Source organism: Thalassobium sp. R2A62 (assembly GCF_000161835.1).
In the GTDB taxonomy this organism is placed as follows: Bacteria; Pseudomonadota; Alphaproteobacteria; order Rhodobacterales; family Rhodobacteraceae; genus Thalassobium.
The window spans coordinates 2,195,023-2,236,548 of the sequence record NZ_GG697169.2 but is presented as its reverse complement, the minus strand read 5'-3'; the positions used below and the strand labels follow the sequence as shown (position 1 = coordinate 2,236,548).

45 protein-coding genes (1 of these 45 only partly in view) are annotated in these 41,526 nt (G+C 56.5%); 28 read left to right on the top strand and 17 right to left on the bottom strand.

What is annotated here, in order from left to right; translation table 11 throughout:
- From leuS to TR2A62_RS11100, 3 genes are all read right to left on the bottom strand, one after another.
- The coding region (gene leuS, locus TR2A62_RS11110) for a leucine--tRNA ligase (protein ID WP_040820645.1) at nt 1-1,982 on the bottom strand (1,982 nt) is incomplete at its 3' end.
- A gap of 79 nt (nt 1,983-2,061) precedes the next feature.
- Nucleotides 2,062-2,553 (bottom strand): DUF3576 domain-containing protein, encoded by a 492-nt coding sequence (locus tag TR2A62_RS11105; RefSeq protein ID WP_009160108.1) that lies wholly within the window; start codon nt 2,551-2,553, stop codon nt 2,062-2,064.
- 157 nt (nt 2,554-2,710) lie between these two features.
- The gene (locus tag TR2A62_RS11100; RefSeq protein ID WP_009160815.1) at nt 2,711-3,763 is read right to left on the bottom strand and encodes a porin; all 1,053 of its coding nucleotides are present in this window, start codon (nt 3,761-3,763) and stop codon (nt 2,711-2,713) included.
- 215 nt (nt 3,764-3,978) lie between these two features.
- Between TR2A62_RS11100 and TR2A62_RS11095 the strand changes: the two genes are divergently transcribed.
- The 6 genes from TR2A62_RS11095 to TR2A62_RS11075 all read left to right on the top strand — a co-directional run bounded on the left by TR2A62_RS11095 (nt 3,979) and on the right by TR2A62_RS11075 (nt 8,268).
- Nucleotides 3,979-4,635, top strand: a complete 657-nt coding sequence (locus tag TR2A62_RS11095; RefSeq protein WP_040820643.1) for a YggS family pyridoxal phosphate-dependent enzyme — start codon at nt 3,979-3,981, stop codon at nt 4,633-4,635.
- A gap of 491 nt (nt 4,636-5,126) precedes the next feature.
- Nucleotides 5,127-5,831: a Hint domain-containing protein gene (locus tag TR2A62_RS11090; protein ID WP_009157565.1), complete on the top strand. Its 705-nt coding sequence runs from the start codon at nt 5,127-5,129 to the stop codon at nt 5,829-5,831.
- Entirely contained in the window at nt 5,812-6,099 is a 288-nt protein-coding gene (locus TR2A62_RS19555; protein WP_009160068.1) for a Hint domain-containing protein, read from the top strand. Before TR2A62_RS11090 ends, TR2A62_RS19555 begins: the two co-directional genes overlap by 20 nt.
- Before the next feature lie 257 nt (nt 6,100-6,356).
- Entirely contained in the window at nt 6,357-7,244 is an 888-nt protein-coding gene (locus tag TR2A62_RS11085; protein ID WP_040820641.1) for a hypothetical protein, read from the top strand.
- Nucleotides 7,222-7,470 (top strand): phosphopantetheine-binding protein, encoded by a 249-nt coding sequence (locus tag TR2A62_RS11080; RefSeq protein ID WP_009158768.1) that lies wholly within the window; start codon nt 7,222-7,224, stop codon nt 7,468-7,470. The genes TR2A62_RS11085 and TR2A62_RS11080 overlap by 23 nt, the downstream gene beginning before the upstream one ends.
- A gap of 57 nt (nt 7,471-7,527) precedes the next feature.
- Nucleotides 7,528-8,268 carry a thioesterase domain-containing protein gene (locus TR2A62_RS11075; protein ID WP_009159396.1) on the top strand — a complete coding sequence of 247 codons (741 nt, stop codon included), beginning with the start codon at nt 7,528-7,530 and terminating at the stop codon, nt 8,266-8,268.
- A gap of 12 nt (nt 8,269-8,280) precedes the next feature.
- On the opposite strand, the gene TR2A62_RS11070 is transcribed toward TR2A62_RS11075, so the two are convergent.
- Nucleotides 8,281-9,057: an ion transporter gene (locus tag TR2A62_RS11070; RefSeq protein WP_009160458.1), complete on the bottom strand. Its 777-nt coding sequence runs from the start codon at nt 9,055-9,057 to the stop codon at nt 8,281-8,283.
- A 133-nt stretch (nt 9,058-9,190) separates the two neighbouring features.
- Between TR2A62_RS11070 and TR2A62_RS11065 the strand changes: the two genes are divergently transcribed.
- Nucleotides 9,191-9,481, top strand: coding sequence for a cupin domain-containing protein (locus TR2A62_RS11065; protein ID WP_369699516.1), 291 nt, complete (start codon nt 9,191-9,193; stop codon nt 9,479-9,481).
- Between the two features lie 194 nt (nt 9,482-9,675).
- On the opposite strand, the gene TR2A62_RS11060 is transcribed toward TR2A62_RS11065, so the two are convergent.
- The 3 genes from TR2A62_RS11060 to TR2A62_RS11050 all read right to left on the bottom strand — a co-directional run bounded on the left by TR2A62_RS11060 (nt 9,676) and on the right by TR2A62_RS11050 (nt 11,355).
- Nucleotides 9,676-10,038 carry a pentapeptide repeat-containing protein gene (locus TR2A62_RS11060; RefSeq protein ID WP_009158473.1) on the bottom strand — a complete coding sequence of 121 codons (363 nt, stop codon included), beginning with the start codon at nt 10,036-10,038 and terminating at the stop codon, nt 9,676-9,678.
- Between the two features lie 18 nt (nt 10,039-10,056).
- Entirely contained in the window at nt 10,057-10,506 is a 450-nt protein-coding gene (locus TR2A62_RS11055; protein WP_009159428.1) for a hypothetical protein, read from the bottom strand.
- 162 nt (nt 10,507-10,668) lie between these two features.
- On the bottom strand, nt 10,669-11,355 hold the full coding sequence (locus TR2A62_RS11050) for a response regulator transcription factor (RefSeq protein WP_009160165.1): 687 nt from the start codon (nt 11,353-11,355) through the stop codon (nt 10,669-10,671).
- Between the two features lie 168 nt (nt 11,356-11,523).
- Between TR2A62_RS11050 and ribA the strand changes: the two genes are divergently transcribed.
- The 6 genes from ribA to TR2A62_RS11020 all read left to right on the top strand — a co-directional run bounded on the left by ribA (nt 11,524) and on the right by TR2A62_RS11020 (nt 15,741).
- Entirely contained in the window at nt 11,524-12,585 is a 1,062-nt protein-coding gene (gene ribA, locus TR2A62_RS11045) for a GTP cyclohydrolase II (RefSeq protein WP_040821457.1), read from the top strand.
- Nucleotides 12,582-13,076, top strand: a complete 495-nt coding sequence (locus tag TR2A62_RS11040; RefSeq protein WP_009157344.1) for a L,D-transpeptidase — start codon at nt 12,582-12,584, stop codon at nt 13,074-13,076. The genes ribA and TR2A62_RS11040 overlap by 4 nt, the downstream gene beginning before the upstream one ends.
- A gap of 62 nt (nt 13,077-13,138) precedes the next feature.
- On the top strand, nt 13,139-13,927 hold the full coding sequence (locus tag TR2A62_RS11035) for an exodeoxyribonuclease III (RefSeq protein ID WP_009159385.1): 789 nt from the start codon (nt 13,139-13,141) through the stop codon (nt 13,925-13,927).
- A gap of 54 nt (nt 13,928-13,981) precedes the next feature.
- A complete protein-coding gene (locus TR2A62_RS11030) occupies nt 13,982-14,893 on the top strand; it encodes a tetratricopeptide repeat protein (protein ID WP_040820637.1) in 912 nt (303 codons plus the stop codon).
- A 27-nt stretch (nt 14,894-14,920) separates the two neighbouring features.
- Nucleotides 14,921-15,559 carry an LON peptidase substrate-binding domain-containing protein gene (locus TR2A62_RS11025; RefSeq protein WP_009160596.1) on the top strand — a complete coding sequence of 213 codons (639 nt, stop codon included), beginning with the start codon at nt 14,921-14,923 and terminating at the stop codon, nt 15,557-15,559.
- Entirely contained in the window at nt 15,556-15,741 is a 186-nt protein-coding gene (locus TR2A62_RS11020; RefSeq protein WP_009157446.1) for a Trm112 family protein, read from the top strand. Before TR2A62_RS11025 ends, TR2A62_RS11020 begins: the two co-directional genes overlap by 4 nt.
- On the opposite strand, the gene TR2A62_RS11015 is transcribed toward TR2A62_RS11020, so the two are convergent.
- Nucleotides 15,738-16,991: an FAD-dependent monooxygenase gene (locus TR2A62_RS11015; protein WP_009157846.1), complete on the bottom strand. Its 1,254-nt coding sequence runs from the start codon at nt 16,989-16,991 to the stop codon at nt 15,738-15,740. The two genes, TR2A62_RS11020 and TR2A62_RS11015, sit on opposite strands and share 4 nt — an antisense overlap.
- Before the next feature lie 42 nt (nt 16,992-17,033).
- Here TR2A62_RS11015 and TR2A62_RS11010 point away from each other — a divergent pair, with 42 nt between their 5' ends.
- The 4 genes from TR2A62_RS11010 to TR2A62_RS10995 all read left to right on the top strand — a co-directional run bounded on the left by TR2A62_RS11010 (nt 17,034) and on the right by TR2A62_RS10995 (nt 23,436).
- A complete protein-coding gene (locus TR2A62_RS11010) occupies nt 17,034-18,362 on the top strand; it encodes an amidase (protein ID WP_009158875.1) in 1,329 nt (442 codons plus the stop codon).
- A 122-nt stretch (nt 18,363-18,484) separates the two neighbouring features.
- Nucleotides 18,485-19,663, top strand: coding sequence for an aminotransferase class I/II-fold pyridoxal phosphate-dependent enzyme (locus TR2A62_RS11005; protein ID WP_009159446.1), 1,179 nt, complete (start codon nt 18,485-18,487; stop codon nt 19,661-19,663).
- An 11-nt stretch (nt 19,664-19,674) separates the two neighbouring features.
- Nucleotides 19,675-22,608 (top strand): DNA translocase FtsK, encoded by a 2,934-nt coding sequence (locus TR2A62_RS11000; protein WP_009158871.1) that lies wholly within the window; start codon nt 19,675-19,677, stop codon nt 22,606-22,608.
- 228 nt (nt 22,609-22,836) lie between these two features.
- On the top strand, nt 22,837-23,436 hold the full coding sequence (locus tag TR2A62_RS10995; RefSeq protein ID WP_009159687.1) for an outer membrane lipoprotein carrier protein LolA: 600 nt from the start codon (nt 22,837-22,839) through the stop codon (nt 23,434-23,436).
- A 62-nt stretch (nt 23,437-23,498) separates the two neighbouring features.
- Here the strand turns inward: TR2A62_RS10995 and TR2A62_RS10990 are convergent, their stop codons facing one another.
- Together TR2A62_RS10990 and TR2A62_RS10985 are read right to left on the bottom strand one after the other, a co-directional pair.
- Nucleotides 23,499-24,089 carry a lytic transglycosylase gene (locus tag TR2A62_RS10990; protein ID WP_009160930.1) on the bottom strand — a complete coding sequence of 197 codons (591 nt, stop codon included), beginning with the start codon at nt 24,087-24,089 and terminating at the stop codon, nt 23,499-23,501.
- Nucleotides 24,090-24,166: 77 nt separating this feature from the next.
- Entirely contained in the window at nt 24,167-25,048 is an 882-nt protein-coding gene (locus TR2A62_RS10985; protein ID WP_009157363.1) for an AEC family transporter, read from the bottom strand.
- A gap of 82 nt (nt 25,049-25,130) precedes the next feature.
- On the opposite strand from TR2A62_RS10985, the gene hspQ reads away from it, so the two are divergent.
- Nucleotides 25,131-25,457, top strand: a complete 327-nt coding sequence (hspQ, locus tag TR2A62_RS10980; RefSeq protein WP_009158392.1) for a heat shock protein HspQ — start codon at nt 25,131-25,133, stop codon at nt 25,455-25,457.
- A 9-nt stretch (nt 25,458-25,466) separates the two neighbouring features.
- Here the strand turns inward: hspQ and TR2A62_RS10975 are convergent, their stop codons facing one another.
- The 3 genes from TR2A62_RS10975 to TR2A62_RS10965 all read right to left on the bottom strand — a co-directional run bounded on the left by TR2A62_RS10975 (nt 25,467) and on the right by TR2A62_RS10965 (nt 28,074).
- Nucleotides 25,467-27,044: a gamma-glutamyltransferase family protein gene (locus TR2A62_RS10975; RefSeq protein WP_009159360.1), complete on the bottom strand. Its 1,578-nt coding sequence runs from the start codon at nt 27,042-27,044 to the stop codon at nt 25,467-25,469.
- A 231-nt stretch (nt 27,045-27,275) separates the two neighbouring features.
- Nucleotides 27,276-27,746: an ATP-binding protein gene (locus TR2A62_RS10970; RefSeq protein ID WP_009160423.1), complete on the bottom strand. Its 471-nt coding sequence runs from the start codon at nt 27,744-27,746 to the stop codon at nt 27,276-27,278.
- Nucleotides 27,730-28,074 (bottom strand): STAS domain-containing protein, encoded by a 345-nt coding sequence (locus tag TR2A62_RS10965; RefSeq protein WP_009160639.1) that lies wholly within the window; start codon nt 28,072-28,074, stop codon nt 27,730-27,732. Before TR2A62_RS10965 ends, TR2A62_RS10970 begins: the two co-directional genes overlap by 17 nt.
- Nucleotides 28,075-28,183: 109 nt before the next feature.
- On the opposite strand from TR2A62_RS10965, the gene TR2A62_RS10960 reads away from it, so the two are divergent.
- The 8 genes from TR2A62_RS10960 (at nt 28,184) to TR2A62_RS10925 (ending at nt 37,123) form a co-directional block, all read left to right on the top strand.
- A complete protein-coding gene (locus tag TR2A62_RS10960; protein WP_009160297.1) occupies nt 28,184-28,639 on the top strand; it encodes a GAF domain-containing protein in 456 nt (151 codons plus the stop codon).
- Nucleotides 28,640-28,734: 95 nt separating this feature from the next.
- Nucleotides 28,735-29,307, top strand: a complete 573-nt coding sequence (locus TR2A62_RS10955; protein WP_009159032.1) for a helix-turn-helix domain-containing protein — start codon at nt 28,735-28,737, stop codon at nt 29,305-29,307.
- Between the two features lie 3 nt (nt 29,308-29,310).
- Nucleotides 29,311-29,703 carry a GFA family protein gene (locus tag TR2A62_RS10950; protein WP_009158367.1) on the top strand — a complete coding sequence of 131 codons (393 nt, stop codon included), beginning with the start codon at nt 29,311-29,313 and terminating at the stop codon, nt 29,701-29,703.
- Nucleotides 29,704-29,715: 12 nt separating this feature from the next.
- Nucleotides 29,716-32,169 (top strand): FAD-dependent oxidoreductase, encoded by a 2,454-nt coding sequence (locus TR2A62_RS10945; RefSeq protein WP_009157677.1) that lies wholly within the window; start codon nt 29,716-29,718, stop codon nt 32,167-32,169.
- Nucleotides 32,169-33,128 (top strand): hypothetical protein, encoded by a 960-nt coding sequence (locus tag TR2A62_RS10940; protein WP_009160341.1) that lies wholly within the window; start codon nt 32,169-32,171, stop codon nt 33,126-33,128. The genes TR2A62_RS10945 and TR2A62_RS10940 overlap by 1 nt, the downstream gene beginning before the upstream one ends.
- Complete coding sequence (locus tag TR2A62_RS10935; RefSeq protein WP_009160686.1) at nt 33,125-33,991, top strand: homocysteine S-methyltransferase family protein; 867 nt, start codon at nt 33,125-33,127, stop codon at nt 33,989-33,991. The genes TR2A62_RS10940 and TR2A62_RS10935 overlap by 4 nt, the downstream gene beginning before the upstream one ends.
- Before the next feature lie 12 nt (nt 33,992-34,003).
- Nucleotides 34,004-36,451 carry an FAD-dependent oxidoreductase gene (locus tag TR2A62_RS10930; protein WP_009157506.1) on the top strand — a complete coding sequence of 816 codons (2,448 nt, stop codon included), beginning with the start codon at nt 34,004-34,006 and terminating at the stop codon, nt 36,449-36,451.
- 24 nt (nt 36,452-36,475) lie between these two features.
- Nucleotides 36,476-37,123 (top strand): RluA family pseudouridine synthase, encoded by a 648-nt coding sequence (locus tag TR2A62_RS10925; RefSeq protein WP_009160042.1) that lies wholly within the window; start codon nt 36,476-36,478, stop codon nt 37,121-37,123.
- Here the strand turns inward: TR2A62_RS10925 and TR2A62_RS10920 are convergent.
- From TR2A62_RS10920 to TR2A62_RS10905, 4 genes are all read right to left on the bottom strand, one after another.
- Nucleotides 37,101-38,078 (bottom strand): hypothetical protein, encoded by a 978-nt coding sequence (locus TR2A62_RS10920; protein ID WP_150103486.1) that lies wholly within the window; start codon nt 38,076-38,078, stop codon nt 37,101-37,103. The genes TR2A62_RS10925 and TR2A62_RS10920 overlap by 23 nt on opposite strands.
- 74 nt (nt 38,079-38,152) lie before the next feature.
- Nucleotides 38,153-38,737, bottom strand: a complete 585-nt coding sequence (locus tag TR2A62_RS10915; RefSeq protein WP_009160801.1) for a phosphotransferase — start codon at nt 38,735-38,737, stop codon at nt 38,153-38,155.
- 119 nt (nt 38,738-38,856) lie between these two features.
- Complete coding sequence (locus TR2A62_RS10910; RefSeq protein WP_009159604.1) at nt 38,857-39,087, bottom strand: hypothetical protein; 231 nt, start codon at nt 39,085-39,087, stop codon at nt 38,857-38,859.
- Nucleotides 39,088-40,518 (bottom strand): aldehyde dehydrogenase family protein, encoded by a 1,431-nt coding sequence (locus tag TR2A62_RS10905; RefSeq protein ID WP_009158802.1) that lies wholly within the window; start codon nt 40,516-40,518, stop codon nt 39,088-39,090.
- Nucleotides 40,519-40,667: 149 nt separating this feature from the next.
- On the opposite strand from TR2A62_RS10905, the gene TR2A62_RS10900 reads away from it, so the two are divergent.
- Together TR2A62_RS10900 and TR2A62_RS10895 are read left to right on the top strand one after the other, a co-directional pair.
- The gene (locus TR2A62_RS10900) at nt 40,668-41,321 is read left to right on the top strand and encodes a peroxiredoxin (protein WP_009160403.1); all 654 of its coding nucleotides are present in this window, start codon (nt 40,668-40,670) and stop codon (nt 41,319-41,321) included.
- A 102-nt stretch (nt 41,322-41,423) separates the two neighbouring features.
- A protein-coding gene (locus TR2A62_RS10895; RefSeq protein WP_009159586.1) for a hypothetical protein crosses the window boundary here: on the top strand, nt 41,424-41,526 show its 5' portion. It continues 98 nt past the right edge of the window; 103 of the gene's 201 nt are visible here — the first part of the coding sequence; its start codon is at nt 41,424-41,426; the stop codon falls past the right edge of the window.

Sequence of the window (41,526 nt, the reverse complement as noted above, 5' to 3'; positions counted from 1 at the left end):
GGCGGGCTGTCGGACAACACGAACCAGCGCGCCGTATCTGCGCCAAAAGCTTTGATAATGTTCAGCGGATCGACAACGTTGTTCTTGGATTTGGACATCTTGGCTGATGGGACAACTTTGACCTCGCGCCCGTCTTCCTTGAGGAAGGCCGCGTTGCCCAAGACCTCGACCTCTTCTGGGTAATGGTAGACAGGGCGGCCATCTTGTTCGCGCGTCGTTTGATAGATCGCGTGTGTCACCATCCCTTGGGTAAACAGCGCATTAAACGGCTCGATTGCTGTGTCCGGCAAATGTCCGGTGATGTTCATCGCTCGGGCAAAAAAGCGGGAATACAAAAGGTGCAAAATCGCGTGTTCGATGCCGCCGATATACTGGTCAACATTCATCCAGTAGTCTGCGTCGGCGCGATCTGTTGGGGTGTCCGCACGGGGCGAAGTAAACCGCGCAAAATACCAAGAGCTGTCGACGAATGTGTCCATCGTGTCCGTTTCGCGGATCGCGTCCTTGCCACAGGCAGGGCAGGCACAGTTGCGCCATGTCGGGTGACGATCCAGCGGGTTGCCCGGTATGTCAAAGCTGACGTCAAAGGGCAGCTCGATCGGAAGATTCTCTTTCTTCTCTGGCACCACACCGCAATCGTCGCAATGCACGACGGGAATTGGGGCGCCCCAATAACGTTGGCGAGAAAGACCCCAATCACGCAAGCGGAATTTGGTCACGCCTTGGCCAACACTGTTGGATTCGCAGAAATCAATCGACGTGTTGATCCCTTGATCGCCAGTCTGAACAGCCTCGCCAGCAAAGCCTTTGACGTAGTTCACCTTGTCGGACTTCATTGGCACATAGGCGTCGCCCCCGTCTTCGGGTGCAGTATGTTCGCCCTCAGTCGGGGCATAGACGCTGGTCACAGGCAGATCGTATTTGCGTGCGAAATCAAGATCGCGCTGGTCATGAGCCGGACAGCCAAAGATAGCGCCAGTGCCGTAATCCATCAGGATAAAGTTCGCGATATAAACGGGCAGTTCCCACGCCGTATCAAAAGGATGCCGTACGGTCAGTCCGGTGTCAAAGCCCAGCTTTTCGCCCTTTTCGATCGCCTCTTCGGTCGTGCCACCCTTGCGGCATTCTGCGATAAAAGCTGCGACCTCTGGGTTCGATTGCTCGAGCTGTTTGGCCAGTGGGTGATCGGGCGAGATACCCACAAAGCTAGCGCCCAAGAGCGTATCTGGACGGGTTGTGTAAACCTCGATTCGGTCAAATCCGTCAGGCGCATCAACTGTAGAAAAGGCAAACTGAAGCCCGCGCGATTTACCGATCCAATTAGATTGCATCAAGCGGACCTTGGCAGGCCAATCATCAAGATTGTCGAGCGCATCCAGCAATTCTTCTGAATAGTCGCTGATCTTAAAGAACCACTGGGTCAATTCCTTGCGTTCCACCAAAGCATCTGACCGCCAGCCGCGCCCATCGATCACCTGTTCGTTGGCGAGAACGGTCATGTCGACAGGGTCCCAATTGACCATTGCATTCTTGCGGTAGATCAGTCCCTCGGCCAACATATCCAGAAACAACGCCTGTTGCTGGCCATAGTATTCGGGGTCACAGGTGGCAAATTCGCGGGACCAATCGATCGACAATCCCAAGGGGCGCATCTGGCGCTTCATCTCTTCGATATTGTCGTAGGTCCACGTTTTCGGGTGACCGCCAATCGCCATCGCGGCGTTCTCGGCGGGCATACCAAAGGCGTCCCATCCCATTGGGTGCAGAACACTGTGGCCGGTGCTGGTTTTGTACCGTGCGACCACGTCGCCCAATGTGTAATTCCGGACGTGCCCCATGTGGATACGGCCCGACGGGTAGGGGAACATCTCTAGGACATAGTACTTGGGCTTGGTTTCATCGCGGACAGCTTTGAAGGTCTCGGCCTCGTTCCAAGCGGTCTGCCACTTGGGTTCGATCTCGGCTGGGGTGTAGCGGGTCATGAGTCGGTCCTTGAGATGAAAACGCCGGGCGATGGAGCCCGGCGCATGTCATAATCTGAATTTCGCACAGGGGCTATAGCTAGAGACGGCCATCTGCGATGCGCAACTGGCGCGCGCGGCTTAGAATAGCGTCTTCAACGGCGCGTTGGGTTTCGACCGCAACAGGGCCACTGCGAGATTGCAGTGCTACGTTTAGGGAACGCGCATCCAGCGCAGGGTCGGTGATGTAGATCGTGGCGCGGTAGGCGCGGCCACCGCCGGGTGGTGTGCCAAAGCCAGTCGAGATCACGCCAGTGAACGGATCAACCGATTGGATTGGCAGAAAGTTGAGCACATCGATGGATGCGGCCCAGAGATACCGGTTCACCGCGACATTTTCGACGCCACGTGTGCGTGCGGCTTGCCGTGTTGCGGTATTTGCGTCTGCTTTGCTGCTTGACGAGGCAAGGCTGCCAAATGGCGAGCTGCCAAACGAGCCGCTGCCGATGCTGCCTGAGCCGCCACAGGCGGACAATGCTGCGATACATGTGCCGATCACAGCGCATTTTGCTGTCGAAATGAGACCTGTCAAAACCTGTGCCCTCCCCAGAGCGCGCTAATCATTGGCAATTTTGTAACGTGGTGGGCTGGGTCTCACAAGAGCCAAGGCTAATTGGCGCAATTCCCTATGCCACAAAAAGAAAGAGCCGCCCCGAAGGGCGGCTCAAACTTAAGAGATTTCGATCAACTTAGAAGCTGAAGGAAACAGCTACAGTTGTACCGTGCAGGTACGCCTGTGGGCCGATCTCGTCGTTGGTAGCGTCGTCGGAATCTTCTGCGAAAGAAGCTACCAAGTTTGCGCCGCCGCCGAGGTCGTACTCAACGCCGATGTATGTGCCATCGTCGTCCGAACCACCAGCGTATACGTTTAGGCCGTTGCCTACGTCGTAACCGATCTGGATGCCGGAGTCCTCGTCACCACCATCGTGGTAGAACGCTGTGACCGACATTGGGCCGGATGCGTAAGCAACCTGCAGGCCGAAGCTGTCGTCGATTGCATCTTCAGAGACGTAGAATACAGTCGCTGTGATGTCGCCGATTGGGTATGCGACCTCGATACCAGTCGATGCATCGTCGTCTTGTCTCGCATATGCGAAAGTGATGTCTGCACCACCGAGGTTAGCCGAAACCGACAGACCCAGTACTTCGCTCGAATTGAAGTCGCCGTTGCCAGTCTGACCGTTCGAAGGAGTAGTGTCCTCTTCCTGGTAAGCCAGAACAACAGTTGCTGCACCGAGCGCTGCAGTTGCACCGATCGACAGCTGGTTCAGCTCGCCGTTATCAGTGGAGCCGTCGTTGCCTACGCCGTAAGAAACGCCAGCAGTAACCGAACCGAATACAACTTCACCGCGCAGGACGTTTTCGCCGTCTGCTTCGCTGAACGCGTCTTCGTTCATGTTAGTAACGCCGGACCAGTATGTCTCAGCTGCGTATGCTGTGTCGCCGTAGAAGATCGACGCCGAGTCCGAAGTCAACGATGCGGACAGGTTGTTGTCTGCGTTGAAGGTATCGTTGTCGGTATTGTTCTCGTGCTGCTCAAGCTCCCAACCGAAAGTAACCGATGCGGTTACGCCGTTGTCCAGCTCTTGCGACAGAGTTACGTCGATGTCAGCGTCAGCGTATACGCCGTCGTTGATGTCGTCGTTGTAGCCCAGTGTGGCGGAGCCAGACCAGGATACGTCAGCTGCTGCAGCGCCAGCAAAGGCGACCAGAGCAGTCGAAGTAAGAAGGATGCGTTTCATAATAGAACCCTCGTGTTTGCATTCCCGAGAATGCCAGTTTGCCTAGCATTGCGATGGTGTTTGCGCCTATCGGGCCGATCACTCAAGGAAATAGGGGGGGTGTTTCGAAACCTGCACTCGAATTGATGCATAGGTGCCACACAAGCAAATCCATGCCGATTGGACTTAGGGGCAGGAAACGCTAGGGTTTCCAGTTGATACAGGAGGTTGAGCGGATGCTTGCAGAAATAGAGGCGCGGATAGAAGCTGAGGCGGAACGAGTAGGGCGTGATCCTGTGGGTGTGCGTCTTATTGCAGTATCTAAGGTGCAACCGAATGATCGAGTCGCTGCTGTGTTAGAGCAAGGACATCGTTTGTTCGGAGAAAACAGGGTCCAAGAAGCCGCGGGCAAGTGGCCAGAGTTTCGGTCCCGATTTGAAGATATAGAAGTCGACCTAATCGGTCCACTTCAAACCAACAAGGCCCGTCAGGCGATGGAACTGTTTGACGCTATACATACGATAGACCGTTCAAAGCTGGCTAAAACCATAGCGCGATTGGCCCAAGAGATCGGTGCCTGTCCTGACCTATATATACAGGTGAACACAGGGCGAGAGGATCAAAAGGCGGGAATTGCGCCTGAGGATGTAGATGGCTTTGTTGCTGAGTGCGTTGCGATGGACCTGCCTGTGCGCGGTCTGATGTGTATTCCGCCCGCCGAGGAAGAACCCAGTCTGCATTTTGCATTGTTGGCCAAGATGGCGGGCCGCAATGAGCTGACCGGACTGTCGATGGGAATGAGCGGCGATTTCGAGTGCGCGATCGCCCAAGGCGCGACCCATGTGCGCGTCGGCAGTGCAATTTTTGGAGATCGTGTGCCTGCGGCCACGTGAAACAGGTTTAGCGGGTCGTCACGGGCGGGTTAGGTTTCGTTAGTCTGACCGCCCGTTGCCGTATTTTGCGTAATTTGATGTCGAAAGTACGTAATTTGCATATTTTGGTTTGCACAGATGCAGAGAGCTGCATTTGGGGCAATGCGCGCTGTGGGGTCAGCATATGTTAAGGCGTCTGGACAGGTTAACCGACGTTAAAGTTGTATTGCCCCAACGCCCCAAGAGGCGCTGCAAGCCGCAAACCAGGTTCTTTTTCTCTGATTCGCGACTTGTTCAACAATCATCTATCATATCGAGAAAGTTGCTTTGGACCCGTAAAATAAGGGCGCAGGACGTTGAAATCATTCCGTTCTGACAAGACATTGCCCCCATCACATTGCCCCCATCGCGCTGTCATTGCGCCACAATTCCCCTCTAAAACAAACTTCATAAGATGTAAGGTATCTCCACGGCAGCTGTATTTTTGGTGCCAATCTAGAGGTTTTTTTGTCATGCCACAGTACACGGTAGCTGCGTTCAACTGGTCAGCCAATGGCGGCTATAACAGCCAGCACAATAGCTCTTCTACTGTGGTCATCGATGATGACGACGCAAACCTTGATGGTGCCACGGATGCAAATGAAACCGTCAGCATTGATGGTGGCGCTTTTACTGTGACCTCAGGCCCGCCCTATGACATTGACGTCTCGTTCACCGATGTGAACGGCGATACGCATGTTGAAACATTCTATTTTTTTAATGTCGGAGGCAGCTGGTACTTTATCCCCGGGCCGGGGTCTGAGTTTACCGAAGGTGTGACTTTCGGCAGCTACCAAAGCCATACAACAACGCCGACGCCGTACAGCACGATCACCTGTTTTGTGCGCGGTGCGCTGATCGAGACAGATTCGGGCTTGGTTCCTGTTGAGGATTTGCGCGCGGGCGACAAAATCCTGTGTGCGGATGGTGAATATAAAACACTGCGTTTGGCGCTGAGCCGGAAAATCTCAGCGTGGGAAACGGATGCAAACCCTAAATTGCAACCAGTGCGTATTATGGCGGGTGCTTTGGGGCATGTTATGCCGCAGCGCGATCTTTTGGTTTCGCGCCAGCACCGCATTTTGGTGTCTTCGGCTATTTGCGAACGCATGTTTGGACTGGAGCAAGTTCTGGTTTCGGCGATCAAGACTGACGTCTTTGCCAAGAATTTTTGTTGATCCTGATCACGGCGAGGTCGAGTATTTCCATCTCTTGTTCGATCATCACGAGGTGATTTTTGCAGAAGGCGCACCAACCGAGAGTTTCTATACTGGGCCAGAAGCGCTGAAGGCGATATCAGCGGAAGCAATGGAAGAGATCCTTGCGATTTTGCCTGAACTCAATCTGTTGAGCTATGCACCAGACCCAGCGTGTCATATTCCGACTGGCGATCTGCAAAAGAAGCTGGTGGCGCGTCACGCCAAGAACAATCAACCTCTGATATAGGTTCGTGTTGGGTCGGTAGACCTGACTATGAAACCACATGTGATTTTGAACGGGCATTCGGGCGCGGTGCGAACGCTGTCCGAACGAACCGTTTGATATGCCGAGCTGCTGGGGCAACTAACACAGGGTGCAAGTGCTTGCAGTGACACCGGGAAAAGCCTTAACTATATTGGCTAATTTGGGGTTGAATCAACGTGGCCACTGCTACTTGCAAGTACTCGATAAGACACAGGCGTGATTTCCTAGAATTCGAATTCTTGAGATCAATAGATTTCGATGTCGTTCAATTCCACAAGGGTCACGAAAATCTTCGCGATGCAGTTGGGTTTGACAACAGTGCGACGATTGAGTTGGCCAAGGCGCTTCCGTTGGGGCAGCGTGGGGATACGCACCGCGCGCTTCGTGCTGAGATGGCAAAGGTACTTGCGGGAGGCCGAGTGCACCTAAAGCGCGCGTTGCCCGAACTCGTAGAGACACATTTTTCAATCCTGAATGAGGCCGGCACCCATGATTTATTGGGGTCGCTCGTTGAGCCGTTTGTAAATGAGGCCATGGCGATTTTGTCGGGGATCGATCTGCGGAACCATTTGGCCAGTTGTCTGGCGGATATTTTTGATTCAGGCGCCAGTATCCAACGGCGCAAAATCCTTGAAGAAACGATCAAGGGGATTACGGAATTTGACACAGACGGCTCGCAAAGGGTTGCGCTTGCGATCAACGTGATGGGGCGTGATCCGCTGATCGGAACGCTTGCGAAATGTCTGGCCAGCCACTTTGACGCGACGCGCGGCGAGCCTCTTAATTCCAAACCATTTCCTCTGGTCCCGACGGACACATCTGTTCCGTATGTTTGGCGGGAAGACCTAGGCGCCGAAAACAAGCCGCAATTTTTAGAGTGCCGCATTGATCAATTCGAAGGTCAAACTGAAGATCAGAGATTGAAATTCTTTGGTGCTGGGCGTCATACTTGTCTTGGAAAAAATCATTCTTTGATGGTCTTTGATTGCGTCGCGGAATTTATCGCGCGCTGTGACCGAAGTGCTTTGAGTTCGGAGATTTTATTAACGGATCGCCACGTTTTACATTTGGCCACCAAATTTCAAACTGAGATAGGAGAACCGCGTGGATCAGCACTCAATCGTTAGCATATTTAAGAACCACCTGCCGGATCAGGCTGGGCAGAAGCTGTTGGACGACTTTGCCAATGGGCAGGACATAGAGCTCGAACAGCTGAGTTTGACCAGTTTGAAGATGGTCGAAATCGCAATGGAGCTGGAAGAAGAGCACGAGCTAGAAATCGACATTGAGAACTTTGAAGAATGCAAAATGATGTCGGAATTTGTCGCCCTTTGTCAGGCGGAGGCGGCATGACCACGAGTTGGACTGTTTGAAATGTCGGGGTTCTCGATAGTCTCGTGGGGGTCGTAGATGGTAGGCAAACGACGCGACCCGATCCTGAACCTTAGATCAACGACTACATCCACCAAGACGGTCTATGTGATCCCGGGCTTTGGCGGTCATGTTCTGCCGTACCGCAGAATGGCGAAATTCATGGATGATGCCTATTCGGTCAAAGGTCTTTTTCTGCCGCGGTGGATCGATGGCGAAGCTGACCCGAGGACGATCGAAGGGTTTGCCGCATATACCGAACGACATTTGCAACCAGACAGTGATGGTGTCCTGCGGCTGATGGGGTATTCGGCTGGCGGGTTGATCGCATTCGAAACTGCGCGGAGGTTGATCGGGACGGGGTGCCGCGTTGATCTGATCCTCTTTGACGCGGAATGTCAGATGTTTGGAGCCGACCGACCGTCGCGTTGGACGCGTCTTTGCAAGAGAGCCGAGTACGCGGTGCGCCGTGCAAAATATGCCCTAAAGGGCGATCATGACATGGTTGCCGACCTGAGAATCAAGGCGGCGGCCTATCTATATCAACCTCATCATTTGGAGGCCGGGATTGTTCTGGTTCGACCGGACACTAGGCTGGCAAAACAAGATCGTCGATTTGAGCCCAAAATGGGCTGGGACACGGTGACAAACGGTGTTGAGCTTATTCATTCGGCGGGACGTCATGGTGACGCCTTTAAGGGCAAGAACGCCGAGCACTTTGCGGCTGCGTTAGAGGCAGGTTTTGAATTCTTGGACCAACGGCGCCTGAAACCGACCTAGGCAGGTGTAATGCTACTTGCGTGCTTTCATATCACCAAGCAGAGTTTCAATTCGTTCCAGCCGCTTGGCGACGTCATCGCGATAGGTTTCTGTTTGATCGTGTTCTTCGACGCCTGCGGCCTCTTGCATCGAGTTGACGATAATACCGACGAGCAGGTTCACCACTGAGAATGTGGTGACCAAAATGAACGGGACAAAGAACATCCAAGCCTGAGGGTGGATTTCCATCACGGGGCGGACGATGCCCATCGACCAGCTTTCTAGGGTCATGATCTGGAACAGCGAATAGGCCGATGCCCCCAGCGAGCCGAAAAATTCGGGGTGGCTGGTGCCAAAGAGTTTCGTCGCGATGACCGAGCCCACGTAAAAGATCAGCGACATCAACAGGACCACCGACGCCATACCGGGTAGGGCGGCGATCAGGCCCTCGACAACTTTGCGCAGGGACGGCGAGACCGAGACGACGCGGAACAGACGCAGGATACGCAGGGCACGAAGCACCGACAGGGCGCCGCCGTTGGGCATAAGGGCGATGCCGACAATGACAAAGTCAAAGATGTTCCAGCCGTTTTTGAAAAAGTTGAGCCGGTAGGCAAAGAGCCGCAGTGCGATCTCGATCGTAAAAATCACAAGGCAGGCCGTGTCGAGCGCGGTCAAGATAGGGCCGTATGCGGCCATCAATGGTTTGGAGGTCTCAAGTCCCAAGAGCACGGCATTGAACAAAATGACCCCGAGGATAAAGCGGGTGACAAAGGGGCTCTCTAGCCACTGAATCAGACGTTGGGTCATAGTGTGTCCTGTGTTTGGCGTTCATGGGGACATGGGGGAGCCACGTGCGGGGGTCAAGGTAGGGATGTCCTGAGATGGAAATTTCGCGGCTGCTGTGCGGGGATATGAACTGAAAACAGGCATAGAGGGCGCATTGGTGGACAGAACAGCGGCAGTGGCGACGCAGATGATTGATGATGCGCGGGTTCGGGTGACACGGTTTGATTTCGCACCGGGCGCCGAGACAGGCTGGCACACCCACGGGATGGACTATGTCATCACCGCGGTGACCCAATGCGAGATGACCCTAGAAGAACCGGGCGGAAACACCCGTCACGTGGTGGTCGCGGCAGGAGACGCCTATGTGCGCAAAGCTGGGGTGGCCCATAATGTTATCAACGGCGGCGACGAGCCCATGAGCTTTGTCGAGGTTGAACTCAAGTAGGCTGGGGCATGATCTGGTTCCGACCAAGGCATGAGAGAGGCGCTGGCGTTTTTGGGTCAGGTCCCGTGTGTTACTTGTTCCAAAGGCGCTTTGCCCAAACAGAGCATAGTGCGCGCGCGAAACCTGCGCATGATGACGGGAGAGGCAAATGCCACGAGCTGTTTCAGAGCAAAGCGGCTGTTGGTCTTGGGGGGTTATTTGGCGGTCTCGTAGGCGGCGAGTAGGTCGGTCACGAGAATGCCGTTGATCCGCATCCCTTTGAGGTTGGCGTCGCTGATCGAGGCGTTTTCGAGGGTGACACCGCTGATGTTTAGGTTGGACAGATTGGCGTAGGTGAATTTGCTGTTCGAGAGGTTCACGTTGTTCAGACTGCTGCCGCCAAGGTTAACGTTGTCAAAGGTCGCATTGGCGAGGTTGGTGACGGTAAAGGTGGCATCCGTCAGCACCGCAAAGAACCGCGCGCCTGAAAGGTTCACGCCATCAAAATGCGCATTCACCATTGTCGCGCGGGCATAATGCGTGCCGGTGAGATCGGGACTAGTAAAGGGGATGGACATCGGGAGGCTCCTGTTGGGTTAGGTTTTGCCAAAGACGCGCGCAAAGATGCCCGGTTTGGGCTGGGCGAGGGTGACGGTGTCGAGCAGGGCCTGATAGCTGCGGCGCCCTTTGTCGGGATCGTCAGTGAGATGCAACCAGCCGCCTGTTGAGAGACCGAGACCGCGCCAGTCGGTGCGACTGATCAGGGTCATCACATCCTCGGTCCCGTGGCCGCGCACGTGCAAGGTGATAATTGTGTGGGGTGCTGTTTCATCCATGTTTAATTCGATCGAGGCTGCATCTGTTTCGAGCCTGCCCCAGACTGGATCTGACCAGTCGGTGTCGGGAAAGACTGTGCTGATGCGCGACTGGAGTTGATCGAGGGGCTGCATGTTGGGGGGATCAAAATCATCGTCAAAGACGGCGAGGCCGTTTTCCGATTGGATCATGTGATCTGGAAGGTCAAAGAGGATAATATCCCAGCTCATATCATGCCTTTTAGGTGTGGACTGAACCAGATTAGCACAAAAAAAGCCCCGCACGAGGCGGGGCTAAGTCCAACAGGGAGGTTTGGTGTTTGTCGTGCCCAACACCAGGGGTAACGGGAGATCAACACGCCGAGGGTTCAAAGGTCCGCGTGCTGACCAGCTTTATGCAACCAGACGGTAGCCGCCTGATTCAGTGACCAAGAGCCGTGCGTTCGAGGGATCGGGTTCGATCTTTTGACGCAGGCGGTAAATGTGGGTTTCCAGCGTGTGCGTGGTGACGCCAGCGTTATAGCCCCAGACTTCGTGCAGCAGCACGTCGCGGGCAACAACGCCATCGGTCGCGCGGTAGAGGAATTTGAGAATATTCGTCTCTTTTTCCGTCAGGCGAACCTTTTTTTCGTCTTCGGCTATCAGCATCTTCTGGGCAGGTTTGAAGGTGTACGGCCCAAGGGTAAACACGGCGTCTTCGGATTGCTCGTGTTGGCGCAGTTGGGCGCGGATCCGTGCCAAGAGGACAGGGAATTTGAACGGTTTGCTGACATAGTCATTGGCACCTGCATCGAGGCCAAGGATCGTGTCACTGTCGCTGTCATGACCGGTGAGCATCAGGATCGGGCATTTCACACCCTGTTTGCGCATCAAGCGGCACAGTTCGCGACCGTCAGTGTCTGGCAGGCCGACGTCGAGGATCACCAAATCGTACAGGGCCTCTTTGACCTGGTCCATTGCGTTGGTGCCGTTCTCGGCTTCGAAGACGTCAAAGTCTTCGGTCATAACCAATTGCTCGCTGAGCGCCTCGCGCAGGTCATCGTCGTCGTCGACCAGCAGAATTTTCTTTAGTTGACCCATGGTGAGGCTCCTCATCGTGTTGTTTAAGAGATGTGGTGAAGACACGCATCAGACAAGATTTGTGATGCATCCATCACGGGGTCGTGTCGTAGGGGCGGCAATTGTTTCAATTCTGTGCGAAAGTGGCCTAGAAGAACGTTGAATGATTACAAAGCGCGGCAGCATCAAATGCAATTTGTCCTAACAGTTGTGGAACGTTTGGCACGGGCACGGTCCGATTTACGGATGGGTGTGCCCGTTGTGATCGATGGTGTCGTGGTCTTGGCCTGCGAAACGCTGGATGCAGCGCGGTTTGAATTGGTGCGTGACAGGGCCCCCGGGCGGGCGGTTGTAGCGGTAAGCGGACGGCGGGCTGATACCTTGCGTGCGCGTGCCTATGACGGAGACATTGCACGTATTTTGGTCCCGCGCGAGGCCGAGGTCAGCTGGGTCCGTGCTGTGGCCGACCCTGCGGATGATCTACGGATGCCAATGAAGGGCCCGTTTCAAACAGAACGCGACGGTGATTGCACACCGCACCGCGCCGCCATCCATTTGGCTAAAGCTGCGCGGCTTTTGCCTGCGGTTGTTGTGGCATCGTTCGAGCATCCGCTGATTGATCTAGTTCATCTGACAGCAGACGAAGTGTTGGATCACGCCAGCAGCCCGATGGGCGCGGTTGTGTCTGCGCATCTTCCGCTCAGCGTGTCCGAAGCGGGCCGGCTGCATGTGTTTCGGCCAGAGGATGGTGGCGAAGAGCATTATGCGATCGAAATTGGCAATCCAGACCGGTCGCGCCCTGTTCTGGCACGTCTTCATTCGGCCTGTTTTACCGGTGATCTGATGGGCAGTTTGAAATGCGACTGTGGTCCACAACTGCGTGCCGCGATGGCCCAGATGGGAGCCGAGGGTGCGGGCGTTCTGCTGTATCTGAACCAAGAGGGGCGGGGCATCGGGCTGGCCAACAAGATGCGCGCCTATTCGTTGCAGGATCAGGGGTTCGACACGGTCGAGGCCAATCACCGTCTAGGGTTTGAGGATGACGAGCGAGATTTCCACATCGGGTCGGACATTCTCAAAAAGCTCGGATTTACGCAGGTGCGGCTGCTGACCAATAACCCAGCCAAGATTGCGCGGATGGAAGACGCAGGTGTCAAAGTCGTCGAGCGTGTTCCGCTCAAGGTCGGCGAGACCGTGCAGAACCGCGCCTATCTCGTGACCAAGGCGGCCAAGTCCGGACATCTGCTGTGACACGGGACGATCTCGTGCTGACCGCACGTGGCGTTCGGTTTCAGGGCCGCTATTTTCCCTGTTCGATTGGCAAAGGCGGCATCACCAGCAACAAGCGTGAGGGCGATGGCGCTACACCGCGCGGGGTGCACCGAATTGTTGGCATGCTCTATCGTCCGGACCGTTTGCCGCCACCCGCGCCATGGGCTGTGCCGATTGTGACGGGTGATCTGTGGTCCGATGACCGTGATGCGCCGGACTATAATCACATGGTGCGCGGGCCCTATGCGCCCAGCCACGAGGTGCTGCGGCGGGCCGATCCGCTCTATGACATTGTTCTGCTGACCGATTGGAACTGGCCCGATGCGGTTCCGGGCCGTGGGTCGGCAATCTTTCTGCACCAATGGCGTAGACCGGGGTTTGGGACCGAAGGATGCGTCGCGTTTAGCCGCGATGATCTGACGTGGATCGCAGGTCGGGTGACGCCGGAGACACGTTTGATTGTGAGGTGACCCCTCTGGTGGTTGCACGTGGTCCCCGCTAGGGTGCGGCGAGTTTTATCAGGAGAGACCTCATGCCCTTTACGCTTGCGACTTGGAACATCAATTCGGTGCGGCTGCGCGAGGGGATTGTGTGTGATTTGCTCGAGCAAGAGGCGCCAGATGTTTTGTGTCTGCAAGAGTGCAAATCGCCTGTTGAAAAGATCCCGACAGAGCGGTTCGCGGCGCTGGGCTATAGCCATATCGTTGCGCGTGGGCAGAAGGGTTACAACGGTGTTGCGATCCTGTCCAAGCTGCCGCTTGAGGATATGGGGTCAGAGGATTTTGCAGGTCTTGGTCATGCGCGGCATGTGGCGGCCAAGTTGCCCAATGGGGTGGTGATCCACAATCATTATGTGCCTGCGGGAGGTGATGTGCCGGACCGCGAAGTGAATGAAAAGTTCGGCCAAAAGCTGGATTACCTTGCCGATATGGAGCGGGATTTTCGCGCGGCCCCACCCAAGCGGGCGATCCTCGTTGGGGATTTGAATATTGCGCCGCGTGAGGATGATGTTTGGGATCACAAAAAGCTGCTCAAGATTATCAGCCACACGCCGGTTGAGGTTGAGGCGTTCAACGCGGTCATGGCGGCGGGCGATTGGGTTGATGTGACGCGCGCGGATATCCCTGAGGGTCTGCTGTATTCATGGTGGTCGTACCGTGCCAAGGATTGGGATGCCGCTGACAAGGGGCGCCGTCTAGATCACGTGTGGGCGACCAGCGATATTGCCGCCTCGGCCAGTGGGTCGCGGGTGATCCGCTATGTCCGTGGTTGGGAGAAACCCAGTGATCACGCGCCCGTGTTTGCGACATTCGATCTTTGACATTTGGGCCGCGGGTCCACATATGACGCGGGAACGGAAAAAAGGACGACGATGATGCTGGAATTTGGCCAAACTGATGCCCCTGCGGATGACCTGATCAAAGACGGGTCCGAGGCGACATTCATGCAAGACGTTGTTGAGGCGTCACAGACTGTTCCGGTGATTGTAGATTTCTGGGCGCCGTGGTGTGGTCCGTGCAAAACGTTGGGCCCCGCACTAGAGGCGGCTGTCACGGCGGCGGGCGGGCGCGTCAAAATGGTCAAGCTTGATGTAGACCAGAACCAGATGATCGCGGGTCAGTTGCAAATTCAATCGGTCCCAACGGTCTATGCGTTCTGGCAGGGCCAGCCTGCGGACGGGTTTCAGGGTGCGTTGCCGCCGTCCGAGATTTTGGCCTTTGTTGAACGGGTGGCCGATCTAGGTGGGCCTGCGGATGATGGCGGGCTCGGGGCTGCGGTCGAAGCGGCTGAGGAAATGCTTGAGGCAGGCGAGGCTGCGGATGCGGCGCAAACCTTTGCCGCTGTTCTAGAAGAAGAGCCAGCGAACGCGGTGGCCTATGGTGGTCTGGTGCGCGCGCATATGGCGATGGATGATGTAGATCAGGCCGAGGCGATTTTGAATGGTGCCCCTGCCGAGATTTCTGAGGCGCCTGAGTTGGAAGCCGCCCGTGCGATGATCGAATTGGCACGCCAAGCGGCCGAGGCTGGACCTGTGGCTGAATTGCGCGCGGCGGTCGAGGCGGATGAGAACGATCACCAAGCGCGGCTTGATCTGGCGATTGCGCTGCATGGGGCAGGGGACGCCGAGGGCGCCGTTGACCAATTGCTTGATCTGTTTCGCCGTGATCGCGAGTGGAAAGATGGTGCAGCTAAAACGCAGCTTTTTACCGTGTTTGATGCGCTCAAAGCCGAAGATCCGATCGTGTTGAACGGGCGTCGTCGATTGTCGTCGATGATATTTGCCTGATCGGCATGTCGGGCTACATTCTAGCATATGATGAACTTTACTGATTTGCCCGACACGGTCCCCGTGTTCCCGTTGCCCGGAGCGTTGTTGTTGCCGCGTGCGCGACTGCCACTGCATATCTTTGAGCCGCGCTATCTGGCGATGATCGACGATGTTTTGAAAACGTCGGACCGATTGATCGGGATGGTTCAACCCTACGAGATAAATGGCGCAGAGCGGCTGCATTCGATTGGCTGTTCGGGGCGCCTGACGTCGTTTTCTGAAACAGAGGACGGGCGCTATATGATCACGCTGGCGGGCATGAGCCGGTTTCGTATCAAATCCGAGCTGGACGGGTTCCAACCCTACCGCCGCTGCGATGTGAATTGGGACGGGTTTGATCGTGATCTTGGTGGCGTCGAGGATGATGCGATTGCGGATCGCGAAGGGTTCATGGACCTGCTCAGCCGCTATTTCCATGCGCAGGAATTGCAGACCGATTGGGAGAGCCTCAAGGAGGCCGAAGACGAGTTGTTGATCAATTCGTTGTCGATGCTGTGCCCGTTCGAGCCTGAGGATAAACAGGCATTGCTCGAAGCACCAAGTTTGACAACGCGTCGCGAAACGCTTGTCACGCTGATCCAGTTCGCGTTACGTGGCGGGGACAGCGGAGAGATGATGCAATGAGCGATTTTGAGAACGCGTTTGACCCCAAGATGCTAGAGTTTCTGGTGTGCCCAGAGACCCATGCGACATTGAGCTATGACGCCGCGCGTCAAGAGTTGGTGTCCAAGGGGGCCAAACTCGCATTTCCCATTCGCAACGGGATCCCTGTGATGTTGGTCGATGAGGCGCGTACGCTCGACTAGAGCCGCCTGCCCTGCATTAGTTTTGGCAAATCTCCGGTCAGGCCCGCGGCCTCGCGGATAAAGCTGTGGCGCAGTTTTGGGACGGCGTTGACCACACCCATGCCGATGTCGCGCGCGGCGCGCACCAGCGGGTTGTCATTCGAAAATAGTCTGTTGAATCCGTCGGTGGCTGCGGCCAACGTGGTTGTGTCGAACCGCCGCCATTGTTGATAGCGAGCAAGGACCGCGCTGCTGCCAATGTCTTCGCCGCGGCGGCGGGCGTTGGTCAGAACCTCGGCGAGGGCTGCGACGTCGCGCATACCGGCGTTCAGGCCTTGGCCCGCGATAGGATGGACGCCGTGGGCGGCATCCCCAATCAGAGCGATACGGTCGGCCACAAAGCTGTCGGCAAGGGTCAGGCCCAGTGGATAGCTATAACGTTTGCCTGCCAATTTGATGTTGCCCAGAAAGCTGCCAAAGCGGGGTTTGAGTTCTTTGACAAACCCGTCGTCATCCAGCGCCATAAAGCGTTCTGCCGTTTCGGCGTTTTCTGACCAAACGATGCTGCTGCGATTTTTGGTCAGCGGCAGAATGGCGAGAGGACCGGGGGGCATAAAGAACTGATGCGCGATGCCGCCGTGGGGGTGTTCGTGTTCGACGGCACAGACCAGAGCGGTCTGGCCGTAGCCCCATTCGGTGCGGGTGATGCCCGCGCGGGAACCGGTGCCTGATTGGCGCCCGTCTGAACCGATCAAGACGCGGCCGGTGCGGGTGCTGCCATCGTCTAGCGTGACCGTGACATCGTAGTTGCCAATGGTTTGGTCCGTGACGGTTTGGCCGTGCAAGTGGGTGACATTGGGATGATCAAGGGAGGCTAGAAATGCAGCGCGCAGGTGACGATCCTCGACGAGATAGCCCATTGGGCCTTCTTCTATTTCGGCATAGTCAAAGTGCATCATCCAGGGGCTGGGACCCTCGCCAGCGCGGCCATCGGTGACTTTAATCTCGAGCATGGGTTGGGCCGCATCGCGGATCGCAGGCCAGATGCCGATCGCGTCCAGCAATCGGGTCGAGGCCAGCGCCATCGCATAAGAGCGCCCATCGAACGCGGGATCCTTGTGGGTGGAAATCGGTTGGGCGTCGATCAAGGTGACGGTCAACCCAGTGGTTGCTGCGGCCAGCGCAAGGGCCGGACCATTCAGCCCACCGCCCACGATAATGAGATCACTGTTCATACCGCTTGATATGGGGTTTTGCGCGGGATTGTCCATGCGCGGGATCGTCGCTAGCGTGGCACAAACAGGAGTGATGCGATGCAAGAGTGGTTAGAGATGAGCGCGGGTGCGCTGGGGCGTGGGATCGAAGCGGGCGAGATTGATCCGGTTGACCTGTGCGAGGTGTATCTGGCTGCGATTGATGCACATGAGATGACGCCGCGGATTTATACCGTGGTGGCCCATGATCGCGCACGTACCGAGGCGGCTGCGGCCAGCGCACGTGCCAAGACGGAACAACGGTTGGGCCCGCTGGACGGGGTGCCGGTGTCCTGGAAGGATTTGTTCGACAGCGCGGGGATTGTCACGGCGGCGGGTTGCCGGATTTACGCGGACCGTGTGCCAGAGGCGGATGCCGAGGTTTTGCGCGTCGCCACAGGCATGGGACTGGTCTGTTTGGGAAAAACGCATCTCAGTGAACTTGCGTTCTCGGGGTTGGGGTTGAACCCGATGACCGAGACCAGCCTCTGCGTGAACGATCATGACGCTGTCGCAGGTGGTTCGTCGTCAGGGGCGGCGACCAGTGTGGCATTTGGACTGGCCGCCGCTGCAGTCGGGTCGGATACGGGTGGATCGGTGCGCATTCCTGCGTGCTGGAACGATCTGGTCGGGCTAAAGACCACGATTGGCCGCGTATCGGTCGCGGGTGCTGCGCCGCTATGTCCCAGTTTTGACACGGTGGGGCCGCTGTGCCGCACGGTCGAGGATGCGGCGTTGATGCTGGCCGCGATCGAGGACAGCGCGGTGCCTGATTTGCAAGGTGCGACGTTGGACGGTGTGCGTTTGATGGTGTTGGACACGATCGTGATGGAGGATTTGGACGCGAAACCTGCGGCGGCCTTTGAAGCCGCTGTAGCGAAGTTGCAGGCGGCTGGTGCCGTGGTTGAACGCCGTGCGGTTCCGGATTTGGGCGATGCTTTTACGTTGGGTGGGCCAATGTATGTGGCCGAAGCCTATGCTGAATACGCAGAATTCGTAGAAGAGCGCCCCGATGAGATGTTTGGCGAGATTGTCGTGCGGATCATAGCAGGCAAATCGGTCAGTGCGTTCGAGTATCTGCGCGGGGCCAAAGCCATCGAGCGGGTCAAAGCGCAATATGCCGAGGTCAGCGCTGGTTTTGACGCTGTGATCATGCCGTCTTCGGCGATTATGCCGCCCAATATCAGTCGCTTGTTAAACGATGATGCCTATTACAAACGGGCAAATCTATTGGCGTTGCGCAACACGCGGGTCGGAAATCTGATGGGCTTGTGTTCCATCAGCCTACCGGTGGGCGTCCCAAGCTGCGGGATCATGCTGAATGCGACAGCAGGAGACGAGGCGCGTTTGTTGCGATTGGCCGCTGCTGTCGAAGCGGCGCTGGGCTGACTTAAAAACCACAACTGTTTGTCTCTGGGGCATAATTTCGCCGTGATTGGCTGGACAGAGTGGCCGTTGGGCGGCTAGTTTGGAGTCAAATCGGGCGAAATGATCCGGCACATGAGGCAGTTATGATGTACCCCGAGCGGTTTTCGAACCTACCGGAAGCGACGTGGCCACGGCTACGCGGCTTACTGGATTCCATCACGCCCGGCGACACGCCGAATGTGATGACGATCGGTGAACCACGTCATGATTTCCCCGAATGGGTGCCTGATGTCATCGCGCAAACCTCTGATCTGTTTGGGAAATATCCGTCGAACGAAGGCACGCCCGAGCTGTTGGATGCCAGTGTTGGTTTTCTAAAGCGACGTTATGGCGTTGATGTGGGGCGCGAAAACGTTGTGACGCTGAACGGTACGCGTGAGGGGCTGTACAACGCCGCGATGGTGCTGTGCCCAGAGCAAAAAAATGGGCAAAAGCCGATCATTCTGACACCCAACCCGTTCTACCAAGTTTACATGTTGGCCGCTTTGTCGGTCGGTGCCGAGCCGGTTTATGTGCCTGTACGTGCCGAGACGCAGTTTTTGCCAGACCTGATGTCGATGTCAGAGGATGTGTTGAGCCGCACCGCCATCGCCTATGTTTGTTCGCCGTCCAATCCGCAGGGCGCGATTGCGAGCTGCGATTATTGGCGCGATGTGATCGGGCTGGCCGAAGAATACGATTTCAAGATTTTCGCGGATGAGTGTTATTCCGAGATTTACCGCAATGATGCCCCAGTGGGTGCGATGCAGGTGGCCCAAGAAATGGGTGCTGACCCTGAACGTGTGGTGATTTTCCATTCGCTGTCAAAACGCTCGAACCTGCCTGGCTTGCGGTCGGGGTTTGCGGCGTCTGGATCAGAGAACATCAAACAAATCCGGATGCTGCGCGCTTATGCGGGTGCGCCGGTTCCGATGCCATTGCAGGCCGTTGCCGCACGGGCGTGGGCCGATGATGCGCATTCGGATGCAAACCGCGCGCTCTACCAAGAGAAATACGCCATCGCGGACCAAGTGTTTGGCGGCATCCAAGGATTTCAGGGACCCGAAGGCGGGTTTTTCCTGTGGCTGCCTGTCGACAACGGCGAAGACGCGGCGGTCAAAGCATGGCGCGAGGTCGGGGTCAAAACCCTGCCCGGCGCGTATCTGAGTAAAGAAGAAAACGGCACAAGCCCCGGGCATGGATATGTCCGCGTGGCGATGGTCGCAGAAAAACAAGAAATGCAGCGCGGGCTGATTGCACTCCGCGATTGTTTGTACAGGTAAGGACGAAACACATGGCCTATCAGACACGGCAGCGTGACCCATTGTTGGACAGCAACATGCAGGCGGCGATTGAAAAGCGGGGTTCCGAATTGATCGGGATCGTGATGATCGTCACTGGCCTGTTGGCGGCGATGATGATCGGGTCCTACACGCCCGACGACCCCAGTTGGATGAGCGCTACTGACGCGCCTGTCCAAAACTGGCTGGGTCGGTTTGGTGCGTCTATGGCCGCACCGCTGTTTATGATCGTGGGTTGGGGTGCATGGGGCATTGCGATTGTTCTGGCTGTTTGGGGGCTACGTTTTGTCCTTCATATGGGCCAAGAGCGCGTGATTGGCCGCATGATCTTTGCGCCGATCGCGATTGCTGTTGCGTCTGTTTATGCGTCGACATTAGCGCCGAGCGCGAGCTGGACCCACAGCTTTGGTCTGGGTGGATTGTTCGGTGACACGGTTCTGGGCGTCATGCTGACCGTTATTCCGGCCAAAGCCGCATTTGGCGTGAAAGTCATGTCTCTGGTGTCTGGTGCCGCGATTGTTGTGATGGGCGCTTTTGTTCTGGGCTTTACCATGCCCGAGCTGCGTCGGTGTGGTCGATTTTTGTTGATCGGTCTGATCGTTCTTTATTCCTATGTACTCAAGCTGTTTGGCTATGGTGCATCGCAAGCTGCTAAAGGTGCGCGTGCGGCTCATGCACATCATCAGCATCGTCGCGAACAGGCGGCGTCAGATCGTGCGGTTTATGACCAAGAACTGGCCGCAGAACATGCGGTGCCGACGCCTGATGAATTGGCCCGTGTGGCTGCAGTTGTGCGTGCGCAACCTGCGATGCCAACATCCGAGGTCGAACTGGTTGAGGCGATCGAAGACGATTATGCACCGGCACCCGTTGTGGAAGAAAAGACAGGCCTGCTGGGCCGTATGCCATCGCTGCTCAAGCGTAACGAGCCACCTGTTGTGATGCCGGAGAGTGAGCTGGTCGAGCCACGCCCGAGCGTGAATTTGGCCGAGGCGCCGGACGAAGATCGCATCAAATCCAAGATTTCGGATGTGATCAAATCGCGTGTCCGTCAGCCGATGACGGCGACACGGGTTGAGCCGCTTGTCGGACAAAAGCGGGGGCCAACACCCCTGATGATTACGCCAACTGCACCTGCGGGCGAACAGATCGCCGAGCCTATAATCGAGCTGCCAGCCGAGCCGACGCTGACAGCAAACATTGGTATGCCCGAGCCAGAGATGGTCGAACCTGCAGCCGTTGTGGCGCAACCGCATTCGCCGATCCCTGAGGTGACGATGCCGCCGGTTGCCGCGATCCCAACGGCCGAGCCCAAGCGCGTCGTGCAGCATCCGGTCAAGAAAACCGTCTCTCCGTCCAAGCAGGCCCAAGCCGAAGCGCAACCTGCGTTGCAATTCGAGGAACGCCCACAGGTTGAATACGAACACCCGCCATTGTCGTTGCTGGCTAGCCCAGATGAGGTCAAACGCCATCATCTGAGCGATGAAGCATTGGAAGAAAATGCGCGGATGCTAGAGACGGTGCTGGATGACTACGGTGTCAAAGGCGAGATCGTATCGGTTCGTCCGGGCCCAGTTGTTACGATGTACGAGCTAGAGCCAGCGCCGGGTCTAAAGGCCAGCCGCGTGATTGGTTTGGCCGATGACATCGCCCGCTCGATGAGCGCGCTGTCGGCACGTGTGTCGACTGTGCCAGGTCGGTCGGTGATTGGTATCGAACTGCCGAACGAAAACCGCGAGATGTGTGTTCTGCGCGAAGTGCTTGCCGCACGTGATTTCGGCGACAGCAACATGAAGTTGCCGTTGGCGTTGGGCAAAGACATTGGTGGTGATCCTATCGTGGCGAACCTCGCCAAGATGCCTCACTTGTTGATCGCGGGTACGACCGGTTCGGGTAAATCCGTAGCGATCAACACCATGATCCTGAGCCTGTTGTACAAGCTGACACCGGAAGAATGCCGGATGATCATGATTGACCCCAAGATGCTGGAACTCAGCGTCTATGACGGGATCCCGCATCTGTTGTCACCTGTTGTGACAGATCCGAAAAAGGCGGTTGTTGCGCTGAAATGGGTCGTGGGCGAGATGGAAGAACGCTATCGCAAGATGTCCAAGATGGGCGTTCGGAACATTGATGGCTACAACACCCGCGTGGCCGATACGCTGGCCAAAGGCGAGATGTTCAGCCGTACGGTTCAGACTGGATTTGACGACGACACGGGCGAGCCAGTGTTCGAGACCGAAGAATTCGCACCGGAAAAGATGCCGTATATCGTCGTAATCGTGGATGAGATGGCCGACCTGATGATGGTTGCGGGCAAAGAGATCGAAGCCTGTATTCAGCGTCTGGCACAGATGGCGCGTGCATCGGGTATTCACCTGATCATGGCGACACAGCGTCCGTCGGTGGATGTGATCACCGGTACAATCAAGGCGAACTTCCCCACACGGATTTCGTTCCAAGTGACCGGCAAGATCGACAGCCGCACCATTTTGGGCGAGCAGGGTGCCGAGCAACTCTTGGGTATGGGTGACATGCTCTATATGGCGGGTGGCGCAAAAATCACCCGTGTGCACGGCCCGTTCTGTTCGGACGAAGAGGTCGAAGAGATTGTGAACTATCTCAAGGCGTATGGTCCGCCTGAGTATTTCAAAGGCATCGTGGATGGCCCTGACGAGGACAAGAGCAGCGACATTGATCTGGTGCTTGGCCTTGGTGGAAACACAGATGGTGAAGACGCACTGTACGACACGGCGGTCGCGATTGTGATCAAAGATCGCAAGTGTTCGACATCCTACATTCAGCGCAAGCTGGCGATCGGTTATAACAAGGCGGCGCGTCTGGTTGAGCAGATGGAAGATGAAGGTCTGGTCAGTGCGGCCAACCATGTCGGCAAGCGCGAGATTATGGTGCCGGAACAGCAGTAAACCATCCAACGTGATGAAATCGGGCGCAGCAATCTATGCAGGTTGCTGCGCCTTTTTTGTGCGGGTCGCTGTGCCTGACGCGAAGTGGATGTTGTGGAGCGGGGGCGTCATGGAAAATCACACTGATATCGGGCGACAGGCGGCGTGTTATCGCTTAATACTCGGAAATAGGGTGGAGTGTTCCTATGTCTAGGGGGCACAAAGCGCCCAATTACGAGGTAGAGTAGTATGAACAGACGCACATTTTTGATGGGCACCGCTGTGGCGGGTCTGGTTGGTTTTCCTGCGGCGGCACAAGAGCTGTCTTTGGGGGATATGTCGCGCTATCTGAATGATATTCAGACGGCGACTGCTGAGTTTACGCAGATCAACGCGGATGGCACGATTTCGACGGGCCAGCTGTACATCAAGAGACCGGGGCGTATCCGGTTTGAATATAACCCGCCTGAACAGTCGTTGGTGCTGGCTAATGGTGGTCAGGTTGCGATCTTTGATCCGCGGTCGAACAATGGGCCTGAGCGGTTTCCGCTGAGCCAGACACCTCTGAGCATTATCCTGGCTCGCAATGTGGATTTGGCACGTTCGGGCATGGTTTCGGGGCGCACGTCGGACGGCACAACCACGACGATCCGTGCCCAAGACCCAGACCGTCCCGACATGGGCAACATCCAATTGGTGTTTACTGGCAACCCCGTTGAGTTGCGCCAGTGGGTTGTGACGGACAATGCGGGTCAGCAGACGACGATCATTCTAGGTGATTTGACCCAAGGGGGCCGTGTGCCCAACAGCCAGTTCAACATTCTGGCAGAGATGCGTAAATACGAATAGCGGCGTCTGACAGCGGGACATAAAAAAGCCGGGGTCGATGCCCTGGCTTTTGCCGTTTTAGATTATCTGATCTTGCCGCAGCGTCGAAGCTGTTGGTCGTACATGGCTGCGCGACCCTCGAGTTCGCCAGCGATGCGGATCAGCCAACTTTTGGACCGCCACGTGCCGCGTTTATACCCTGTGCGCCCGTCGTGATAGGCGAGGTATTGATTGCGGGTGTCACCCATTGGGATGCCGAGATCTTTGTTTGACTGTTGCATGTACCAGCCCATGAACAGCGTGGCGTCGGTGATGCGTTCGCGATTGGCACCACGGCGTCCCGTGATCTGTTTGTATTCTTTCCACGTGCCATCCAGCGCCTGAGAGTAACCCAGTGCCGAAGACTGGCGACCTGATGGGATCACGCCGAGCGTATAGCGGTAGGGCGGGCGCGCATCAGAGATGAATTTGCTCTCTTGATAAATCATCGCCATCAGCGTGCCGATGGGCACACCGTATTGACGTTCGGTTGCCCGAAACGCCCGCATGAAATCGGGGTGTTGGTTCACGATCGAACATGCATTGTCCAGCTCGCGGGGGGCTTTGGTATTACCGCTTCCCGAACAGCTGGCCACAAGTAGGGTCAGTGCGATCGCGCGAAGAAGTCTGCTCATTGCCTCAACTCGCCTATGTTTGTTTTTTTACAACTTATCCGATTTTGAGGGGTCTGGGAAAGGGGAATGCGCGGTTGTTAGATCACAAATGCGAGGATGAGCGGTAAAGTGACCACTGAAAGCAGGGTCGAGACCACAACTAGGCCCGCAACGGCCTGTGCATCTGCCCCGTATTTTTCGGCCAAGAGGTAGGATGTGACGGCGACGGGTGTCGCGACTTGGACGATCAAGACGGCGCTGGCGGTTTTATCAAGATCAAACGCCAGTGCTGCGGCGGCAGCGATTGCGACGCAGACTGCGACTTTGAGCACGGATAACACCACAGCGCGTGTGATTGATCCGGGGTTCAAGCGGGCGACGGCCACGCCAAGAGTGATCAGCATGATCGGGATTGCGATTTGCCCCAGCAGATCAAGCGTGTTTGTCAGGAACGTCGGGGTCTCCCAGCCTTGCCACAAAAACAGCGCACCCAAGAGGGTCGCGGCGACAACGGGTTCGCGGATAACTTTGGTCAGGGATCCGCCGCCAGAAACCAGCCAGACGCCAAATGTGAAGGACGCAATAGCCATCAATGCAAACACCACAACGGCATAGCCCAGCCCCGTTTCCCCGAATGCAAAGAGTGCCAGTGGCAGCCCCAGATTGCCTGTGTTGCCAAAGATCAGGGGTGCGAGATAGGTGCGTCGATCCAGACCCGCGAGGCGCGTGACGGCCCAAAAGGCAAGTGTAACGCCTGCGTAGGCTGCAAAACTGGCCAGCGACAGGGCGGCCAAGGCGGCTGGGGCGATGTCGGTTTTCATAAGTGCGGTGAAGATCAAAGCGGGCACAGAGAGTGTCATAGCAAGGCGCGTGACGAATTCGACGCGGTATTCAAACCCCAGTTTGACCCAAAGGAAACCAATGGATGCCAGCAAAAATACAGGCGCTGTGATCTCGAGGACTGTTAAAATCAGGTTCACAGACTGTTTCCTAGAATTGCCGGATGAGCCGTAGACTCGGGGGTGATTAAAGTTTTAGTAACGGGGGCGGGAGCTATGATCTATGTTGAAAACGCGTGCGAAATACTATCTGGGCCAAGTTGTCCGCCACCGGAAGCATCCCTTTCGCGGCGTTGTGTTTGACGTAGACCCCACGTTCTCGAACACAGATGACTGGTATGAGGCGATCCCAGAAGAGGCGCGCCCTGCCAAAGATCAGCCTTTCTATCACCTGCTCGCGGAAAACGATCAAAGCTATTACGTGGCTTATGTGTCCGAGCAGAACCTGATTGCGGACTATTCGGGCGAGCCTGTCGACCACCCAGACTTGGGTGATCTGTTTGGTCCGTTCGAGGATGGATCGTATCCTCTGGAATTCCAGCTGAACTAAACAACACCGTCAGTAGCCGAGCGCGCATCCGTCTTTTCGTGGATCGGACGCGCCTGTCAGTGTCCCGTTGTCGTTGATTGCGATGGCTTGTGCGCCGCCAATCGGTCCCTCAGGGATTGCAACGGTGTGGCCCAAGTCGGCCAGCTGTGCGCGCAGGGCATCTGAGTAGCCTCGTTCGACATTGAGCGTGCCATTGTCGGTAAAGCTACGGGGGGCATCGATGGCTGATTGTGCGTCTAGTCCAAAGTCCGTCATGTTGGAGACGAACCGTGCGTGCCCTGTCGATTGATAGGCCCCACCCATCACGCCAAAGGGCATCGTGACAGCGCCGTTTTGCGCCAGCATTCCGGGGATGATCGTGTGCATTGGACGCTTGTTTGGCCCCGCCTCGTTTGGGTGGTCGGGGGTCAGGTTAAACCCTGCGCCACGGTTCTGGAACAGGATGCCATATTTGTCCGACGCCTTGGCCGCGCCAAAGCTGTGGAAAATCGAATAGATCAGCGAGACGGACATGCGGTTGCTGTCGGTGACGGTGATATAGACGGTGTCCTTGTGGACGCTTTCCGACAGTTCGGTGGGGTTGGCCATTGCGCGGTTTGGATCGATGAGAGCGGCGAGTTTGTCGGCCGTGTCTTGGGACAGCATATGCGCAAGGCGGGTCGTCTGGTCGGGGTCTGCCAGCATGCGGTTGCGGGTGTCATAGGCCAGTTTTGTTGCTTCGGCCTCGATATGGATGCGCTGGGCGCCCCACGGGTCCATGGCGGCAATATCAAAGTTCTTGAGGATATTGAGCAGCAGAATCGCGGCGGCCCCTTGGCCATTGGGCGGATGTTCCAGCAGCTCGGTTTCTTTGTAGGTGCCGCTGATCGGCGTGGTGTAATTGCAGCAGGTGTTCATGAGATCATCCAGCGTGTGGGTCCCGCCCATCGCACGCAGGCTGTTGATCAGATCCTCGGCAACGGGTCCGTCATAAAATCCGTCACGACCATTAAGCGAAATTTGGCGCAACGCTTCGGCCTGACCGGGGCTGCGGAAAATAGCGCCAGGTTTTGGGGCGTGCCCGTCCATCAAAAACGTGTTGCGGGCTGTGCCTGATAGATCGTTTGCGGCGAGCGCCCAGTCAAAGGCTACGCGGGGGGCGACCGGAACACCGTGGTCGGCGTAGTAAATGGCAGGGGCGAGTGAGGCGCGCAGGCCCAGTTTGCCGTGATCGCGCGCGAGGGTGCAAAATGCATCGATGGCACCAGGCATGGTGATCGCATCGACGCCGCGCAGGGGCACGGTGTCATGTCCACCGTCTCGCAGCTTTTGCGCGTCGAGGCCGGCAGGGGCACGGCCAGAGCCATTCAATGCGATGACATCGGGGCTATCGGGGTGTGACATCAGGACAAAACAATCGCCACCAATGCCGGTCATCTGCGGTTCGCAAATGCCTAAGAGGACCGCACCAGCGATGGCGGCGTCGACAGCGTTGCCGCCTGCTTCGAGGATTTGAATAGCGACCTTGGCGGCCAATGGGTGCGAGGTGGCGCACATGCCGTTGGTGGCAATGACGGGGGACCGGCCGGGGGTTTGGAAATCGCGCATCGTACTCTCCTGACGTGATGACAGGACTGTAGCGGGTGATGCGGGGATTTCAACGAGTGGGAAGGGTTCCTCGACGCTGCGTACTGGGTGGGGGCTATATCAACGCAACGCCGAGGTAAGCTTTATGCAGCTACCCGATCTGTATGCTATTCAAACCAGTCCAAATTTTGAGAAGGTAAGGGCTTTTTTAAGGCAATTTTGTGAACTGTTCCGCGTAGCGAAGCAATGGGTTCAAAAACCGCCGATTGCCATTCGAAAACTTAGGTGGTTACCGTCATCACGGCGTGTGTAGCGCAGATCTTTGGCCAGATCGCCAATGAGAAACCAGCCGAATCCCCCTTCGGGAAGGTCGGCGGTATCGCAGTCGAGATCGTGGAGCAGCCCAACCGGCGGTTTGCCATCGGGCATTTCTGCGCCTTGGTCTGTGATGCGACAGTTGATGCCGCGCGGACCGGGGGATGCAAGAATATCAATCTTGCCCCCAGGTTTGTTGGCGTATGCGTGTTCAATCACGTTGTTGATGACCTCGGCGACGACCAATTCGAAAATACTGGCCTCTTCTTGGAGCAGATCAAGCGGGTCCAAACCTTTGAGCAAGTGAGCAATCGCACCGCGGACCAGTTCAGGGTCGCTGGTCAGGCTGGTGCTGATGACTGGAACGGTGGGTTTGGGCATTGCAGAAGCCTCAGATTGAATCAGCATGTGTTGCGAGCGCCTCGGTGATTGAGGGATAGATCGCAAAGACGCGGTCCATCCGAGTGAGGGAGAATACCTTTTCCACGATGGGTGTGAGGCCGCAGAGGTCCAGCTTGCGCTTTGGCGAGAGGATTTTCATCACGGCAACGATTGCGCCAAGGCCACTAGAATCGACAAAGTTCACGGCTGTTAAATCAAGCACGACGCGGTCTGGCCCCGAGCGGGCATTGGTGGCGATGCTGTCCTTGAACCGGACAGCGGCGGCCGCATCGATGCGATCGTCGTGGATCGTAATGACGAGCGCGTCGCCGATTTCCTGTGCTGTCAATTCCATAAGCGGCCCCATTCTGACATGACTATGCCTTTGTAAGGGCCAAGGTCTTACGATTTCGTTATCCGATGATGGGCTTGCCAACCTGTCGGGATTTGGGGGAAAGAAGGGTATGCAGATTGATTATAGAGAAACGGGTGCGGCGATCGCATCGCTGACCCAAGGCGAGACGAACGAGATCGCGCTGATGGCGACGGTCGTATGCGAGTTGCATCACGCTGATTCGCGATTTGATTGGACGGGGTTCTACCGTGTGACCGAGCCTGAGGTTCTTAAAATCGGGCCGTATCAGGGTGGGCATGGATGTCTGGTCATACCGTTTTCACGTGGTGTGTGTGGCGCTGCGGCACGGACCGGAGAGGTTCAATTAGTTGCTGATGTTGATGCGTTCCCGGGTCATATCGCCTGTGCATCATCAACGCGTTCAGAGGTTGTTTTGCCTGTTCGCAATGGTGCAGGTGAAACGATAGCGGTTCTAGATATCGACAGTGATCAACCGGATGCCTTTACCCAAGCGGATGCGGACGCGTTGGTGCAAATTTTGGCGGACGTTTTCGGCCGGCTGTAAGAGATGGTGCCACTGTATTTCTGGCGACGTGAAATTTTCCTTTGAAATTTCATTTGGACGTGTAAACGTGCCTCTTGAAACATAGGATACGTTGGATGATCCACGACCAACCTGAGCGGGTGCGCACCTTGGGCGCAGACTTGCGGGCCTTGCGAAAGGCGCGGGGGCTGACTCTTGTGGATTTGGCCGAGACGCTGGACCGTTCTGTTGGATGGTTGAGCCAAGTCGAACGTGGCATGTCCGAGCCAAGCGTGACTGATCTGCGGCATCTTGCAGCCGCGTTGGATGTGTCCGTCAGCAGCCTGTTTCGCCAATGTGCGTCCCCGTCCCCTGAACAAGGATTGATCGTACGCAAAGGTGCGCGGCGCCCGATCGGATCGCGCGAGGCGGGATTGGTCGAAGAATTATTGTCGCCTGATCTGACCGATGATTTCGAAGTTCTGCATTCTACGTTCGAGCCGCAATCCAAGCTGACTGAGACAGTGATGCGGCCGACCCAAGAGGTCGGGTTTATCATCAGCGGCAAGATCGATCTGTGGATTGATGGTGAGGAATTTACGTTGGGCGAGGGCGATAGCTTTCGTACACGTGGCCAACCGATGCGTTGGGCCAATCCCTATGACGTGCCTTGTGTGGCGGTCTGGGTGATTTCCCCGCCGGTGTATTAAGGGATGGATGGTGTACACAAAGGTCAATGTGAATGCGGAGCCGTGGCGTTCACTGTGAAAGGCGCACGAGACACTGTGGCAGTCTGCCATTGCGCCCAGTGCCGCCGGATTAGTGGTCACATTTGGTCGTCGACCCATGCTGCCTATGACGATGTGACGTTTACACGCGATGAGGGGCTGACGTGGTACGCGGCGTCCGACTGGGCGAAGCGCGGATTTTGCAAAGACTGCGGATCGAGCCTGTTTTACCGATTGAACAACGAAGACGGAATCGGGATCGCGGCGGGATGCCTCGATGGTCCGACGGGTTTCAAAATCAGCAAACATATCTTTGTCGCCGACAAGGGCGACTATTACGACATTGTGGACGGTGTGCCGCAGATCGAACAAAGCTAGGGAGCAACACTCATGTCAGATTTTCCAACGACGGCCCGTGTGGTCATCATCGGCGGTGGTGTGGTCGGCACATCCACGCTGTTTCATTTGGCCAAGGCAGGCTGGACCGATTGTGTTCTGCTCGAGAAAAACGAACTGACCGCTGGGTCGACATGGCATGCAGCGGGCAACTGCCCGAACTTTGCGCCGAACTGGGCGGTGATGAACATGCAGCGCTTTGGTCTGGAAATGTACCGGACGCTGGCCGAGGATGTTGATTATCCGATGAACTATCACGTGACCGGTTCGATCCGGTTGGCGCATTCCAAAGAGCGGATGCAAGAGTTTGAAAAGATCGCGTCGCAGGCGCGGTACCAAGGGTTGCAGATGGATGTCTGCACCCCAGACGAACTGCGTGCGCATAACCCGTTTATGGAGACCCATGATCTGGCAGGTGGTTTGTGGGATCCGTTGGATGGTGACATTGACCCCGCACAGTTGACCCAAGCGCTGGCCAAAGGTGCGCGGGATGCAGGCGGGCGGATCGAACGTTTCCGCCCAGTGACAGGCATTGACCGCGATGGGGACGAGTGGATCGTCAAGACCGACAAAGGCGACATTCGTTGCGAGAAAGTTGTGAACTGTGCGGGATACTATGCCCAACGTGTGGGCGAGATGTTCAAGCCATTCGGGGGCCGTACGGTGCCGATGGTTGTGATGTCGCACCAGTATTTCCTGACGGGTCAACTGCCCGAGCTTGAGGCATGGACCAAAGAGCAGGGTCACAAGATGCCAATGATCCGTGACCCCGACATCAGCTACTATCTGCGTCAGGACAAGAACGGTCTGAACCTTGGCCCCTACGAACGGAACTGTAAGGCGCATTGGGTGACCCCTGAGGATCCGATGCCAGAGGACTTTAGCTTCCAATTGTATCCAGATGACCTAGAGCGGCTCGAATTCTACATCGAAGACGCGATGGGGCGTTTGCCGCTGTTGGGCGAAGGTGGGGTTGAGCGGAATATCAACGGCCCGATCCCCTATGCGCCGGACGGATTGCCGATGATCGGCCCGATGCCGGGCGTCAAGAATGCCTTTGAAGGCCATAGCTTTACCTTTGGTATCGCGCAGGGTGGCGGTGCCGGCAAAGTGCTGTCCCAGTGGATCATGCATGGCGAGACGGAAATGGATATGTGGTCGGTTGATCCGCGCCGCTATACCGATTTCGCGGATCACGATTATTGTCTCGCCAAAGCGTTGGAAACCTATGGCCACGAATATGCGATGCATTTCCCGCATCACGAATGGCCCGCAGGACGCAACAAGAAGCTGTCGCCAAACCACACGGCGTTGCTCGCCTCTGGTGCCCAGATGGGGGCCTATAACGGGTGGGAACGTGCGAACTGGTTTGCGGCCGAGGGCGAGGATACGTCTGAAGAAAGCACGCAGACTTGGGACCGGATCGGACCATGGTCCGCAAGCATCAAGCGCGAAGTCGAGGCGGTACGTGACAACGCTGGTGTTCTCGATATGCCAGGTTTCTCACGCTATACCCTGTCGGGTGCGGGGTCTGCCGAATGGCTGCGTGGTCAAATCGTGGGTGCCTTGCCTAAGGTTGGTCGCATGAACCTAGGCTATTTCACAGACAGCCGTGGCCGTGTTGTGACTGAGGTCACGATCATCCGTTGGGGTGACGATGATTTCTGGATCATGACGGCGGCTGTCGCACAGTGGCACGACTTTGAATTCCTACAGTCGCGGTTGCCCGAGGGCAGCGATATCACGATGACCGACATCACAACCGAGTGGTCGACTGCATTGCTGAACGGTCCAAAATCGCGCGACATGTTGGCCGCGACTTCTGAAGGCGCTGATCTGGAAGCAGGCTGGCTGACGCTGCAAGACGCAACAGTTGCGGGCAAAGCGGTCAAGCTGTTCCGGATTTCGTTTGCGGGCGAATTGGGCTGGGAAGTGCATTCCAAGTTTGAAGACAGTGCCGTTGTCTATGAGGCGATCCGCGCACAGGGCGCTGCTCCGTTCGGGATGTATGCGCTAAACTCGATGCGGATCGAAAAGGGCTACCGCACGTGGAAGGGCGATCTGTCGACAGATTATACCTTGCTCGAAAGCGGTCTGGACCGGTTCTTGCGTCTGGGCAAAGAGCAGGACTTCCCTGGTAAAGCGGCGCTGGCATCCGAGATGCAGAGCGGACCTAAGAAGGGTTTTGTCACCATGATCGTCGAAGCAGGGGACAAAGATGCGCCCTATATGTCGCCGGTGTGGATGGGTGACGAAATCGTGGGCGAGACAACCTCGGGCGATTGGGGTTACCGCGTGAACAAGTCCATCGCGCTGGGCGTTGTGCGCACAGATGCATCCAAGCCCGGGACCGAGCTAGAGGTCGAAATCTACGGCACACGGTTCAAGGCAGTCGTCCAAGAAGACGCACCATTGTGGGATGCGGATAACGCACGCATTCGCGCCTGATGACGAACGAGAGAACATCGCAGGATGCCGGAGGACGGCGGCGCATTTTTGGCGCCGTCGTTTTCGCGGCTGTCCTCTATATGGTGTTCTTCACCTTTGAGAGTGGTGGTGACGCCGGTTTCTGGGTTTCGATGGTTCTGTTCCCGATCTGTGTCGGCATGACGTTGCAGATCATATTGGACCCGATGCTGCGCCAACCCTTTGGGTGGGTCAGCCGGTGGGTCTGGGGCATTCTGGCATTGCTCGCGGTCGCAATGTTGGTTGTGGCGGCAGAGACATTAATCTGTGTGGTTATTGGTTCGCCTTTCCTGCTTGGGTTGCCGTTGGTTGGTATCTCGCTGACGCGTATCGCATTGATGCGGTTGAACGACCGTTCTGCACAGATCACCCGCGTTAGCCTATTGGGATTGCCCTTGGTGATGGCGAGCCTTGGCTGGTCGTTCCTATTTCCCGAACGGACTGAAATGGTGACCAATCAGATCGTCATCGACGCCCCAGCAGAGGTCGTCTGGCAGCACATAATGACATTTGACACCGTGCAGCCTGAGGAACAGTTGCGGACTGTGTCGCACAACCTATTGCAGGCGACCCAACCGATCCGGTCGTCCGTCCAAGATAGCATCCGGTACGCCGAGTGGACGATGGGTGTCGACTACGAAGAATATCTGACGCTTGTGTCTGCACCGACAACCATGCTGTGGGACATTCGCTTTGCCCCGGATTTCAAGAGGGACGGTTTTGACACCCATATCTCGCCGGCCTCATCGCAGTTGATGTTGTTGCGGGGCGGTTATGATCTAGAAGAAGTGCGCGGGAAAACCACCGTGACACTCACAACAGAATACCGACTTCGCACGGCCTTTAACGGGTATGTGGCGTGGTGGGGCGCTCAGTTCTTGGGCGACAATCACAACAGTATATTGCACGTGCTGAAACGCCGTGCCGAGGATGAGACATGATTACTCTGCTAGATGGCGGTATGGGCCAAGAGCTGATCGCGCGCGCAGGCAAGGCCACGGGTCTGTGGTCTGTGCAGGCGTTGCTGGACCAGCCGGAATTGGTGCGCGAGGTGCATGACGAGTATTTCGCAGCGGGCGCGCAGGTGGCCACGACGAATACCTATTCGGTGTTACCGGACCGGTTGGAAAAAGAGGGTTTGGGCGATCATTTGCATCGGCTTTCCGATCTTGCCTGCCGCATGGCGGTCGAGGCGCGGGATGCGCATGGATCGGGCATGGTTGCAGGGTCATTGGGGCCGATCGGATTTTCCTATCAGCCGGACAAAGCGCCCCCCGCTGAGCGTGCGGCCGAGGTCTATGCCGATCTCGCGCAGGCGCACGCAAAGTTTGTCGATGTTCATGTGCTTGAAACCATGAGTAGCGTGGACCAAGCGCGCGGTGGTTTGATGGGCTGTGCGGTGACGGACAAACCCGTTTGGGTGGCGGTCTCTGTCGATGACAATAACGGCACGCGGTTGCGATCAGGCGAGCCTGTGGTCGATGTGTTGACGCTGTTGGCCGAGTACAAGCCTGCGGCGCTGTTTATCAACTGTTCCCTGCCTGAGGCGGTGTCTCAGGCGATCCCGTTGATCGCGGGGCAGGGCGTGCCAGTAGGCGCCTATGCCAATGGATTCACGGGCATCTCGGACAGTTTTGATCACATCGGGTCGACGGTGGACGTGCTCAAGGCGCGAACCGATCTGGGCCCCAATCAATATGCTGATTTTGCCCAAGGATGGGTCGATGCGGGGGCCACCCTGATCGGTGGATGTTGTGAAGTGGGACCGGCACATATTGCCGAGATGTCCCGCCGATTTTCATAAAGGACGAATGTGATGGCTGATCTTCCAAACAAAGCACGTGTGGTTATTGTCGGTGGTGGTGTTGTGGGGTGTTCGGTGGCGTACCACCTCGCCAAACTGGGCTGGAAGGAGGTCGTTTTATTGGAACGCAAACAGCTGACCAGTGGTACAACATGGCATGCGGCGGGTCTGATTGCGCAGCTGCGCGCGACCAAGAACATGACCAAGTTGGCCAAGTATTCTCAAGAGCTGTACGGCGATCTTGAGGCCGAGACAGGTGTCTCCACTGGGTTCAAGAGGTGTGGGTCGATCACTGTTGCATTGACCGATGAGCGTCTCGAAGAGATCAACCGTCAGGCTGCGATGGCGCGATCGTTCGGCGTTGAGGCCGAACCGATTTCGCCAGAAGAGGTCAAGAAGCGCTATGAGCATCTGAACATCGACGGTGTGACGGGGGGCGTTTATCTGCCGCTCGACGGTCAGGGTGATCCGGCGAATATCGCGCTGGCACTGGCCAAGGGCGGACGGATGAACGGCGCGGTCGTCAAAGAACGCACACGCGTGACTGCCATTCACCGTGAGGGGCGTCGGGCCACTGGCGTTGCATGGGAAGGTGAGAACGGCGAGACCGGCAGGATCGAGGCCGAGCATGTTGTGAACTGTGGTGGCATGTGGGCGCACGAGGTTGGCCGAATGGTCAACGTGAACGTGCCGCTGCATGCTTGCGAGCACTTCTACATTGTGACCGAGAGCATTCCGAACCTGACCCAGATGCCTGTGCTGCGGGTGCCGGACGAATGCGCATATTACAAGGAAGACGCGGGCAAGATTTTGCTAGGGGCGTTCGAGCCTAATGCGAAACCTTGGGCGATGGATGGCATCCCAGCGGATTTCGAGTTTGATCAGCTGCCAGAAGATTTTGATCACTTTGAGCCGATCCTAGAGGCCGCGGTCGAGCGGATGCCGATGCTGGCCGAAGCGGGGATCCACACGTTCTTTAACGGACCTGAATCCTTTACGCCTGATGATGCCTATCATCTGGGGCTGGCGCCCGAGATGGATAACTTTTGGGTCGCGGCGGGCTTTAACTCGATCGGGATTCAATCGGCAGGTGGTGCAGGGTCTGCATTGGCGCAATGGATGGATGAGGGCGCAAAACCCTTTGACCTGGGCGACGTCGACATCAGCCGGATGCAGCCGTTCCAAGGCAATAAGACGTATTTGTTCGAGCGCTCGAAAGAGACCTTGGGGCTGCTATATGCGGACCACTATCCCTACCGTCAAAAGGCGACCGCGCGCGGTGTGCGCCGGACGCCGTTCCATCAGCATCTGCTGAACAATGGCGCTGTGATGGGCGAGATTGCCGGATGGGAGCGGGCCAACTGGTTTGCGAACGAAGGACAGAAGCCCGAGTACGAATATTCGTGGAAGCGTCAGAACTTTTTCGACAATGTCGCGACTGAGCATAACGCGGTGCGTACAAATGTTGGCATGTATGACATGACCAGCTTTGGCAAAATCCGTGTCGAAGGGCGCGATGCCGAGGCGTTTATGAACTATGTCGGTGGTGGCGATTATTCGGTGCCTGTGGGCAAGATCGTCTATACGCAATTTCTAAATGACTGCGCAGGTATCGAGGCAGACGTCACTGTCACGCGAATGTCCGAGACGGCGTATTTGGTGGTGACGCCGGCTGCGACGCGACTGGCTGACGAGACATGGCTGCGGCGCAATCAGGGTGATTTCAATGTGGTCATCACGGATGTCACAGCGGGCGAAGGTGTGCTGGCCGTGATGGGGCCGAATGCGCGTACGCTACTCGAGAAAGTGTCACCAGCAGATTTTAGCAATGATGCGAACCCGTTTGGCACGGCGCAAGAGATCGAGCTGGGGATGGGTCTGGCCCGTGTGCACCGCGTGACCTATGTCGGCGAGCTGGGTTGGGAAATCTACATGTCGTCCGATATGGCGGGCCATGTGTTTGAGACCTTGCATGAAGCAGGTCAGGACATGGGGCTCAAGCTGTGCGGCATGCATATGATGGACAGCTGCCGTTTGGAAAAAGGTTTCCGCCACTTTGGTCACGACATCACGTCAGAGGATCATGTGATGGAGGCGGGGCTGGGCTTTGCCGTCAAAAAGGACAAGCCGAATTTCATCGGCCGCGAGGCGGTGCTGGACAAGGCTGAAAAGGGTCTTGATATGCGGCTGCTGCAGTTCAAGCTGAAGGACAGTGAACCGCTCTTGTATCATGCCGAGCCTGTGTTGCGTGATGGCGAACTGGCGGGGTATCTAACTTCGGGCAACTACGGCCACCATTTAGGCGCCGCGATGGGCATGGGATATGTTCAGTGTTCAGGTGAAAAGCTGGCCGATGTTCTGGCGTCGGACTACGAGATCGATGTGGCAGGCACACGGGTCAAAGCCGAAGTGTCGTCCAAACCATTTTACGATCCTAAATCAGAGCGGGTTAAGGTCTGATTTAACCTGTGCTAGTGGGGGCGGATGAGTAGCGATTACAATCCGCCCCACGACCCGTTGGTCATTCTGCACGAAGATCACGAAGTCATTCTGGTTGATAAGCCTGAGGGCCTGTTGTCCGTTCCGGGCAAGGGCGAGCATCTGGCTGACTGTTTGCTGACGCGGTTGCAGGCCGCGTTTCCTACGGCATTGTTGGTGCACCGGTTGGACCGCGACACGAGCGGTGTGATGATCTTTGCTGCGACGCGACATGCACAGCGGCATCTGGGATTACAGTTCGAAAAACGTCACACGAAAAAGACCTATGTTGCGCGGGTCTGGGGCGATCTGCAACCTAAAGAGGGAACAGTTGACCAGCCGATCATTGTTGATTGGGAAAACCGGCCGCGGCAAAAGATTTGTGCCGAGACAGGGCGCGCGGCGCAGACAGATTGGCGTGTTGTGCGCGGCGACGGTGCCGAGACGCGGGTGCGATTGATGCCCAAAACGGGACGGTCGCATCAGTTGCGGCTGCATATGCTGCATCTGGGGCATCCGATTTTGGGTGATCCGTTTTATGCGACGGGTGCGGCGCTGGACCACCCGCGCATGATGCTACATTCAGAGACATTGCAATTCCGGCATCCTGACGGAGGTCAGGGGATGCGGATCACGGCAAAGGCACCGTTTTAGGCGAGTCATGGCGCGCGTGCAGCAGGTCGATGGCATGGGCAAAATGACGAGGGTTGCGTTGAACGATGGCACTGCGGATGCGGAAGCCTGACGCTTGGATATGCGCCGAGAGATGCAAGGCCTGTGGATCAATGCCCGTCCAATTCACAAGGTCCTTAAAAGCAAGTGTATAGATTTGCCGTGTCGAAGGCGAGCGCACCGCATTGACCAGTGAAGTGCACAGGTTGCCACCCAGCGGGGTGCGTTTCATATTGCCCAGATCAATGATTGAAAAGTCGCTACCGTTAAACAGGACGTTAGAGCTGCTTAGGTCATTGTGGTTGGCAGAATGGGGCAGCGTTGCAATCTGCGCGATATCAGCATCAAGGGTGTCGAGATCAATGCCGGATAAAGCGAGATGTTTGCGGACCCAACTGCGCTCGAGCAATCCGCTCCGCGTATGAGGGAGTGTGGACTTACCCGCCAACGCAGCCATGGCGTCACTGCCCAGTTCGTGTGCGGAGGGTTGAATCGCATTGATTTGGGTATCGGAAAACTGATCGATCCGCTTGCCTTCGGCCCATGCAATAAAAATGTGGAACGACAATGCGCGGGTACTGACCCCTAAAATCTGGGGTGTATGGCGTAGGTCAGCGCCGACAAGATAACGGCTTGCGTCAAATTCATGCGGATTGTCGGTGGCTTTTTCGAGGAATTTGGGGCCGTTTTTGCCCGCCTGCCATAGACGTATTTCGCGACTATTGGTCCCAGCGGGAATTGACCCAACTGGGACGGGGGTGGCGTTCACACCGCCAAGTTTTTGGGCAATTTTTGCACGGACATGATCCAGCGGCTCTGGCGCGTTCAGCCTTTGTTTGGCCAACAGCCTGAGCCGGTTGGTTAGACGGCTGAGTTTCCAGCCTTGTTTGCTGAGGTGAAGCATGCACTGGGCGGGCAGTGAATAAGAAGCGGTCATCAATTTTCGAATTCAGGAAATATAGGATTGGTCAATTTTTCAGACTGTATTCGATCGGATAGCTGATGGGAAGATTAGCGATCGGGAGGGGTCAGCATGCCGCACAGTTTGACCACGCTGGCAAAGCGGTTAGCGGATTTATGGTTGATCGCACGGCGCATGTTGACCTCGATACAATGGGTCAAACAGGATTGACGCACCGTCTGAGGCGCGAGATCAGCAGGATGTGCCAGATGAACAACGGCCTCTTCAAAATGGCGGCTGTTGTCGGGGTGGTTTGCTGCGATCAGCGCAAAAGGGTGCACTTCGGCGCCGATGTTCGAGACCATCAACATCCCCAGATCAATCAGCCAGTTTTCACCCGTCTCAGCATCGTGAAGGACGTTATTGAAGTGTAGGTCGTTGTGGATGAGGTGCTGGGGAACTGTGCGTGTGGTCGCCAATGCGCCGTCAAGGGTGGCGAGGGGCACATCATTTTCAGTCAGCAGTTTGCGAACCCAAGGGGTCTGGATCAGCGCATAGCTTTGGGTTTCGATCCCCGCTAGCGACTGAGTGGCCGAGCCCAATGAACGGCTGAACCCGAAGGATGCCTCGACCAAGGGAGCGGTCGAAAAGTCGGGAGCCTTGATGTCGAGAGGGGTGCCGGCTGCGACTGTCATGAACAGGTGGTAGTTGAACCGATAGGAAAGGGCGCCCAAGACCGCTAGCAGGTGATCGACGTCGCGGCCGATGAGATGCCGAAAGGCGGCAAATTCGCTCTGGGTGGCGGTAATCTTTTCTAGAAACAGCGGGCCATCGGGGCCAGCGCGCCATAGATGGATGGCTTGGCTGCCTTTGCCTGCTCTGAGAGATCCGGCGGAAACTGGATCAACGGGCGACCTGCGAGGCGTGCAGCTGCATCGGCGCGAGCGCGTTCCAGACCCGTGAAATGTGGAGGGTTTTGAAAGAGAAAGCCGGTCTCTTGGACCGCCTTTCGCAAGAGTCGTGCGCGTTTGCGCCACCAAAACACTTAGGCTTTGTTCCAGCCGGATACGGATTTGACTTCGAGGAATTCCTCGAGACCGTAGACGCCACCTTCGCGGCCATTACCGGACTGTTTGTAGCCACCAAAGGGCGAGCCCTGTGCAAAGCCTTGGCCGTTGGTTTCAACCATGCCCGAACGCAAACGGCGCGCAACGCGGCGGCGTTTATCGTCGTCTGGCGTTTGGATGTAGTTGGTCAGGCCGTAGGGTGTGTCGTTGGCGATCGCGATTGCTTCTTCTTCGGTATCGAAAGGGATGACCGAGAGGACAGGGCCAAAGATCTCTGTGCGCGCAATTTCCATGTCGTTGTTCACGTCCGCAAAGACGGTCGGTTTGACATAGTAGCCACGGTTCAAGCCATCAGGGCGACCTGTGCCACCTGCAACGAGTTTTGCGCCTTCGTCGATGCCGACTTGGATCAGGCCCTGAATTTTGTCGAACTGTGCCTCGGACACGACTGGGCCGATGTGCTGGCCTTCGTCGGATGCTGGACCCACGTGTGTGTCGCGCGCCTGTTGTGCGACGACTTCGACGGCTTGGTCATAGACAGACCGTTCCACCAAGAGGCGGGTTGGGGCGTTACAGGACTGACCAGTGTTGCGGAAGCAGCGGTCGGCCGAGTATTTCATCGCCTTTTCGCCTGCATCAGCAAACAGGATGTTGGCGCCTTTGCCGCCCAGCTCGAGGCTGACGCGCTTGAGCGTATCTGCAGCGGCCTTGGAAATCAGGATACCTGCGCGGGACGAACCGGTGAAAGACACCATGTCGACCTCTGGGTGAACCGACAGCTGGCTGCCGACACCAACGCCGTCGCCGTTGACCATGTTAAAGACGCCAGCAGGGAAGCCTGCCTCGTCCATGAATTCAGCAAACAGGATGCCGGACAGGGGTGCGATCTCGGACGGTTTGAGAACAACGGTACAGCCTGTCGCAATCGCAGGCACGGCCTTGAGCACGATCTGGTTCATTGGCCAGTTCCAAGGAGTGATCAAAGCACACACGCCGATCGGCTCGAGCAGAGTTGTTTCGGTCGCGGTGTACGGTTTTTCGAATTCAAACTTTTCGAACGCTTTGATGAACCCTTCGAGGTGCCAGCTGCCGGCGCCTGTTTGGTTCACGCGGGACATCGAAATCGGTGCGCCCATCTCAAGGCTCATGGCTTGGGCCATTTCCTCGGCGCGTGATTTGTAAACCTCGAGCAATTTGTTCAAGAGCGCGAGACGCTCTTCTTTGGAGGTTTGGGACCAACTGTCGAATGCGTCACGTGCAGCCGCAACAGCCGCGTCTGTGTCTGCCTGACCGCCGAGCGAGATTGTCGCTGCGACTTCTTCGTCGGATGGGTTGATGACGTCATAGTTATTGGCAGCCGCTGGGGCGACCCATTGGCCATTGATGTAGAAATTCTTGAGGTTGGACATGGTGCACCTGAGTGTTTGGGTTCTGCCGCACAGTGCCGATTTGGAGACAGGTGCGCAAGCGGGGTTGGCGTTGGGTTATCTCGCACCTTATATAGCGGTCAAGGCAGTTGTCACAGACGGCTGCGACACCCCAACCTAGGAGTTCCGACATGAGCCTACGTATTAATGATGAAATTCCCAATCTCTCTGTCAAAACGGACAAGGGTGACTTTTTGTTGCATGATTTTGTTGATGACAAATGGACGATCTTATTTTCTCACCCCAAGGATTTCACGCCTGTTTGCACGACCGAATTTGGCGCTGTTGCACAGTTGGCTGATGAATGGGCCAAGCGCGATACGAATGTGATCGGTGTGTCCGTGGATGGGGTCGAAGACCACGAGAAATGGAAAGCCGACATCGAGGTCGTTGCAGGGACCGAAGCCACGTTCCCGATTATCGCAGATAGCGATCTGTTGGTGTCCAAGGCGTTTGATATGCTGCCAGCCGAGGCGTACATGCCCGACGGTCGCACACCTGCGGACAGTGCCACGGTGCGGTCTGTTTTCATCATCGGACCGGACAATCAGCTGAAACTGTCGATGACCTATCCCATGACAGTCGGTCGGAACTTTGCCGAAGTTCTGCGTGCCCTAGACGGGTTGCAGACATCGACAGGCCAGGGCGTCGCCACGCCAGCGAACTGGAACATTGGCGATGATGTAATCATCCCTGCGACAGTTTCGGACGAAGACGCAACTGCGCGTTTCGGGTCATTTGATAAAGTTCTGCCGTATCTGCGCAAGGCACAGCTGCCCAAGTAAGGGTGCTGTTCTGAATGTGATTGAGGCCCGGGCAATAGAGATGTTGCGCGGGCCTTTTCATGTGGATTTGGCGGTAGGCTGCTGATCGGGAAGAATGGCCGCATGGATATTGTTTGGATCATTTTATGTGCACTGCTGATCATCGGTGTGGGGCTGGCTACCCGGGAGCGACGGCGCAAGCGGGTTTTGTTGGCGCATGATTTGA

Excerpts from the sequence above, each read along its gene's own strand:
- TR2A62_RS11100 (WP_009160815.1), bottom strand. The coding sequence starts at position 3,763 with ATGAAACGCATCCTTCTTACTTCGACTGCTCTGGTCGCCTTTGCTGGC.
- TR2A62_RS11095 (WP_040820643.1), top strand. The coding sequence starts at position 3,979 with ATGCTTGCAGAAATAGAGGCGCGGATAGAAGCTGAGGCGGAACGAGTA.
- TR2A62_RS11090 (WP_009157565.1), top strand. The coding sequence starts at position 5,127 with ATGCCACAGTACACGGTAGCTGCGTTCAACTGGTCAGCCAATGGCGGC.
- TR2A62_RS11075 (WP_009159396.1), top strand. The coding sequence starts at position 7,528 with ATGGTAGGCAAACGACGCGACCCGATCCTGAACCTTAGATCAACGACT.
- TR2A62_RS11070 (WP_009160458.1), bottom strand. The coding sequence starts at position 9,057 with ATGACCCAACGTCTGATTCAGTGGCTAGAGAGCCCCTTTGTCACCCGC.
- TR2A62_RS11060 (WP_009158473.1), bottom strand. The coding sequence starts at position 10,038 with ATGTCCATCCCCTTTACTAGTCCCGATCTCACCGGCACGCATTATGCC.
- TR2A62_RS11055 (WP_009159428.1), bottom strand. The coding sequence starts at position 10,506 with ATGAGCTGGGATATTATCCTCTTTGACCTTCCAGATCACATGATCCAA.
- TR2A62_RS11050 (WP_009160165.1), bottom strand. The coding sequence starts at position 11,355 with ATGGGTCAACTAAAGAAAATTCTGCTGGTCGACGACGACGATGACCTG.
- ribA (WP_040821457.1), top strand. The coding sequence starts at position 11,524 with ATGCAATTTGTCCTAACAGTTGTGGAACGTTTGGCACGGGCACGGTCC.
- TR2A62_RS11035 (WP_009159385.1), top strand. The coding sequence starts at position 13,139 with ATGCCCTTTACGCTTGCGACTTGGAACATCAATTCGGTGCGGCTGCGC.
- TR2A62_RS11030 (WP_040820637.1), top strand. The coding sequence starts at position 13,982 with ATGCTGGAATTTGGCCAAACTGATGCCCCTGCGGATGACCTGATCAAA.
- TR2A62_RS11025 (WP_009160596.1), top strand. The coding sequence starts at position 14,921 with ATGATGAACTTTACTGATTTGCCCGACACGGTCCCCGTGTTCCCGTTG.
- TR2A62_RS11020 (WP_009157446.1), top strand. The coding sequence starts at position 15,556 with ATGAGCGATTTTGAGAACGCGTTTGACCCCAAGATGCTAGAGTTTCTG.
- TR2A62_RS11015 (WP_009157846.1), bottom strand. The coding sequence starts at position 16,991 with ATGGACAATCCCGCGCAAAACCCCATATCAAGCGGTATGAACAGTGAT.
- TR2A62_RS11010 (WP_009158875.1), top strand. The coding sequence starts at position 17,034 with ATGCAAGAGTGGTTAGAGATGAGCGCGGGTGCGCTGGGGCGTGGGATC.
- TR2A62_RS11005 (WP_009159446.1), top strand. The coding sequence starts at position 18,485 with ATGATGTACCCCGAGCGGTTTTCGAACCTACCGGAAGCGACGTGGCCA.
- TR2A62_RS11000 (WP_009158871.1), top strand. The coding sequence starts at position 19,675 with ATGGCCTATCAGACACGGCAGCGTGACCCATTGTTGGACAGCAACATG.
- TR2A62_RS10995 (WP_009159687.1), top strand. The coding sequence starts at position 22,837 with ATGAACAGACGCACATTTTTGATGGGCACCGCTGTGGCGGGTCTGGTT.
- TR2A62_RS10990 (WP_009160930.1), bottom strand. The coding sequence starts at position 24,089 with ATGAGCAGACTTCTTCGCGCGATCGCACTGACCCTACTTGTGGCCAGC.
- hspQ (WP_009158392.1), top strand. The coding sequence starts at position 25,131 with ATGTTGAAAACGCGTGCGAAATACTATCTGGGCCAAGTTGTCCGCCAC.
- TR2A62_RS10975 (WP_009159360.1), bottom strand. The coding sequence starts at position 27,044 with ATGCGCGATTTCCAAACCCCCGGCCGGTCCCCCGTCATTGCCACCAAC.
- TR2A62_RS10970 (WP_009160423.1), bottom strand. The coding sequence starts at position 27,746 with ATGCTGATTCAATCTGAGGCTTCTGCAATGCCCAAACCCACCGTTCCA.
- TR2A62_RS10965 (WP_009160639.1), bottom strand. The coding sequence starts at position 28,074 with ATGGAATTGACAGCACAGGAAATCGGCGACGCGCTCGTCATTACGATC.
- TR2A62_RS10960 (WP_009160297.1), top strand. The coding sequence starts at position 28,184 with ATGCAGATTGATTATAGAGAAACGGGTGCGGCGATCGCATCGCTGACC.
- TR2A62_RS10955 (WP_009159032.1), top strand. The coding sequence starts at position 28,735 with ATGATCCACGACCAACCTGAGCGGGTGCGCACCTTGGGCGCAGACTTG.
- TR2A62_RS10950 (WP_009158367.1), top strand. The coding sequence starts at position 29,311 with ATGGATGGTGTACACAAAGGTCAATGTGAATGCGGAGCCGTGGCGTTC.
- TR2A62_RS10945 (WP_009157677.1), top strand. The coding sequence starts at position 29,716 with ATGTCAGATTTTCCAACGACGGCCCGTGTGGTCATCATCGGCGGTGGT.
- TR2A62_RS10940 (WP_009160341.1), top strand. The coding sequence starts at position 32,169 with ATGACGAACGAGAGAACATCGCAGGATGCCGGAGGACGGCGGCGCATT.
- TR2A62_RS10935 (WP_009160686.1), top strand. The coding sequence starts at position 33,125 with ATGATTACTCTGCTAGATGGCGGTATGGGCCAAGAGCTGATCGCGCGC.
- TR2A62_RS10930 (WP_009157506.1), top strand. The coding sequence starts at position 34,004 with ATGGCTGATCTTCCAAACAAAGCACGTGTGGTTATTGTCGGTGGTGGT.
- TR2A62_RS10925 (WP_009160042.1), top strand. The coding sequence starts at position 36,476 with ATGAGTAGCGATTACAATCCGCCCCACGACCCGTTGGTCATTCTGCAC.
- TR2A62_RS10920 (WP_150103486.1), bottom strand. The coding sequence starts at position 38,078 with ATGACCGCTTCTTATTCACTGCCCGCCCAGTGCATGCTTCACCTCAGC.
- TR2A62_RS10915 (WP_009160801.1), bottom strand. The coding sequence starts at position 38,737 with ATGACAGTCGCAGCCGGCACCCCTCTCGACATCAAGGCTCCCGACTTT.
- TR2A62_RS10905 (WP_009158802.1), bottom strand. The coding sequence starts at position 40,518 with ATGTCCAACCTCAAGAATTTCTACATCAATGGCCAATGGGTCGCCCCA.
- TR2A62_RS10900 (WP_009160403.1), top strand. The coding sequence starts at position 40,668 with ATGAGCCTACGTATTAATGATGAAATTCCCAATCTCTCTGTCAAAACG.